We start from the raw sequence: 57,671 nt of genomic DNA, 5'->3' as shown, positions 1-57,671 counted from the left end.
GTCACCGCCGATGTCGTAACCACCGAGCTTGTCCAGCAGCGTCTGCAGATGATCATGATCCGGGTGCGGCGACTTGGCCAGATAATCGGCCTCCATCGGCGTTCCGGCGATCATCTCGACCTTCATCTCACCGACCGCGCCGGTGTTTTCGACCCGGTCGCCGTCGGGATGGAACGAGACCGACGAGATGACCGCCTTGCGGACCAACTCCGGGTGCCTGATCGCCAGGTGCAGCGCGACCGCGCCGCCGACACTGAATCCGAACAGGTCCACCTGGGCCAGCTCCAGGTGCTGCAGCAGCCCGACCACGTCGGAGGCCAGGTCGGCGGTGCCCAGCGGGCGGCCGTCGACGTCGTTGGTGCGACCGTGCGCCTGGAAATCCGTGGCGATCACCTGCCGGCCCTCGGACAACCCCGGCAGCAGCGGCCCGAACTGTAGGTCGATGTTGAACAGCCCACCGTGCAGCAACAGCAGCGGCGTGCCACCTTCGCCGTGGACCTCGTAATACATCCGCAGCCCGTTGACCTCGGCGTAGCCGGTCTGCATCCAAGCACCTCCTCGTGCGACAGTCCCCGGAGCGTAGTACGCGCTCCAGGTGGCCGACAATCACCGACGCGAATGCTGCAGGCCGACGACAACCACCGCGCGAACGCTGCGGGCCGGCGCGACTGCTGCAGCGGTCGCGGCAGCCGATTACGGTCGCGGCCGCCGATTACGGTCGCGGCCGCCGGTTGCGTCGCGGCGGCAGTTCCGGCGCGCGACGGTCCGCGGAGCGCGGGAACGCGCTCGGGGCCAACGACAACCTCCGCGCGAACGGTACAAGCCGACGCGAGCATTGCAGCAGTCGCGACGACCGATTGCGGTCGCGGCCGCAGTTCCTGCATGCGAACGCTCCCTGGAGCAAGGGACGCGCTCGCGGCCGAGGAAATTCTCCGCGCGAACGGTACAAGCCGACGCGACCATTGCAGCAGTCGCGGCGACCGATTGCGGTCGGGGCGGCCCAATGTTGCGTCGCGGCGGCGGGGGTCGGCCAGCGACGGTCCCGGAGGAAAGGACCCGGCCCGGGGCCGACGACAATCACCGCGCGAACGGAGCGAGCCGACGCGACCGTTGCAGCGATCGCGTGGGCCGATTGCGGTCGCGGCGGCGGGGTCAGCGGGCGGCGCGGGCGAAGGCGCGGTGCAGCCGGCCGGCGATCACGGCGGGACGGGCGAGGTCGGCCCAGATCCAGCGGACCACCTGCCAGCCGAGGTCGCGCAGGGCATCCTCGCGAAGCTTCTCGGCGACGATCACGTCCGAGCTCGTCTCGCCGGGCTTGAGCAGTCGGCCGTACTTGATCAGGCCGTCGAACTCGGCCACGGTCCGGTGCTCTTCCCAGGCGTAGTCGCAGCGGCCCACCAGCTCGCCGGCGCGGTCGAACACCTCGTACTGCAACGTCGGTGCCGGCAGTCCCTGGTCGGCCAGCACCACCCGGCTCTCCGACTCGCCAGGACTCTCGCTCCGAGCGTCGGCGAACGCGATCGCCCGACGCGCTCGGCCGATCCCCGGATGTCCCCGGAACAGATGCAGCACCGGCTCGGTCGCGGCGTCCGTCAGGCCGGCCGCCCAGGCGGCATCGGCCATGGCCACCGCGCGACGGGCGGGCAACATCCGGGCGACGTCGACCACGGTTCGAGCCAGCGACGTCACCGGGCGCCCGTCGATCTCGGTCCGGTCGGCGGCCTCCAGCGGCACGACGTGAAGATGTACGCCGCCGCGGAGGTAGCCGCCGTCGCGTCCGGCCCGGCTGAGATGCACCACCTTCGGCAGGTCCCGGTACAGCGGCAGGCCGTGCAACGCCGCCGCCGACAAGTGACTGACCACCAGGTCCGCCTGGCTCTGGCGCAGGGTCGCGTCGATCAATCGGCGATGCCGGGTGCGGTGATTACCGCTGTCGTCCCAGGCGTAGGCCCCGCGGCGGATCCGGGTCAACTCCCGTCCCCGGATCAGCCGCGCGATCTCGTCATGCCCATACCCGCGATCGGTCAATTGCCGCGCGATCACCACATCACTCATGTCCCGCACCCCAGCACCGGAGAGCCGTCAACGCCACCCAAGACCACCAAATCTGTGGATAAGTCGGCAACGCGATTCCAGCCGCGACCCCTATCGGCCCGCGCGACCCCGGTAACAGTCGCGCGAGCCGATAAGAGTCGCGCCGCCGATCGGCCCCGCGACGAGGCAGGCAAGAGGTGCACGCGCGACCGATATCTGCCGACGCGACCACTACAGCCGTCGCGCCAGCCCGATCCGAGTCGCGCCGGCGTGGGGTGGTCGGCGGCTCGGCAGGGATGAGGCGCCGCGCGACTGGTGTCCGCCGACGCGACCACCACACCAGTCGCGCCAGCCGAACCGAGTCGCGCCGGAGTGGGGACGGTCGACAGCTCGGCGGGAACGAAGCGCCGCGCGACCGATACCGGCCGACGCGACCACCACAACAGTCGCGCCAGCCGATCCGAGTCGCGCCGGCGGCGTCGGCGTCGGCGTCGGCGTCGGGACAGTCGACGGCTTGGCGGGAGCGAGACGCCACGCGACCGATACCCGGCCCACGCGACCACCACAACAGTCGCGCCAGCCGATTCGAGTCGCGTCGGCGTGGGGACGGTCGGCGGCCTTGGCAGGAGTGAGGCGCCACGCGACTGGTGTCGGCCGACGCGACTACTACAGCGGTCGCGCGGGCCGATTCGGGTCGCGTCGGCATGGGCGGGCGGCGGCTTGCGGGTGAGGCGGGGCGCGGCTGGGCGTCGGGCGGCGCGACCGTTGGGGGTCGCGCCGGCCGATGGTCGCGGTGCGGGTCAGTCGGCGGCGCGGGCGAGGGGGCCGCCGATGAATTGGTCGCTGGTGAGGAGGTAGTAGGGCTGGTTGGCGAGGTCGGGGGCGAAGCCGGGGTGGACGGTGGTGCCGCCAGCCCCTTGATCACCTGCTCCGTGGTCGACGGTGAAGAAATACATCAGGGGGTAGGTCGACTCGGTGTAGGCGGCGGGGATGGTGCCTTCGTAGCCGCCGTTCGACGATTCCAGGGCGACGTGCTCGAACTGTTCGGCCTGGTTGACGTGGCGGTAGTTCAGGCGGACGCCGGTCACGGCCGGGTCGGCCTGGACGGTGATCACCAGATCCTCACCGCGGGCGTACGTCTTCGGCGGTTCGTGCCGGATCCCGGTCTGGGCCGGGCGGTTCGGATGGGCGATCGGGGCTTGGCCTTCGGCCGGCTCAGAGGACGAGGCAGCGGCGAGTTCGGCCTCCATCGAGATCACGTCCTGCTCCAGCGCGGGGAGCCGGTCGGCCCAGTGGCCGTGCTCGTTGCGTTCCGGGCCGAAGCGGAGGTCGATCTGGTAGATGCCGTCGACGATCGGCACGATCTCCGCGTACGCCTTCAGGGCGGCCTGGCTGTAGCCGACCGCCCGGCGCAGCGAGGCCGGATTGCGGCTGGTGCGATAGACCGCGTAGTCGGCGGCGGAGCGGAACTTGGCGGCGAAGTAGCGGCCCAGCCGGTGCTGGATCTCGAGATCGATCAAGGCCCGGCGCAGCTGCGGCGACGGATCAGCGACGGCCCGCAGCGATTCCAGCGGACCGGCCGCGGCCTCGGTCATCCCCTCGATCCAGGCGGCCACGTCGGTCGGTGTGTAGCGGCCGTCCAGCTTCCCGGCGGCAAGATCATCGGCGTAGGCGTCGATCACGTAGAACTGGGTCGGGTCGAACGGGCTGACCGTGCCCCAGCGCGGCGGATCGTCGGTGTCGCGGTAGTGCCCGGGATGCACGCCGTCGGTGATCGGCAGGTTGGTGTAGACCTCCGGCCAGTAGCCGTTGTTGGAGCCACCGACGCCGTGCACGACGGTGATCAACGGCAGGATCCGGCTGAGCGGCGCCAACGCGTTCTCCACCGCCTCGGCCGCGTCGCCGTACGTCTCGCGCAGGTGCCCGACCCACTCGTCGGACGACGCGTCCGGGTTGAACAGCAGCCGGCCCCAGAGCAGGTAGGTGTACTTGTATTTGGTCCAGTCGCGCAGCCCGAGTTGCAGCTCCGGATCGACGTACGGATCGCGCTTGCCCGGCCGGCCGGATCCCTTGCGTCCCTTGAAATACAGCGGCTCGCAGATGTCCACGCCGCGGGAGCCGGCGAAGGTGGACAGACGACCGTAGCCGGCGGCGTGCGCCGGGTCGCCCCAGAGCAGCAGCTTCTGGGTGCCGGGCCAGACCCGGAAGATCAGATCGGCCTGACGATCTTCGTTGAGGAAGTCGCCGTAGCCGTAACGAGTGAACCGGCGGGAGAACTCGGTGATCGCCGTCATCTCCTTGCCCGGCGGGATGGGCTTGGCCTCCTCGCGCTTGCGGATCGTCGTCTGGTGGTACGGCAGCCCCTGGTGCTCGGCCCAGTACTTGGCCGACAGCACCGGATGCAAGGTCGGCTGATCAACCGCGTCGAGCAGGGCTTGATCAACTCCCTTGGCGTGCATGTCGACCTCGAGCTCCCGCCCGGTCGCCGCCAGGGCGTCGAACACCTTGCCCCAGAACACCTCGTGACCGTGATCATGGATGCCGCCCTCGTAGTGCACCCGGAAGGTGAACCCGTCGATCTCCGGCACCTCCGCCAGCAGCCGGGTGATCGCGGCGGCGGAGTAGTCGCCGTGGGTCTCCGGGGTCAGCCCGGTGATCGGGAACCGGTGCTCGGAGTCGCGGCCGTAGTCGTAGGCGTGATTCCACAGGCCGAGCTGGAACTTCATCCCGCGCCGGTGGGTCTCGGCGGCGACGAACTGCAGGATCGCCAGGTTGGTCTGTCGCTCCTCGGCCGAGACGCCCTCGGCTGTCACGTCCCAGCCGTCGACGTCGAGCAGGAACGGGTAGGCGAAGCAGAGGTAGTTGTCCGTCGCGCCGTGCCGGTCGGCGCCGTAGTTGTACTGCATGCCGAGGGCGAGGTGGAACCGGCTGAACCGGCAGCGGGCCATCCAGTCCAGATACTCGGTCCAGAAATCGCGATCATGGAACCACGGCAGGTCTTCGTCGACGCTGGAGAAGGAGCGCATGATGCCGCGGGTCGGCACGGCGGCCGCGGCCTGCTGGCCGTCCAGCCGGTTGATCGCGGCGTCGACCGAGCCCTGCAGGGCGACCTGGTCGGTCAGCCCGATCAGCGCGTGACCGGCGCCGACCACCGACCCGGCCTGGATGATCAATCGGCCGTCGGCGGCCGTGTAGCGGAAACCTTCGTCGCCAAGATCATCGGCGCCGGTGATGGTGACTGTGGGGTCGTCGTCGGCCGTGATCAACTCACTGCCGAGCCGGCCGAGTTGCTCGGCGAGGACGGTGCTGGCCCAGTCGACCGGTGGACCGGCAACCGCGCTTTCGATCTCGAGGACGACCGGGGTGGACTGGGTTGGCATCGGTCAGGACTCCTTTGATTTCAGGGGGTGAGCTGGCTTGCCCTTCGACAGGCTCAGGGAACGAACAGTGATCGAGGGGGACGTTTGGGTGTTCGTTCCCTGAGCTTGTCGAAGGGCAAAGATCATCGGGCCTGCCCTTCGACAGGCTCAGGGAGCGTTGGTGATGTGGTCTCATGAGGCGTTCTCGATCTCGACGCCGCTGAGGGTCAGCTTCTCGGCGTGGTGGCAGGCGGCGCGGTGATCTTGGAGGATCGGGCGGAGGTCGGGGCGTTGCTCGACACAGTTGGCCTCGTCGGCGTACTGGCAGCGGGTGTGGAAGAAGCAGCCCGAGGGTGGGTTGGCCGGGTCGGGGAAGTTGTCCGGCAGCCGGTGCCGCCGGCCGCTGCCGCGCAGCCGCGGATCCGGTCGCGGCACCGCCGACAGCAGGGCCTCGGTGTACGGATGCTGGGGGCGCTCGTAGAGCTCGGCGGTGTCGGCCAGCTCGACGATCTTGCCCAGATACATCACCGCCACCCGGTCACAGATGTTTTCCACCACCGACATGTCGTGGGAGATGAACAGATAGGTGAGGTTGAACTCCGCCTGCAGATCACGCAACAGGTTGAGCACCTGGGCCCGGACCGAGACGTCGAGCGCGGACACGGCCTCGTCGGCGATCACCAGCCGCGGCTCGGTGATCAACGCCCGGGCGATGTTGACCCGTTGCCGTTCGCCGCCGGAGAAGGCGTGCGGATAGCGGCGCATGTGCCCCGGCGACAGGCCGACCCGCTTGAGCATGATCGCGACCCGCTCCTCCAGCTCCGAGCCGCGCGCGATCCGGCCCGCCTTCAACGGATCGCCGACGATCTCCAAGATCGTCATCCGCGGGTTCAGCGAGGAGAAGGGGTCCTGGAAGACCACCCGGACCTGGTTCTGGTACGGCCTCAGCTCCCGGACGTTGAGCGCGGCCAGGTCGACCACCCGGCCGTCCGGCCCGCGGTAGTGCAGCCGGCCCTCGGTCGGCTGCTCGCTGCGGACGATGCAGCGGCCCAGCGTGGTCTTGCCGCAGCCCGACTCGCCGACCAGGCCGAGCACCTCGCCGCTACGGATGGAGAGATCAATGCCGTTGACCGCGTGCACCTCACCGGTGGTCCGGGCGAACAGCCCGTGACCGCGGATCGGGAACCGCATCGACAGGTCCTCGATGGTGAGGATGTCCGTCGACTCCGCCGCCGGGGCGCTCACGGCCGCACCTCCACCGCGTCGGCCGCCGACCGGTGCCGGTCCAGCAGTTCCTGATCATGGAGCACGCAGCAGGCCCGGCGTCGTTCGCCGAGCTCGATCATCGGCGGGTCCTGCACGTTGCACAGGCCGGGGATCGCTTCGGTGCAACGGGTGTGGAACGGACAGCCCCGCGGCCGGCGCAACGGGTGCGGCACCTGTCCGGGGATCGTGGCCAGCCGTTGCTTGGCGCCGCGACCCATCCGCGGGATGGAGGCCAGCAGCGCCCGGGTGTACGGATGCTGGGGGTTGTGGAAGATCTCGTCGACCGGACCCTGCTCGACCACCGTGCCGAGGTACATCACGACCACCTCGTCGGCGATCTCGGCGACCACCCCGAGGTCGTGGGTGATGAAGATCATCGCCATCGAGGTCTCGGCCTGCAGGTCGGCCAGCAGATCGATGATCCGGGCCTGGGTGGTCACGTCCAGCGCGGTGGTCGGCTCGTCGGCGATCAACAACCGCGGCCGGCAGGACAGAGCGATCGCGATCATCACCCGTTGGCACATGCCGCCGGACAACTGGAACGGATAGCTCTCCATCGTCCGCTGCGGCCGCGGGATGCCGACGTGGCCGAGCAGCTCCAGCCCGCGCTGCCACGCCTCGGCCTCGGTCAGCGACAGGTGCACCCGAATCGCCTCGACCAGCTGGTTGCCGACCGTGTACATCGGCGACAGCGACGCCATCGGCTCCTGGAACACCATCGCGATCTCGCCGCCGCGGATCTTGCGCAGCGGCTCGCCCTCCGGATCCAGCGCGGCCAGATCGATCCGCTCGCCGCCCGCCCCGTCACTGAGCCAGAGGATCCGGCCGTCGACGATCCGGCCGGGCCGCTCGATCAGCTGCAGCACGGACCGGGCCGTGATGCTCTTGCCGCAGCCCGATTCGCCGACCACGCAGACGGTCTTGCCGGCCGGCACGGTCAGGCTCACGCCGTCCACCGCCCGGACCACGCCGCCGTCGACGTGGAAATGGGTCTTGAGTTGATCAAGCTCCAACAGCACTGGGGATCCGGACATCAAACTCACCTCAGTTCTTGTACGGGTCCGCGGCGTCCCGCAGCCCGTCGCCGACGAAGTTCAGGGACAGCACCGCGAGCACCACGGCCAGGCCGGGCAGCATCAGCCAGGGCGCGGTCGCGACCACCCGGATGTTCTGCGCCTCCTGCAACAGCACCCCCCAGCTGACCACCGGCGCCTGCAGCCCGAGCCCGAGGAAGGACAGCGCCGTCTCGGCCAAGATCATCGACGGCACCGACAGGGTCAGCGAGGCGATCAGGTGACTGCTGAACAACGGCAGCAGATGCCGGAAGATCATCCGCGGCGCCCGGTTGCCGTCCAGCCGGGCCGAGGTGACGAACTCCTCCTCGCGCAGCGACATGAACCGGCCCCGGGTCACCCGGGCCAGCTCGGTCCAGGCGAAGATCGCCAGGATCGACGTGATCGCGAAGTAGCGTTGCATCGGCCCCCAGTCACCCGGCACCGCGGCGGCCAGCCCCAACCACAACGGCAGCGTCGGGATCGACATGAAGAACTCGACCAGCCGTTGGATCACCGTGTCCACCCGGCCGCCGAAGAAGCCGGAGATGCCGCCGAGGCTGACTCCGAGCAGGAAGGCGATCGCGACGCCGACCAGGCCGATCGTCATCGACACGCGGGTGCCGTGGATGATCCGGGACAGCATGTCGCGACCGTTGCGATCGGAGCCGAGCAGATACATCGGCTGGCTGTCGTCGACCGGCCCGATCAGGTGCACGTTGCCCTCGAACAGCCCCCACATCCGGTAGCTCTCGGCCGAGGTGTCGAAGAACCGCAGCGGGATCTTGACGCTGGGATCGACGGTGTACGCCAGTTGCAGCGACTCCGGATCCATCTTCGACGTGTAGCCGTTGACGTACGGCCCGAACTGCGGCGAGCCCCCGCTGAAGTCGACGAAGTGCACCGGCTGGGGCGGGGCGTACGGGAAGGCGTCGTTGAACGTGTCGGTGTTGAACGGCGCCAGGAACTCGCCGAACAACGAAACCAGATAGAACAAGATCACGATCACGGCGCCGATCACGGCCAGCTTGTGCCGGCGGAACGAGCGCCAGACCAGCCGGCCCTGACTGGCTGTCGACAGCTCGACGTCGGGCTCGGACTCGCCGATCACCGGCACCGGGTCGAGCGGCGTCCTGGATCGGGCCTGCCCTTCGACGGGCTCAGGGAGCGATGTGGTCTGGGTCATGATCAACTCACCTCGAGATCCGGAGCCGGATCCGCGGATCCAGCCAGGCCAGGGCGAAGTCGGACAACAGGGTGCCGATCACGGTGAGCACCGAGACGACGAAGATGATCGATCCGGCCAGATACATGTCCTGGCTGAGCAGCGAGCTCAGCAGCACCGGCCCGGTGGTCGGCAGCGAGAGCACCTGGGCGACGATCACCTCGCCGGAGACCAAGGCCGGCAGCACCCAGCCGATCGTCGAGATGAACGGGTTCATCGCCACCCGCAACGGATACTTCAAGATCACCTTTCGCTCCGGGATGCCCCGGGCCCGGGCCGCAATCACGTACGGCTTGCGCAGCTCGTCCAGCAGGTTGGCGCGCAGGATCCTGATCAGGCCGGCGGTGCCGGCCATGCCGAGCACCACCACCGGCACCCAGAGGTGACTCAACAGGTCGAGGATCTTGCCGATGTTCCAGCGGGCATCGACGTAGTCGGGCGAGAACAGGCCGCCGACACTCATCCCGAAGAACCGGTAGCCGAAATACATCAGCACCAGCGCGATCAGGAAGTTGGGCACGGCCAGGCCGAGGAAGCCGATCGTGGTCGCCAGATAGTCGCCGACCTTGTATTGCCGGATCGCCGAATACAGCCCGACCGGCAGCGCGATGATCCAGGTGAAGATCAACGTGCAGAGCGCGATCGCCACGGTCAGCGGCAGCCGTTGCGCCAGCACCTCGGTGACCGGCCGGTTGAGCTGGAACGACTCGCCGAAGTCGCCGACCATGATCCCCTGCATCCACTTCAGGTACTGGACGTAGATCGGCGAATCGAGGCCGTAGCGCAGCTCCAGCGCGGCGATCCGGCCTTGATCGATGCCGCCCTGAGCCCGCATCTGGGTGATCAAGGTGGTCAGGTAGTCGCCCGGCGGCAGCGAGATGATCAAGAACGCCACCAGGCTGATCAGGAAGATCGTCGGCACCATGTAGAGCAGCCGGCGGACCACGTACCTCAGCATGGGCTCAGCTATCCAGGTAGTAAGTCGTCATGTTGGTGACCGCTGGATAGGGACACTTGAACGACATCCACATCTGATCATCGCCGGGCACGTTGTGGATCCGGTTGGTCTTGATGCAGAACGGATCTCCGGGCAGGCTGATCCCCATCGTCCAGAACTCGTCCCGGGCGATCTCGATGATCTCCTTGATCGCCGCGTACTGGGCCGCCTGGTCCGACGTGCTGACCACCTGTTCCCGGTAGATCGTCATCTGCCGCTGCATCGCCTCCGGCGGCGCCTCGTTCGGATCGCCGCCCTCGTACCAGGCCGACCACAGCGGGGCGTACGACGAGCCGCCGGTGGCGAACAGCCAGCGCGGGTCGGCGATCAGGTCGAGATAGCCGAGTTCGCCCTTGTCCAGGGTGCAGTCGTAGTCGTTGGCCTCCATCCGGGTGGACACCAGCTCGGGGCTCGCGGTGTCGATCCGGAGCTCGATCCCGACCTCGTTCCAGGTCCGCTTGACGAACTCCATCGCGTCGATCAGATCGGGATAGCGGGACTGGCAGAGCACGGAGATCACGATCGGCTTGCCGCCCTCGCCGAGCAGCCGCTTGTCGGCGTTGAGCTCGGAGTAGCCGGCCTTGGCGAAGTGCTCCCGGGCGACGTCAAGATCGAACTCGGTGTACTGCGTGCCGAAGTCCTCCGAGGTGTAGAACGGGACCTCGGGGCGCGGTGCCGTCTGCCACGGCCGGCCCTGGCGCTGATACACCAGATCGATGATCTGCTGCCGGTTGATCGCCTGCGACAGCCCGATCCGGAAGTCCTTGTTCTGAAACATCTTCCGCTTGCCGGCGTCCTTGACGTTGAGGTTGAGGCAGACCCCGATCGTGTTGTGGTTCGGCTCGCGGACCTTGATCAACGAGTAGCCGCCCTGCTCCATCCCCTCACTGAGCACCGGCCGGTTCTTCGGGATCGTCACCTCCTGCCGTTGATAGATGTCGACGTCGCCGTTGGCCGCGGCCAGCAGCAGCGGCCCCTCGTCGGAGAAGAAGGTGAAGACCACCTGGTCGATGTAGGGCAGCTGGCTGCCGTCGGGATCGGTCTTCCAGTAGTACGGGTTGCGCTCCCAGACCTGGCGGCCGCCGTCGCCGTGCGGATTCTTCGGCACCCAGGCGCTGAGCACCGGCAGCTCGATGTTCTCCAGCTCGTCGATCTTGGCCAGGAAGTCCTCGGCCCAGTCGTCCTTGAGCTCGGCATTGAAATCCTTGTGGAACTTCTCCAGGTAGTGCCGCGGCAGCAGCCGGAACGGCGGGCCGTGGATCGCGATCTGCTCCAGGAACAACGAGTTCGGAGCGTCGAAGGTGAAGGTCACCTCCCAGTCGCCATTGGCCGAGACCTGCACCGGCTTGCCGTTGCTGGTCAGCGTCCGCGGCACGACCGGAGTGATCTTCTCGTTCAACAGCACGTTCTCGTGCCACCAGGTCAGGTCGCCGGAGGTGAGCGGCTCACCGTCGGACCAGCGCATCCCCTCGCGCAGGCGGAACACGTACACCCGGCCGTCCTGCTCCACCTCGAACGACTCGGCGATGTTGGGAATGATCTTGGTGTACAGCGGATCCCAGGTGATCAGATGATCATGGACCACTGTCATCCAGAGCCAGCTGGCGTCGGTGCTCTCCAGCACGGTCTGCAGTGTGCCGCCGTACTGCCCGACCCGTTCCAGCGGTTCGATCACGCGCGGCGCCTTGGGCAGCCGCTGATCGACCGCGGGCAGCGTGCCGGCGCTGACCTGCTCGGCCAGCATCGGCGCCTCCTTGCCCTTGGGGCCCGTGCTCTCCTCACCGCCGCCCTGGTCCGGGCCGATGGAGAAGAATCCGCAGCCAGCAAGTCCGGCGGAGCCGGTCGTGATTCCGGCCAGGGCGAGGAACCGCTTGCGGGTGATCATCCGCCGCGCCTCAGCACCCCCCGACCGTGGCACGTGATGACCCTCATGCATCGGTCTCATCTCCTTCGATGAATCTCGATAGTCCACGTTGCAACATCTTGCATCCGTACTGTGGAATCTCGGTGGAAGCTTAAACCCGGCTCCGGAAGCCGGTCAATGGTTCGTCTTGAAACGGCGGCAGTTCTTGATCATCATCGGCGGTGACCAGCCGCGGACTACGCTCTGGAGGCATGACCGACGAGACCCCGCGGCCGGGCCGGATCCGATTCCCCGACATCAGCCCGCGCGCGTACGAACATCCCGCCGATCGCGGTGCCCTGGTGGCACTGCGGGCCATCCCCGGCTTCGATCAGGTGCTCAAGGCGATCTCCGGCGCCATCGGCGAACGCAGCGTCCGGCTGCTCTTCCTGGCGACCTCGATCCGGGTGTCACCACGCCAGTTCCCGGAGCTGCACCAGGTGCTGACCGAGTGCGCCACCACCCTCGACCTCGACCCCGTACCCGAGCTGTACGTCACCCGCGACCCGATGCCGAACGCGATGGCGATCGGGCTGGACAAGCCGATCGTCGTGATCACCACCGGCATGATCGACCTGCTCGACCACGAGGGGCTGCGCTTCATCATCGGCCACGAGGTCGGCCACGTGCTGTCCGGTCATGCGCTCTACCGGACGATGATGCTGCAGCTGATCGCGATCGCGAACTCGATCCAGTGGATGCCGATCGGCGTCTGGGGCCTGCGGGCGATCATCCTCGGCCTGAACGAGTGGTTCCGAAAGTCCGAGCTGTCCTGCGACCGGGCCGGCCTGCTCTGCGGCCAGGACCCGAAGGCCGCCCTCCGGGTGCACGCCGCCCTGGCCGGCGCCAAGGATCCGGACGAGATGGACGTCTCCGGCTTCCTGGCCCAGGCGACCGAGTACGAATCGGGCGGTGACATCCGGGACAGCTTCCTGAAGATCCTGCAGACCGCCGACCTGACCCACCCGATGGCCGCCCTGCGCGCCGCCGAGCTGCAGAAGTGGGTGGCCGGCAACGGTTACGCCGACATCCTGGCCGGCAACTACCCACGGCGCTCGGAGGACAAGGACGCGCCGCTGAGCGAAGATGTGAAGGCGGCCGCGGCGTCGTACCGGCAGGACTTCCAGACCTCCGCCGATCCGCTGTTCAAGGTGATGAACAAGGCCGGCTCCGTGATCGGGGGCGTCAGCGGAAGTGCGGCGAACCGGGTCCGCGACTGGTGGAAGAGCGGCCCGGGCGCAGGCCGTCCTTCCAACGGCGACCGCTGAATCCTTCTTCTGTCTTGTTCTTGGAGGTGACTGTCGCGGGACTGGCGGGGAGGTCTGTGCGCGAGCCACCATCCGCACGCGGCGGCCCGGGTGCCGCTGCCGCGGTCTGGGTGTGCGTGCTCCCGCCAGACCCAGCCAGCCTCGCGCACAGACCTCCCCGCCAGTCCCGCTTCCTTCCGGGTCGGTCGGGTTCAGCGGTCGCCGTTGGAAGGACGACGCACACCCGAAGAGGCCGGGCCGCCTCAGCGTTGGTTGCCTGGGGCTGGTCGGCGGTGGCGCGGTGGGACGTTTGGGTGTTCGTTCCCTGAGCTTGTCGAAGCATGTCCTGAGCCTGTCGAAGGGGGCAGGTCGGGTGATCTGGTTTGCCTTTGACAAGTTTGGGGAGCAGGCGGCGGAGGGTCAGTCGGCGGGCTGGCCGAGGTGGATCGTGTTGCCGTCGAAGTCCTCGGCCTGGGCGGTGCGTTCGCCCCAGGGCTGGTCGGTGGGTTCGACGGTGATCGTGACGCCGGCGGATCGGAGGTGGTCGACGGCGGCGTCGCAGTCGGTGACGTAGATCCAGAGGGCGAAGCGGTTGGTCGGTTCGCTCGCCTCGGGGTTGCGGCCAATGCCCAGTTTGGACGGGCCCAGGTCGAGGGCGAGGTAGTCGGCCGGGCCGGATTCGGGGAACTGATAGGTCACCCGTCCGCCGAGTAGGTCGCGGTAGAAGCGGAGTGCGGTGTCGGGATCCGGCACCGAGATGATCGGGAACGTCTCTGTCAACATGGGCTGCCTTCCGTAGGTTTCACCACCCCTACGGACGAGCATGCCGGAAATCGACACCAGGCCCGGGAACCTGTGTGTACCATTTGGTACATGAAGATCGAACGCGAGTTGATCATCGACGCCCCGGTCGACGTTGTCTGGTCCGTGATGTCCGATGTCGAGCGGTGGCCGGAAATGACGGCGTCCATGACGTCGGTACGACTACTGGACGGCGAGCTGCGGCTCGGGGCCCGGGCCGAGGTCGTACAGCCGAAACTGCCCAAGGCGATCTGGACGGTCACCCGGTGGGACGAAGGTCGGCGCTTCGACTGGACCGCGAGGTCGGCGGGCCTGACGACGGTCGGTATCCACGGCGTCGAGGCCACCACCGGTGGCACCCGGGCCTACATCGGCGCCGAGCAGACCGGCTTCCTGGCACCGCTGCTCGCGCTGCTGATCGGCAAGCTGTCCGAGGGCTATCTCGATCTCGAGATCGCCGGCTTCAGGGACAGGTCGCTGGCCATCCGGTGACCGGCCGCGATGCCCTGCTGGAGCGGGCGATCGAGCACCTGTCCGCGGCCGGGGTCGGCGCCATCAGCCTGCGCGGCCTGGCCCAGCAGCTGGGCACCAGCCACCGGATGTTGATCTATCACTTCGGCTCCCGGGAAGGGCTGCTGGCCGCGGTGGTGGCCGAGGTCGAACGCCGGCAGCGCGAGCTGCTGCCACAGATGATCGACCCGGACCGGCCGACGATCGATCAGTCGCTGGCGTTCTGGCAGGCGGTGGTCGAGGCGAGCGAGCGCCACGGCAGGCTGTTCTTCGAGCTGGCCGCGCACGCGATGCAGGACCAGCCGCACGCCCGGCCGCTGCGCCGCGGCCTGATCGACCCCTGGCTGGCACCGCTGGAGGACTTCTGCCGCCAGCTCGGCGTGCCGGAGGATCAGTGCGCGCGGACGGCCCGGATGACCATGGGCACCGCGCGCGGACTGCTGTTCGACCTGTTGCTGACCGGTGATCACGCGGAGGTCGACGCCGCGGCCCTGCAGCTGAACGAGCTGCTGTTGATCATCGCTCGAGTGTCGCCGAAGGCCTGACCGCGCCGCGGAAGGTGCGGCGGTAGGCGCGCGGGTTGGTGCCGGTGTAGGTGAGGAAGTGCCGGCGCAGCGACTCGGCCGTCCCGAAGCCGGCCGCATGCGCCACCTGAAGCAGCGTCAGGTCGGAGTCCTCGAGCAGGGTGCGGGCGCGCTCGACCCGCCGGCGGATGATCCAGACGGTCAGGCTGTCGCCGGTCTCGGCCCGGAAGCTGCGCTCCAGGGTCCGCGGGCTCATGTGCGCCCGCGCCGCCACTTCGGCCAGGGGCAACGGCTCGGCGAGGTGTTCGGTGAGCCAATCCAGGATCGGCGCCAACCGCCCGGACACCGATCGCGGCCGCCGCTTGGCGTACTGGGCCTGGCCGCCGTCGCGGTACGGCGGACTGACCAGGACCCGCGACACGTCGTTGGCATAGGCCTGGCCGTGATCTTGACCGAGCACGTACAGGCAGAGATCGGCGGCGGCCAGCATGCCGCCCGAGGACAACACCTGGCCGTCGTCGACATACAGGGCGTGCTCGATCAGCTCGACCCGCGGAAAGAGGGAACGGAACTCCTCGGCCAGCGCCCAGTGCGTCGTCGCCCGGTGCCCGTCCAGCACCCCGGCCTGGCCGAGCACGAACGCTCCGGCGCAGAGCGAGACCAGCCGTGCCCCGTCCTGGGCGGCCGCCGCGACCGCCTCGAGCACCGCCGGGTGCTGCGGCGCCCAGGGGGCCTCCAGACCGGGCACGATCACCGTGTCGGCGCCGCGGATCCAGTTGATCGGCTCGAGGTCGTCGATGGTGAACCCGAGCGAGGTCGGCGTCGGGGCCCGGCCGCAGATGCCGATCTCGTACGGCACCTCGGCTTCCGGTCTGATCTTGGAGAAGACCGACGGCCTTCGGCCGAACACCTGCACGGCCACCGCCAGGTCGAGCACGAAGGTCCCGGCGAGCACGATCAGTGCGACCCGATGACGTCCCATCGTCGCCACCCCCGATGGCCGGATCTGTGGGAAACCTGACTCCCATCGTAGTGCCGGGAGGTGGGTCTGCGGATGAAGATCGGCGCATGAAACCCGACACCATCGTGCTGGTCCACGGCTTCTGGGTGACGCCGCGCAGCTGGGAGCACTGGATCACCCATTTCGAGGCCAAGGGCTATCGCGTGATCGCCCCGGGCTATCCGGGCTTCGAGGTCGAGGTCGAGGCGCTGCGGGCCGATCCCAAGATCATCGCCGACGTCACCGTGCCGGCGATCATCGAGAAGCTCGAGGGCGTGATCAAGGTCCTCGACCGGCCGCCGATCATCATGGGCCACTCGGCCGGCGGCGCCTTCACCCAGATCCTGCTCGACCACGGCTTCGGGGCCGCCGGCGTCACCTTCAACTCCGCGCCGACCGAGGGCGTCCGGGTTGTGCCGCTGTCCCAGCTCAAGTCGACCTTCCCGGTGCTGAAGAGCCCGGCGAACCGGCACAAGGCGGTCGGGCTGTCCGCGGAGGAGTGGCGCTACGCCTTCACCAACACCTTCACCGAGGAGGAGTCGGCAGCGCTGTATCAGCGCTATCACGTGCCGGCCAGCGGCGCGATCCTGTGGGGCGGCGTGCTGGCCAACTACCAGCCGGGACCGCAGGAGACCTGGGTCGACTACCGCAACGGCAACCGGGCACCGCTGCTCTTCGTCTCCGGCAGCGAGGACCACATCATGCCGCCGGCCATCCAGCGGTCCAACCACAAGCACTACAAGTCGGCGGCGATCACCGAGATCCGGGAGTACGAGGGCTATGCCCACCTGCTGCCGGCCCAGCAGGGCTGGCAGCAGATCGCCGACGAGGCTCTGGACTGGGCCGTCGAACACGCCCGATGATCATGACCCTCGGTCGACTGCCCGCTCAGCCGGGCGCGAGGGCGGCGTCGAGGGGGCCGGCGGCCTGAGGAAGATCAAGAAAGACCTGGTCCGGGGTGCTCGGCTCGAACCGGCCGGCGGCCAGCCCACAGTCCTTCAGCCGGGCGACGACCAGCCCGGAGGCCGGGTAGATCCATAGGTGCTGCCCCTCCGACCCGTCGTGCCCGTACGCGATCGGCGCTCCCTCGCCGGGCCGGTCCGCCGGCCAGCGGTGCAACAGCAGCAACCCCATCCCGGCGCCGGGGATCGGTGACCGGCGGATGGTGTCGACCCAGTCCGCCGGCAGCAGTTGATCATCGTCGTGAGTCAGCAGCTCGCCGAGCTTCGCCAGATCGGCGGCGGTGAAGGCGGCGCTGGCCATGGCCAACGGGTTGCCGGCATTGTCGCTCTGCCAGGTCCAGGTCTCGATGCCCAGCGGCCGGAACAGCTCCGTCGCCGCGAAGTCGAGGAACGGCCGCCCCGCCACCCGCGTGATGATCGCCGGCAGCACCGAGACCGCGACGTTGTTGTACGCCAGCACGGTGCCCGGCTCGGCGGCGACGGGAAGATCATTCAGCGTGTGGGCGAGCAGATCGTCGGGCCAGTCGGCGTTCAGCTGCGGCCAGGTGTCGGCGGCCAGGCCGGACGCGTGACCCATCACCTGCCGGACCGTGATGATCGACTTCGGCCGGTCGCTCCACTGCGGGAACCAGCGGGAGACCGGCTGATCAAGATCGAGCAGCCCCAGCCGGACCGCCCGACCGATGATCATGCCGACGATCAGCTTGGTCACCGACATGGTCGCGATCGGCGGGCCGCCGTCGCCGAGCCCGGCCAGCCGTTCGCCGCGATGGGAGAGGGCGAACTGACTGGTGTCGCACGCCGCGGCGCGGCGGAGCAGCTCCGCGACTTCGTCGTCGACCTCGGTCACGTCCGCGATCCTACGTCACGCCGGCGCGGAATATTACGTTGTTATAGCCGGTCGGCCTCTCGCCTGCGGCCGCCGGATGGGGCAGAATGTGATCATGAAGCAGTACCCGGCACGGCGGGCCCGGGTGCCGTCAGTGCATCTCCTCGCCGGCCTCAACGGGTCGGGCAAGACGCGACTGGCCCGAGAGCTGGAGTTGCGCTGCCCGGCGGTCCGCTTCACCCTCGACGAATGGATGCTGCGGCTGCACCGGCTCCCGATCGACGATCCGCGGTACGGCGAGCTGGCGGCGCAGTGCCAGGAGCTGATCTGGGACACCGCCCGCCAGGTCCTCGCCACCCACACCGATGTCGTCCTGGACTGGAACCAGTGGAGCCGGGAGCGGCGGGCCGGCTGGCGGGACCGGATCCGGGCGGCGGGGGCCCGGCCGGTGCTGCACCACGTCCGGGTGCCGCTGGAGGTCGCGGTCGGTCAGGCCGCGGGCCGGCGCGATCCGTACGCCCACGCCCTGGACCGGGCCGGCATCGAGCACCTGGCCGGCCTGTTCGAGGAGCCCGGTGCCGACGAGGGGCTGGAGATCAGGATCGTCACCCCGGACCAACTCGTCACGCAGAAGCACCACGACTGATCCCCCGTCGGGCCTGGCTTCGGCGACTGCCGGGGGCGGCCGCTAGGGTCGGCGGGGTGAGCGAGCAGGCAATCAAGGGACTGGCCGTCGGCGGCCACGGCGAGCAGCAGGATCCGATCGCGGAGGCCGCGGCGCGGCGGGCGAATCTGGCCCAGTTCTTCCTCGGCGACCCGCAGGGCTGGAAGGCGCCGACGGTCGCCTACGAGGGTGGCGCGGCGGCGTTGCGGGACGCGGCCGAGGCGGCCGGCATCACGTTGTACGTGCACGCGCCGTACGTGCTGAACGTGGCGACCTCCAACAACCGGATCCGGATCCCGAGCCGGAAGCTGCTGCAGCAGACGGTCACGCTGGCGGCCGAGGTGGGCGCGGCCGGTGTGATCGTGCACGGCGGCCACGGGCTGAAGGACGACGACCCCGAGGGCGGCTTCGACAACTGGCGCAAGTGCGTCGACCGGCTGGACGCGCCGGTGCCGATCCTGATCGAGAACACGGCCGGCGGCGACAACGCGATGGCCCGCCGGTTCGACCGGATCGCCCGGCTGTGGGACGCGATCGGGCAGGCCGAGGGCGGTGACCGGGTCGGCTTCTGCCTGGACACCTGCCACGCCTTCGCCGGCGGTGAGGACCTGGACGGCGTGGTCGACCGGGTGAAGGCGATCACCGGCCGGGTCGACCTGGTGCACGCCAACAACTCGCGGGACACCTTCGACTCCGGCGCCGACCGGCACGCCAACTTCGCCGACGGCGAGATCGCGGGCGAGTCGTTGCTGCACGTCGTCACCACGGCCAAGGCGCCGGTGATCGTCGAGACCCCCGGCGGCCGCGAGGGCCAGGCCGGCGACATCGCCTGGCTGCGGGAACGACTGACCTGACCGCTCGGCCGGGTCGGCGCTCACCGGGATCACGCGACTGGGCTCGATGCCGACCGTCGGGTGCCGAGGACGAGTCGCAGTGAGGCGCCGGTCAGCGCTACCCCGAACCAGATCACACTGCTGACCCCGACGTGGTCGGCGAACAGTCCGCCGAAGAGCGCACCCAGGGCGATCGAGGTGTTGTAGGCCATGGTGTTGAGCGACATCGCGGCCTCGAAGGTCTCCGGCGCCGCGGCGAGTGTGAGATTGACCTGAGACAGCTGCGCGACGCCGAAGGAGAGGCCCCAGAGGGTCAGCGAGGCGATCGCGCCGACGGGCGTACCGCCGATGAGCTGCAGCAGGAGCAGCGAACCCACCAGCCCCGCGGCGCCGACGATGAAGCTGCCCTTCAGGCTCCAGGTCACCAGCCGGCCGGCGATGAAGTTGCCGACGGCACCGCCGACCCCGAAGATCATCAACGCGACGGTGATGAAGGTCGGAGTCGCGTACGGATGACCCTCCAGGAGCGGTCGGACGAAGGTGTACGCGCCGAAGTGACCGAGCACGAAGAGCACCACGGTGGTCAACACCAGCCGCAGCCGGACGTTCTGCAGCGGGAGTCCGAACACCTCCCGGACCGAGACCGCGTTGGCCGACGGCAGTGACGGCACCGCGGCGGCGACGGCCAGCAGCACCAGCACACTGAGGCCCGACCAGATCAGGAAGGACGTCCGCCAGTCGGTCAGGCTCTCCAGGACCGTTCCCAGCGGAATCCCCACCACCGTGGCGATCGAGATCCCGGACATCACCACGGCCGCGGCCCGGCTCGCCTGGTGTCGGGGGACCAGCCGCATCGCCATGCTCACCCCGATGGCCCAGAAGACGCCGCTGGCGAACCCGATCAGCAGGGGCGTGGTCAAGATCAACACGAAGTTGGGGGCGAGGGCCGTGGCGAGGTTGCCCACGACCAAGATCACCAGCAGGGCGGTCAGCAGGACCCGACGGTTGAGCCGTCTGGTCAGGGCCACCAGGAACGCGACGCCTAGCCCGGCCGAGACTCCCATCGGGGTGACCATCAGGCCGGCCACCCCGACCGGGATCACCAGGCTCGTGCTCAGCGGGGTGAGCAGGCCGACCGGCATCAGCTCGGTGGTGAGGAACACGAACAGGTTGGCTGTGATGGCAGCCACCCCCAACCAGGCTCGGGCGGTGGGTGCTCGATGCTCTGGCTCAAGCCGGCTGCACTGGGCCCTGGACGAGCGGTTGTGCCGGGTCTTCAGCGACTACGACCTCGGCCGGGGCGAGTTCGATGTGCTCGCCACGCTGCGGCGATCCGGCGCACCCTTCGAGCTGACCGACGGCGGCCGCCAACTCATCGACGAGGCGCTGGATCAGCACGTCCGCAACGAAGCCGGGCTGCTCTCCGGACTTTCCGCGACCGAGCGACGGACCCTGGCCGACCTGTTGCGCAAGCTCGGCCAGACGCTCGATCGGTCGGTCGAAGAAGCTGACGGGTTCTCGCCGAGTCAGTGACGCGTCAGCAAGATCGGCCACGATGAGAGGTACGGGACCACCGGCAGCCGCCGCTCATCGGCTGTCGGTGGTTCGTCCTTGACTCGGCCCCAAGGTCACGGTGTGAGCTTTCCAACCTGAACGGCTCTCACACGGAAGGCACCGCATGACCATGCGAAAGAGGACCCGCCGGCTGGCGGCGCTGGCGATCGCTGCCGGGATCGCCGCGGCGGCGTTCGTCACCCCCGGCGCGTACGCCGACCAGAACGACGGGCCCGGCGACGGGACGGCTGCGCTCGCCTGGGGCGCCTGCCCGGAGGGCACGGCACCGACCAACCCGCTGCTGGAGTGCGCGACCCTGCCGGTCCCGCTCGACTACGACGACCCCGACGGCCGGACCATCGACATCATGATCTCCCGGCTGCCCAGCCAGAACCCCGAGGAACGACGCGGAATCCTGATCACCAACCCGGGCGGACCGGGCGGTTCCGGCCTCTCCATGCCGGCCGACCTGCAGGCGCTGGGCGCGCCGTCCAGCCTGCTCGACAGCTACGACATCATCGGCCTGGATCCGCGCGGTGTCGGTCACTCATCACCGGTCAGCTGCGGCTTCACCACCGACCAGGAGTATCTGTCCAACATCCCGCAGTGGGCGGCGGACGCCGACGAAGTCGATCACTACGCCGAGGTCGTCAAGGGCGTTGCCGAGCAGTGTGCGGCCGCCGACACCGAAGGACTGCTGCCGCACATCTCGTCCGCCAACACCGCCCGGGACCTGGAGCAGATCCGGGCCGCCTTCGGCGAGGACAAGATCAACTTCTTCGGCGTCTCGTACGGCTCCGCGTTGGGTGGCACCTACGCCTCCCTGTTTCCCGAGCAGACCGATCGAATGATCATCGACAGCAACGTCGGCGGCACCGCCTTCGGCCGGGACGCGTTCCGCCGAATGGCTCGCGGCGCGGAGGAGGGCTTCGGCACCTTCGCCGGCTGGGCCGCCGCCCGGCACGACAGCTACGGCCTCGGCCGGACCGAGCGCCAGGTGCGCCAGACCTGGTTCCGGCTGGCCGACCAGCTCGACGCCGAGCCGGTCATCGGTATCAACGGCAAACTGTTCCGGTTGATCAGCTTCGGGATGCTCTACAAGGAGGACACCTTCCCCACCTTGGCCCAGCTGTGGCAGTCACTGGCCCAAGGCGACGAGGCGGCCGTCCGGAGCTACCTGGCCAACGACGCCCCCGCGAGCATCCGTGCCGCCGGCACCGGCTCGGAGAACCCCCAGCCGTCCCCGAGCGACAACGTCCTCTCCTCCTTCCTCGCGGTCACCTGCAACGACTCCCAGTGGAGCCGCGACGTGGCCAGCTACCAGCAGTCCGTCGCCGAGGACCGGGAGAAGTACCCGCTGTTCGGGGCGGCCGCCGCCAACATCACCCCCTGCGCCTTCTGGCCGCACGACGGCCGCGAGGTCGAGCTGGTCGACGAGGGGCCCGAGAACATTTTGATCATGCAGAACCGGATCGACGTCGCCACCCCGTACATCGGCGGCGTGTTGGCCCGGAAGGGGTTCGGCGACCGGTCCCGGCTGGTCTCGGTCGACGGCTACCGGCACGGCGTCTACCTCTTCGACGACAACCCGTGCGCCCTCAACGTCGGCACGGCGTATCTGGTCGACGGCGAGTTCCCGCGGCGAGACGTCCGCTGCGCGGCCGAGCGGGGATCCGGCCTGGCGCTGACTGCGGACCAGCTCCGGCTCCGCGAACGCACCCTGGATCGGCTGACCCCGCTGCACTAGCTCCGCGCGTTCCCTGAGCCTGTCGAAGGCAAGGCCCGACCTGGCTTGGCCATTCGACAGGCTCAGGGAACGGAACGACACTAGGATCCTGAATCGTGCCCACCCTGGAGATCAGGCGACACAGCCTGCGCAAGAACACCGGCGGATCGCAGTTGTCGCAGGAGGGGGTGGAGTTGGCGCGGCGGATCGGAGCCACGATGGGGCCGTACGACGTCGTCGCCACCTCGGTGGTGCCGCGGGCCCGGGAGACGGCGGTCGCGATGGGCTTCGCTGTTGATCAAGAAGTGGTGACGCTCGGCCGGGATCCGGGCCTGTACGCGGAGGCCGAGGCGGCCCTGCCGGAGCGCACGCCGAACCCGTTCCTGGCGTTGGCGGCGGCGATCGACCTCGGCGGCGCGTACCACCTGTATGCGCACTCGATCGCGGCGCTCTGGCGGGATCTGATGACCCCGCTGGCCGCCGACCAATCGGCCCTGGTCGTCGGTCACTCGGGCGAGCTCGAGGCGGCGTTGGTGGCCTGCGTGCCGGACGCCGACTATGCCGAGTGGGGCGGATTCTTCGGCTGCTGCGAGGGGGCTCGGCTGACGTTCACCAACCGGTTCACCGAGGTGGAGTTCCTCCGCTTGTCCTGACCTCAGCCGCTGTCGATCAGGCCGCGGCGCCGGGCCACGGCGGCCGCCTCGGTGCGGCTGGCGGCGCCGAGCTTGGCCAGGATGTTAGAGACGTGCACGCTCGCGGTCTTGGTGCTGATCACCAACGCCGCGGCGACTTCGCCGTTGCTCCGGCCCTCGGCGACCAGGGTCAGCACCTGCCGCTCCCGCGGGGTCAGCACCGAGACCGCCGAGGCCGTCCGAGCGATCCCGTCGAGCTCGGCCAGCAGCGGCGCGGCGCCGAGCCGGTTCGCCGTCGACCGCGCGGAGTCGGCCAACTGCTGGGCCCGGGATCGGTCACCCGACGCGTGCAGCAGGGCGGCCAACCGAGCCTCGGAGCGGGCCAGCTCGAAGAGGTTCGGATAGGCCCGGAAACCTTCCAGCGTGGCCTCCCAGGCGGTGATCAACTCCGCGAACTCCGGCCGGTCGATCCCGGCGAGCCAGCGCAACCGCAGCGTCTCGGCCGCCAGCCGGGCCAGCCAGGCCCGGGTCTCCAGACCCTGCACGCCGGGATGCCGACCCATCCCGGTCAACGGCACGGCTCGCTCGGCCAGGCCCACGAGGTGCGCGACCAAGGCGCCGCGATCGGCCGGGTCGACCGCGTCGAGCCGGTTCGCGTACTGGCCGATCAGTTGCGCGGCCAGGCGGATCCGGCCCTGGAAGTCCGGCACCCGCCAGACCTCGGCCACCGCCGCGACGGCCTCGTCGTGGAACCGTTCGGCGGCGACCGGGTCGCCGTTGTTGCCGTACCACTCGATCGCCGCGGTGCAGGCGAGCATGATCACGTGGCCGTTGCCGGCCCAGCCCGACCGCGACGCGGCGAGCAACGGTCCGGCGTCCCCACCGCGGGCGGCCACGACGGTCACGGCGACCGCCGTCAACGCCGCCCGCGCCGGCTCCGGCGGCGCTTCGTTGGCGCAGTCGCTCAACGCGAGCACGGCGTCCCAGTCGCCCTGCTGGAACGCCACGATCCCCGCGTGGGTCCGGGCCTCGAGCGGGAACGGGGAATACCGCAGCCCGAGCTCGGCACCGCGGCGGGTGCATTCCTCGTAGCGGGCCCGGGCCTCGACCAGATCGCCCTCGTCCAACGCCATCCCGCCCAGGTTGTGCAGCGCCCGCAGCTCGGCCGGGTCGTGATGGCGGCGGGCCAGCAGGACGGCCTCCCGCAGCAGCTCCCGCATCCCTTTCGGATCACCGTCCTTGGCGGCAATCCACGACTGAGCGGTCCGGATCGCGACCAGCGCGTCCGGCAGCTCGAACGCGGCCGCCTGCTCGGCCGCCGCCTCGGCCAGGGCCATGGCCTCGTCGTCGTGATACTCGGTCGCCATCGCGAGCACGTGCGCGGCGAGCACCCGGGTCCGGAACACGCTCGGCTCCGGCGGCACCAGGCTCAGCGCCTCCGTGGTGGCCGCGGCGACCTCGACCGGATGATCGGTCTGCATCCCGACGCCGGCCAGGGCGAGCAGCAGCCCGGCCCGGTCGAGCGGTGCCAGGTCGGCGGCCTCGAGCGCGGCACGGACGATCACCCAGGCCCGATGGAACTGCCCGGCCGCCAGCGCGCACTCGCTGGCCCGGACCGCGAGCTCGGCGGCGTTGGCGGCGGCGCCGGGCTCGGCGGCCAACCGCAGCGCGACCTCGTAGTGCCGCAGCGCCTCGGCCGGACCGGCCGCGGCCACCGACGCCTCCGCGGCCCGGATGCTGGCCGGCAGGGCCAGTTCATGATCACCGGCGGCCAGCGCGTGCCGGGCCAGCTCGGCGTCGTTCGCGGCCCCGACGGCCGGATCGGTCAGCGCCGTCAGGTACGCGCGGTGCAGCCGGGTCCGCTCGCCCGGCAACAGATCCCGGCGGATCGCCTCGGCCAGCAGCGAATGCCGGAACGTGAACCGATCCTCCTCGCCGGCCACCAGCAGCCGGGACTGGGTCGCCTCCCGCAGCGCCGGATCGAGCTCCTCGGCCGGCAGAGCGGTGACCCGGCCGAGCAGGGCGTAGTCGACCGGGTGCCCGGCCACCGACAGCGCCCGCGCCACCCGCTGCCCGACCGGCCCGAGCCGCTCCAACCGCAGCAGCAACACCGCGGCCAGATCATCGGGCAGGCCGGACCCCTCGCCGCCCGCGTTGAGCAACTCCTCGACGAAGAAGGCGTTGCCGCCGGACCACGAGATCAACTGCCGGAACCCCTCCTCGGACAGCGCACCGGGCGCCGCCGCGCGCGGCTCCAGGGTGGCCACCAGCTCCCGTACCGCAGCCTCGGACAGCGGTTCGAGCTCGAGCCGGCCGACCGCGCGCAACCGGACCCAGCTGGCCAGCACCGGCCGCAACGGATGATCGCGAACCAGGTCGTCGCTGCGGTACGACACCACGATCGACACCGGGGCCGGGCAGGGTCGGGCGAGCAGATAGCTGATCAACTCCAGACTCGACTGGTCGGCCCAGTGCGCGTCCTCGATGATCACCAGCAGCGGCTGCTCCCGGGCGGACTCGTTGAGCACCGACCAGACACTCTCGATCAGCGCGCCCCGGTTGGGCCGGTGGCCCGCGTCGCCGGTGCGGTCCAGCAACGGCGCCAGCCCGGGATGCTCGGCCAGCAGCCGTTGTTGCGCCGTGAGCCGATCGGAGCCGCCGGCCTCGGCCAGGGCCGCCATGATCTCCAGGAACGGCAGGTACGGCAGCGGACTGTCGGCCAGGTCGACGCAGTGCCCGACCAGCACCCGCCGGCCGCGCCGGCCGGCCAGCTCGGCGAACTCGGCCAGCAGCCTGGTCTTGCCGATCCCGGCATCGCCGGACAGCACGCCGATCCCCGACCCGGCCTCGGCCGCGTTCAGGCCGGCGAGGTCGGCCAGCCGGTCCAACTCCGCGGTGCGTCCGATCAGCGGTGCCATGCGCCCCATCATGACAAGTCCGCGGTGCCGCTCCCGGGAAAAGCCGGTGCTGGTGCCAGCCTTCGTCGATAGTGTCCCCGTCCGTGATCAGCACTCCGACCGACGACGAGCTGCTCGCCCTGGTGGCTCGGCACTGGTCGATCGGGCCGGCCCGGTTGACGGGGCCGCAGCGCGGGACGAACAACCTGACCCGGATCGTCACCACCGACCGGGCGGTCGGCGTGCTGCGGGTCTACCGGAACCTTGATCAGGAACGGGTCGCCCGGGAGCACCGACTGCTGGCCCGGCTGGCTTCGGCCGGGCTGCCGTACCGGATCCCGCGGCCGGTGCCGACCGGCTCCGGCGCGACCCTGGTCGCGTCGCCGTGGGGCGCGATCAGCCTGAGCGACTGGATCGACGGCCGCCGGCCGGACCTGGAGCGGCCGGGCGCCGCTCGCGCGGCCGGGCGGGCCCTGGCCCGGCTCGACCTGGCCCTCGCCGCGGTGCCCGAGCCGGACGCTCCGTTCGACTGGCTCGGCCCCGATATCGGGCGGGCGACGATCGATCCCGGGCTGGTGACGGCGCTGGCCGACGCCGGGTTGCCCGGTGCTCAGGTCGCGTGGCTCCGGCAGCGGACCGGGCCGCCGGCCCGGCCGGCCGAGCTGCCGGTGCAGATCATCCACTGCGATTTCGGCGCCTCCAACCTGCTCGTCACCGACGACGATCAGCTCAGCGGCGTGCTCGACTTCGAGGTCGCCGGTCGTGACCTGAGGATCAACGACCTGGCGATAACCCTGTTCCAGAGCGGTCTGCTGGACGGCCCGGACTGGCCGGCCCGGACGGCCGAGCTGCTGATCGGCTACGCCGAGGTGATCACTCCCGACCCGGCCGAGATCATGATCATCCCGTCCTTGATCGCCGCCCGCGCGCTCGGCACCGTCGGTTGGCGCGCCACTCGCTGGCGTACCGGATTGGACACCCTGGCCGAGGTCTCGGACCGGATCACCGAGGCCCAACAAACCGAACACTGGCTCACCCACCACCGCTCCGACCTCCTCGCACTACTACACCACCACCTCACCCCCTCCTCCCCCTCCTCCCCGCCGACTTGTCAGAACTGAGTGGCGCTATGGCACAACTCAGTTCTGACAAGTCGGCGGTGGGGGGCTGGGACCGGTTACCCTCGACCGGGTGAGTCGCAGCGTCTATGTCGCCTCGGTCGAGGGGCAGACCGGCAAGTCGGCGGTCGCCCTCGGTCTGCTCGATGCGTTGATCCGGGAGGTCGGGTCGGTCGGGGTGTTCCGGCCGCTGATCAGTACGGCCGGCCGGGGCCGGGACGTGATCCTCGATCTGCTGGTCAGCCGGCCCGGGATCGAGCAGACGTACGACGAAGCGGTCGGGATCACCTACGAGACGGCGCGGGCCGATCCCGAGGAGGCGCTGCACCAGATCGTGCAGCGGTTCGCCGAGCTGCGGGAGCGGTTCGACGAGGTGCTGGTGCTCGGCTCGGACTACACCGACATCACCGCGGCGACCGAGCTCTCGCTGAACGCCAGGATCGCCGCCAACCTGGGCGCCCCGGTGGTGCTGGTGGTGCACGGCCGGGACCGGACGCCGGAGCAGATCCGGGCCGCGGCCGACGGGGCGCTGGCCGAGTTCCGGGCCCAGCACGCGCAGGCGGTCGCGGTGATCGCCAACCGGGTCGACCCGGCGGCGCTGGCCGAGGTCGTCGCCGCGCTGGGTGATCGGCCCGACGGTGAGCAGCGGCGACCGGTGGTCGCGGCGCTGCCGGAGAGCCCGACCCTGTCCGCGCCGACGGTACGGATGCTGGCCGACGCGGTCGGGGGCCGGCTGGTGCAGGGCGTCGACGGCTGGCTGGACCGGGAGTCGCACGGCATGATCGTCGCCGCGATGAGTCTGCCCAACGTGCTGGACCGGCTCACCCCGGACGCGACGGTGATCACCGCCAGCGACCGGGCCGACCTGATCCCCGGCCTGGTGCTGGCGCATCAGTCCGGCACCTTCCCGCCGCTGGCCGGGATCGTGCTCACCGGCGGCTATCCGCTGCCGGACTCGATCCGCCGGCTGGCCGCCGGCATCGAGCAGGACCTGCCGGTGGTGCTGACCGAGCTCGGCACGTTTCAGACCGCCGAGCGGCTGTCCCGGGTCCGCGGGCCGCTGACCCGGCAGTCGGCGAACAAGATCGAGACCGCGCGCCGGCTGTTCGCCGAGAACGTCGATCAGGCCGCCCTGTTGAGCGCGATCGACGTGTCGGCCTCGGCGGTGCGGACGCCGATCATGTTCGAGCACCAGGTGATGGAACGGGCCCGGTCGCAGCGGATGCACATCGTGCTGCCGGAGAGCACCGACGACCGGATCCTCGAGGCGGCGTCGATCATCCTGCGCCGCGGCGTGGCCGAGGTGACCCTGCTCGGCGACGCGACCAAGATCACCTCCCGGGCGTCCGGCCTCGGGCTGCACCTGGACGACGCCAAGATCATCTCACCGCACGACCCGGAGCTGACCGAGCGGTTCGCGGCGACCTACGCCGAGGCGCGGGCGCACAAGGGGATGACGCTGGAGAAGGCGCGCGAGGTGATCACCGACGGCGCCTACTTCGGCACCATGATGGTGCATCTCGGGCTGGCCGACGGCATGGTGTCCGGCGCGATCAACACCACCGCGCACACGATCCGGCCGGCGCTGGAGTTCGTCAAGACCCGGCCCGGGGTCGACGTGGTGTCCAGCGTGTTCCTGATGTGCCTGGCCGATCGGGTGCTGGTCTACGGCGACTGCGCCGTGATCCCCGAGCCGACCGTCGACCAGCTGGCCGACATCGCGATCGCGTCGGCCGATACCGCGCGCCAGTTCGACGTCGAGCCGCGGGTGGCGATGCTGTCGTACTCGACCGGGAGCTCCGGCACCGGCTCCGAGGTGGACCGGGTCCGGGCCGCGACCGAACTCGTCGCGGCGCGGGAGCCGGAGCTGCCGCTGGAGGGGCCGATCCAGTACGACGCCGCGATCGATCCCGGGGTCGCGGCCAAGAAGCTGCCCGACTCCGACGTGGCCGGGCGGGCCACCGTGTTCATCTTCCCGGACCTGAACACCGGCAACAACACCTACAAGGCGGTGCAGCGCAGCGCCGGGGCGGTGGCCGTCGGGCCGGTGCTGCAGGGCCTGAAGAAGCCGGTCAATGATCTTTCCCGAGGTGCGACCGTGGACGACATCGTCAACACCGTGGCGATCACCGCGATCCAGGCCCAGGCGGTGGCCCGATGAGCGGTCGCCCCGTGCTGGTGATCAACTCGGGCTCCTCGTCGGTCAAATACCGGCTGATCGTCCCCGGCTCCGGCGAGGTGCTGGCCGACGGCACCATCGAGCAGATCGGCGAGTCCGGCGGCGAGGTCAGCCATCAGGTGGGCGACGAGACTCACACCGGTGATCATCAAGCGGCCGACATCGGCGCGGCGCTGCAGTTGATCACCGAGCAGTTCGCCGAGCACGGGCCGGATCTCGATCACGCCGACCTGCTCGCCGTCGGGCACCGGGTGGTGCACGGCGGCCCGGACTTCTCCGATCCGACCATGATCACCGACGACGTGCTGGCCGCCATCCGCGACCTGTCCGGCCTGGCCCCGCTGCACAACCCGTCGGCTCTGGCCGGGATCGAGGCGGCCCGGGAGCGCTTCGCCGACGTGCCGCATGTCGCCGTCTTCGACACAGCCTTCTTCGCCGACCTGCCCGACGTGGCGAGGACGTACGCCATCCCGCGCGGGCTGGCCGAGCGGCACCGGATCCGCCGGTACGGCTTCCACGGCACCTCACACCAGTACGTCGCCGAGGTGGGCCGGGGCCTGCAGCCCGGCGCCGAGCCGGACCAACCGCTGCGCCAGCTCACCTTCCATCTGGGCAACGGCTGCTCGGCCGCGGCGATCAGCGGCGGCCGGCCGATGGAGACGTCGATGGGACTGACTCCGCTGCAGGGTCTGGTGATGGGCACCCGGTCCGGCGACGTCGATCCGGGCCTGCCCGGCTATCTGGCCCGCGAGGCCGGTCTCACCCCGGACGCCGTGGACACCCTGCTGAACAAGGAATCCGGGCTGAAGGGCCTGGCCGGCGCCAACGACTTCCGCGAGGTGCTGCGGCTGCGAGCCGCCGGCGAGGACGGCGCCCGGCTGGCCTTCGACGTCTACGTGCACCGGATCAGGCACTACCTCGGCGCCTACCTGGCCATCCTCGGCGGCCTCGACCAGGTGATCTTCACCGGCGGCGTCGGCGAGAACAGCGCCGACCTCCGCGAGGCCGCCGTCGCCGGTCTGTCCGGGCTCGGCCTGGTCCTTGATCAGGAGCTCAACCGCGCCGACTCCGATCAAGCCCGCGTGATCTCCGCGGCCGACTCCCCGGTCGCCGTCCTCGTCGTACCCACCGACGAAGAACTGGCCATCGCCCGCCAGACCGCCGACCTGGTCGGCCCCCCGACGTCGCGGTGATCATCCGATCGTCACGGCCGGGCACTTGCGTCGTGGCCGACGGCGAGTCGGAGATCGTACGGCGATCCCTGATCGAGGGCGTACACCGGCTGGATCCGCGACCTCGCCACCGAACCCCTGCCCGAGGGTCGTGGCCGTGGATCCGGATCGATCAGCAACTGGTGCGGGACCATCGGGCGACCTACCGGCTGGCCCGTTCACCCCGCGGGGGCTGAAAGCCGGATGCGTTGGGCCAGCCGCGCCAGCTCGGAGCGAGACAGCGAAGCCAGGCGTCGTTGCTGCCAACCCCGCAGCAGCGGGTCTTCGCGGAGGGCCCGGAGCCGAGCGGTGGCCCGTCCCCGGCCCAGCCCTGGGGATCGCAGGAAGTCCTTGAGGCGAACCCCGCCGCGGTGCCGGATCACCTCGACCAGCAGCATGATCACCGGATCGGTAACGGCGTGGGGGCGGAGCCGGAGCCAGGCGGCCGGGACCTTGATCGGCGGGGTGAAGGCCGAACCAGGGATTCGGTCGAGAACCGTTGGCTCGAAGGATGTCCCGACCTCGAGGCTGACGATCGAGTAGTGATCATCAGTCGGGACGGCCGTTGCCGCCGCGGCCCAACGGGCACCCGTGCAGAGGTACGCGGCCCGGAGTCCGGGCAGCGAACGGGCGAGGGCGATCACGTGCTGCAGCGCGGAGAACGGCGGGTTCGCGATGATCAAGGTGACATCGTCAAGATCTCCGGCAGCAAGATCCTGGATCCGGACCGGCCGGAGATCAACACCCGGCCGACCGGTGAGGCGCGACCGGCAGCGCGGATCGGGCTCGACCGCGATCACGCCCCGCGGCCGTCGCCGCTGGATCGCGGCGGTCAGCACGCCGGTGCCGGCACCGAGATCCAGCACCACATCGGTGGCGGCGATCTCGATCCGGTCCACCAAGGCGCGGGCCGAGGCCGGGGCAAGCAGATGTTGATCAAGATTGGGGTCAGGCAGGAAGGATGACGGATCAGGGCGTGCGGACATGAGGGCTCCGGGGGCAAGGGACCAGCGGAGCCGTTGCGGTGCTGGGATCCCGACCCCGCAACGGAGTCGAGGTGCCGGGATGCAGAGGACCGGGGGAGGCGTCCGATGGAACACGTGTGGTTGACGTGAGACCACAGCGACGCCGGCGGGGCGCGCGGAACCGCCGGTGCGCACTCGGCGCACCTGTCTGGCGGTACCTATCGGGCCGGCCGGCCCTCGTTAGCGCGTCGCATGATCCGCTCCTGCTTTCCGGAGGTGGGACGCTTCCACCCTAGGGAGCGGGCCGTCGGCACTCCACCGAATATCCCCCGACCGTTTCTCTACCTGTGGCGAGTTCCGCGATCCCGACCCGAACGTTTCTCGACCGGGGTCAACCTCCGCGACCCTGGGCCAGACCGGGCGCATACACCTCCCGACCACCCGCACCCCCAGCCCCGGAGTTGAACGTTTCTCTACCTGTGGCGAGTTTCGTGCGCGGATCGGCCCTGCATCGCCCCATTTCTCTACCTTCCGCACACCAAAGGCCGGGCCGGCCGCACATTTCTCGACCGGGGTCGACTTCCGTGCACCACCCGGCCGCGCGGATCTGAACGGTTCTCCACCAGGGCCGAGCTTGCCCGGATCCGGGGGTCAGCCGAGGCGGGCGACAGTGGCCCGGACCAGGCTCGTGACGCGGCCGGCCATGCCGGGGCCGTCGACGGGGGCGCGGCCGGCGACCTGGAGCGGAATGAAGTCGGGCCAGAACGGGCTGAAGCCGAGCAGCCGGCGCAGGTCGTCCCGCGGATCCACCTCGACGCCGGCCTCGGTGCCGCGTTCGTCCTCGGCGATGAGCTGTGGCGCGGGGATGTCGTGATGGGCCGAGGGCGGTGAGCCCCGCCACTTCTCGGGTCACCAGCCCGTCGGACCTTGGCGACTTCGCACCCGTATGTTTCTCGACCGGGGTCGACTTTCGGGCACCACCAGGCCGGACCGGGCGTACGTTTCTCGACCGGAGTCGACTCCGCTCAGCACCCGGACCCTGGGCCGAGCGCCTGCTCGGCCCAACGATGGGCCTGCCCGCCGGCTGGCTGGCACCCCCTTGCCCATCGGCCCCGGCTCAGCATGGCCCCGACCATCTGGGATACCGGGGAAGATGCGGCCGGGACTGACCGGTCGGTTCTTCCCCGATCGCCGAAAGACCCGGCACCGGGGTCAGCGCAGGGAGCGGTCGAGGTTGGTGTGTTCGAGGATCAGTTGGCAGAACATCGCGTTGGCCCAGGAGAACCAGGGCCGGGTGAACCGGCTCGGGTCGTCCACGTCGAAGCCTTCGTGCATCAGGCCGGTGCCGCCGTCGGTGTCGATCAACAACTCGATCAGTCGCCGCTGCTCGTCGGCGTCGTCCGTCGTCAGCCCCTGCACCGACAGGGCGATCGGCCAGACGTAGCGGTCCGGCGTGTGCGGGCTGCCGATCCCGGAAGCGGCGGAACCCTCGTAGTAGTAGGGATTCTCCGGGCTCAGCACCAGCGCGCGGGTGGCCCGGTAGACCGGGTCGTCGGCGTCGACACAACCGAGCCAGGGCAGCGACAGCAGGCTCGGCATGTTGGCGTCGTCCATCAGCAGCGTGCCGCCGAGGCCGTCCACCTCGTAGGCGTACACGTCACCGTGATCGGGATGCCGGACGATGCCGTGCCGACGCACCCCGTCGGCCAGGTCGTCGGCCAGCGCGGTCGCGTCCCGGGCCAGCTCCTGATCTTGGAGCAGCTCGGTGGCCAGCTCGGCCAGGTGCCGCAGGGCCGTGACGGCGAAGAGGTTCCCGGGCACGTTGTAGTTGTAGCGACAGGCGTCGTCGCTGGGCCGGAAGCCCGACCAGGTCATCCCGGTGAACCCGACCGGGGCGCCGAGCCCGTCCCGGGCCAGGGTCTCGCTCGCCAGCCCGACGTCCCGGACGAAGCGGTACGTCGACCGCGACTCATGATCTTGCTCCAGTCGCAGCTGATCGACGATCACCCGGGCCGCGGCGGCGAAATCGCCGGCCACGACATCGTCCCGACCGGTGGTCTTCCAGAAGCGATGGGCCAGCCACAGCGGGAAGGCGAAGCTGTCGATCTCGTACTTCTGCTCCCAGATCCACGGGTCGTCGCACAGGTCGCCGGGATGTCCACCACCCGTGGCCGCGCGGTTGAAGGCGTTCGCGTAGGAGTCGACCAAGATCAGCCGGAACTGGGTGCCGATCACGCCGGCGATCAGCTCGGCCATCGGAGCATGATCACGAGCGATGCCGAGATAGGGCGCGAGCTGGGCCGACGAGTCGCGCAGCCACATCGCCGGGATGTCGCCGGTGATCACGAACGGCCGGGCCTGCTCGTCGGTCTGGATCGTGGTCTCGATGGTGTTGCCGAAGCTGCGCCGGAACGCCTGCCCGATCCGGTCGCTGCCGGTGCGCTCGGTCACCGCAGCGGTCAGGTCGTCGAGCAGTGCTGCGGGCAGCGCGTCGGTGAGCAAGTTCGCAGTCACCAACCCAGCTTGGTGTAAATCCATCGTTTTGTCATATTCGCCGACCGCTCCGTGGGACGAAGCCGGGGTCATCCCTGATTGCACGAGAACTGATGCACGACTTATCGTGCAGTCATGGACGAGCTCGCCGACCTGGCCGCGCTGAAGGTGCTGGCCAACCCGCTGCGGCAGCGCATCCTGCACATCCTCAGCCGGGTCGGCGAGGCCACCTCGACCACGCTGGCCAAGGAGCTGGGGGTGACCACCGGCGGCACCAGCTACAACCTCCGGGTGCTGGCCGAGCACGGGTTCATCGAGGAGGTGCCGGACCCGCCGAATCGGCGCGAGCGCTGGTGGCGACCTGGTCACCGCGGGCTGCGATTCCCGCGGCAGAGTGAACAGAGCGAGGAGATGCAGACCCTGCTGGACGGACTCAACGAGCAGTGGCTCGGCGAGGATCTGGCGGCGTTCGCCGCGTTCCAACGGGCCCGGCCGGAGCTCGGCGAGTGGGCAGATGCGCTGCCGTACTCCCGCGGCTCCCTCGACCTCGGCCTGGATCAGCTGGCGCAGTTCTTCGAGGACTACCTGGCTCTGCTCTACCGCTATCGGGAGCGTCCCACGGAGCCCGGCGCGCGGCGCGTTCTGCTCCGCTTCGTCGCGTTCCCGGAGGTCACCGACGACGGCTGACCTCGAGGATTTGGCCGTGGCCGTCGAGCTGGCACTCGACGGCCACGAGAGACGTACCACCACGCCAACCGGCGTGTGCACGCAGCACATCCCTACCGAAAGGACAGCAGCCATGCTGCTCGAACGCAACCTGATCGCCCCGCTGCCCCCGGCCGAGCCGCCAGCGGCGTCGACTCCGAGCCGGGCTCGCTGGATCGTCCTCGCCCTCGGCGGCGTCCTCTACCTGCTGGCCGTGCACGGCCAGTGGGATGTCCCGATCGCGGCCTGGCTGGCCGGGGTCTTCCTGCTCCGCTTCACCCGGGCCAGCCGGCCCTGGGCCGGCTTCGCCGTCGTGGCCGGGGTGACGGCGGTCGGCGTCGCCTACTACCTGTTCCAGGCCGGGATGCAGGTGTTCGGGCCGATGCTGCTGCTGTGTGTGCCGCTCGGCCTCGGCTTCGTGCTGCCGTACCTGATCGATCGGCTGATCAGCCCGCGACTGCGCCGGCCGCTGCCGCGCAGCCTGGTCTTTCCGCTGGCGATCGTGGCCGCCGAGTACGTGATCGCGACGGCCACTCCGATCGGCAGCGCCCTCAGCTCGCTCGCCGTCACCCAGCACGAGAATCTGCCGCTGCTCCAGCTCACGGCGATCACCGGCAGCTACGGGGTCAGCTTCCTGGTCGCCTGGTTCGCCTCGGTCGTCAACCAGCTCTGGGAGCACGGGCTCTTCGACGGGGGTGCGGGCCGGCCGACCAAGATCGTCGCGCTCACCTTCGCCGGGGTGCTGGCGCTGGTGATCATCGGCGGCACGGCCCGGCTCGCCTTCTTCGCCCCGAGTGCGGAGACGGCCCGGGTGGCCGGCGTCACCTGGTCGAAGTCGATCAACGACCGGGCCGACTCCGAACTGGATCGGTATGAGTCGATGCTGGAAGCGGCCCAGACCGACCCAGCTGTGGTGCGGCGCAGCTTCGCCATGATCAACAATGACCTGCTCGCGTCGACCGAACGGGAGGCCCGGGCCGGCGCGGAACTCGTGGTCTGGCCGGAGGCCGGCGCGGCGGTGCTCGAGGCCGATCGGGCCGCCTTCCTGGAGCAGGTCGGTGCGCTGGCGGCCCGGACCGGGAGCTACGTCGAGGTCGGGCTCGGGGTGATCACCGAGGCACCGCCGCACAGCCGGAACGAGGCGATCTTGATCGACCCGACCGGGGCCGTGCTGTGGACGTACCAGAAGGCGCATCCGGTGCCGTTCCTGGATTCGACCATCCCGGGCGATGGCGTGGTGCCGAAGATCGCAACGCCGCTGGGCCGGATCGCCAACGTGATCTGCTTCGACGCCGACTTTCCCACCCTGATGCGGCAACCGGACGTCGACCTGATGCTGGTCCCGTCCAACGACTGGCTCGGCTTCGGCCAGACGCACACCGAAAAGATCACCCTGCGCGCGATCGAGAACGGCTACTCGGTGGTCCGGCAGGACAGCAACGGCCTGTCCCGGATCATCGATCCGCAGGGCCGCACGCTGGCCCAGTCGGACTTCTTCACGACCGAGCAGCAGACCGTGGTGGCCGACGTGCCGATCACCGGTAGCCGGACGATCTACGGTGCGATCGGCGACGTGTTCGCCTGGCTCTGTCTGGCGGCCCTGGCCGTACTCGTCGCCGGAGGTGTGATCGGCCGGCGCCGTGGAGTCGCCGGTTAGGGTGTCGGCCATGGCGACTGCTCTGATCACCGGCGGCACCTCTGGCATCGGCGCGGCGTTCGCCCGGGCGCTGGCCGCCCGCGGCAACGACCTGGTGCTGGTCGCCCGGAACCGGGAACGGCTGGAGCAGACGGCGGCCGAACTGGCCGATCGCTACGCCGTCTCGGTGGAGGTGCTGCCGGCCGATCTCTCGGTCCGCGCGGACGTGCTGCGGGTGGTCGAGCGGCTGACTGATCCGGACCAGCCGATCGACCTGCTGATCAACAACGCCGGCTTCGGCATCCACACCAAGCTCACCGCGGCCGACCTGTCGGCGCACGAGCACGCGATGACGGTGATGTGCGGGGCGGTGCTGCTGCTCGGCGGCGCCGCCGGCCGGGTGATGGCCGAGCGCGGTCACGGACAGATCATCAACGTGTCCAGCACCGCCGGCTTCGTGCTGCTCGGCAACTACTCGGCGATCAAGGCCTGGGTCACCGCCTATTCGGAGAGCCTGGCGGTCGAGCTGGCCGGCACCGGCGTGACGGTCACCGCGCTGCTGCCGGGCTGGGTGCGGACCGAGTTCCACGAGCGGGCCGATCTGAAGACGTCCAAGATCCCCGGCCCACTGTGGCTGGACGCCGATCGGGTGGTCGAGGAGTGCCTGGTCGACGTCGCCCGCGGCCGCGCCGTCTCGCTGCCCTCGAAGCGCTACAAGCTCCTGATCTTCTTCGCCCGCCACCTCCCTCGCCGCGCCATCGCCGTGATCTCGGCCCGGATCTCCTCCGGCCGCCGCTGACCCGCGACCCCACTGGGCCGAACGCGGCAGTTGCACGCATCCGCGGCAGTTGCAGCTGCCGCGGATGCGCCGAACTGCCGCGTTTGTGGTCTATTGGGGCCATGGGTCTGGGGGGCAGAGGTCGTTTCGGTTCAGCGGTCCGGGGTGCACAGGTTCAGTAAGGAGGCCGCGGGGTCGATCGACTTGATCGAGATCGAGCTGCCGACCAAGCCGCACTTCCCGCTCACCACCGTCTGAGCGCCTTCCTGACCAGGCGGGATAACAGAATCGGGGCGGCCGGAATACAGTGGACCCCGTGCCGAGCACCAGCAGCTACACCTCACCGGTCCGCGCGGGGGCGCGGTTCGTGACTCAGCGGCTGATGATGAAGCCGCTGGTCTGGTCGATCACCGACGTCACCGTGCTGGGCCGGGAACGGCTCCGCGGCGTCGACCCTCCGGTGGTGGTCGTCTCCAACCACAGCAGCCACCTCGACACCCCGCTGATCCTGGGTTCGCTGCCGCGCCGGCTGTCCCGGTTGATCGCGACCGGTGCGGCGGTCGACTACTTCTTCGACGTGAAATGGCGCAGCTTCGTCACCTCGCTGTTCTTCAACCTGTTCCCGATCGACCGCAGCGGCCTGCGCGGCAAGCGGGGCATGGCGACCACCCTGCTGGACAAGGGCGTGCCGCTGTTGATCTATCCGGAGGGCACCCGGTCGCGGACCGGTGAGATGGCGCCGTTCAAGGCCGGGCCGGCGGCGCTGTGCATCAGCCGCGACGTGGCCTGCCTGCCGATCGGCCTGGTCGGGGCACACGAGGCGATGCCGTACGGCAAGAATTGGCCGGTACGGGGCCGGCCGCCGGTGTACGTCAACCTCGGTGCACCGCTGCGGGCCGAGGAGGACGAGAAGGTGCCGGAGTTCGCGGCCCGGATGGCCAAGGAGGTCCGGTCGCTGGTCGACGAGGCCACCCAGTACCGCGCGGATGATCAAGGTCGGAACCGCGGCTGACCGCACGGGCGGACCAGCCTCGAGGACAGACGAAGGGACAGCTATGCCGAACGTCAAGCACATGAAGTGGTGGGGCTGGGGAGTCGAGGGGGTCGGCTTCCACCACGAGGACAAGCCCGGCATGGCGCCGTTCGTGATCAAGGCGATCGACCTCGACGTGAACGAGGCGCCGGAGCTGAGCATCGACTTCGACAGCCTGGACATTCCCGAGCCGCGGATCGGCGCGGAATTGCTGGCCGAGCTGACCGAGCTGGTCGGCGCCGACAACGCGGTCTCGGAGCCGATGGACCGGATCGTGCACACGTACGGCAAGAGCCTGCGGGACCTGGTCCGGCTGCGCAACGGTGACATCCCGCGGGTTCCGGACGTGGTGCTGTATCCGGCCGACGAAGATCAGATCCGCGGCATCGTCGACGCCGTGGTCGCCGCGGACGCGGTGCTGATCCCGTTCGGCGGTGGCAGCAACATCGCCGGCTCGCTCGAGGCCCCTCGGGACGAGAACCGGCCGGTGATCTCGCTCGACCTGGGCCGGCTGAACAAGGTGATCGACGTCGACGAGGGCTCCGGCCTGGCCCGGATCCAGGCCGGCGCGCTGGGCCCCGACCTCGAGGAACAGCTCGGTCAGCGCGGCTGGACCCTCGGCCACTTCCCGGACAGCTTCACCCACAGCACGCTCGGTGGCTGGGTGGCGACCCGGTCCTCCGGCATGCAGTCGGACAAGTACGGCGACATCGCCCAGATCGCCCGCGGCCTGCGGGTGGTGCAGCCGGGCAAGCTGCTGGTGCTGCGGCCGCTGCCGGGCTCCTCGACCGGTCCGAGCGTCCGGGAGATGATCTTGGGCAGCGAGGGCCGGCTCGGCGTGATCACCGAGGTCACCGTGCAGGTGCACCGGCTGCCCGAGGAACGACTGGTGCTCGGCTATCTCTTCCCCAACTGGGAAGCCAGCCTGGAGGCCATGCACGCGATCTCAGTCAGCGACGCCGCCCCGTCGATCACCCGGGTGTCGGACTCCCGCGAGACGGCCTTCTCGTTCGCCACCAGGAAGAAGAAGCCCGGCTTCTCGCTGTCGTCGGTGATCAGCAAGGGATTGATGACCGTGCTGGAGAAGCGCGGCTGGGACCTTGATCAGGTCTGTCTGTCCTTCATCGGCTACGAGGGCGGCAAAGATCACGTCGCCCGGCAGAAGAAGCTGGTCAAGGACATCGTCGGCCAGCACGGCGCGATCGTGCTCGGCAAGGGCCCGGGCGAGCTGTATGACCAGAAGAAGTTCGACACCCCTTATATCCGGGACTTCCTGCTCGACCGGGGTGCGGCCGGCGACGTGTCGGAGACCGCGGCTCCGTGGTCGCAGCTGAAGTCGCTCTACTACGGTGTCGTCGCCGCGGCCAATGCCGCCTTCGAGGAGCTCGGCGTCACCGGCTGGATCATGTGCCACCTGTCCCACTCCGAGCACTCCGGCGCCTGCCTCTACTTCACCTTCGCCTTCAAGTTCGACCGGGTCGATCCGCTGAAGCAGTACGACGTGGTGAAGTCGGCCATCCAGCAGGCCTTCGTCGACAACGGGGGCACCCTGTCCCACCACCACGCCGTCGGCGTCGAGCACGCCCCCTGGCTGGCCGAGGATCTGTCGCCGGCCGGCGCGGAGCTGATGCAGGGGCTGTTCACGTCCTTCGACCCGGGCCAGCACCTGAATCCGGGCAAGATCACGGGCTGATCATCGGGCTTGCCCCTTCGACAGGCTCAGGGAATGGAACAAGCCCTCGTGCTCGAGCACGCTTGTTCGGTCCCTGAGCCTGTCGAAGCATGTCCTGAGCCTGTCGAAGGGGGCAAGCCCGATGATCACCCGCCCTTGAGCGTGCGTGCCTCGGCTGCCAGCAGCGATCCGAATCCGCGCAACACCGGGAGCAGCTCGGCCGGCCGGAGCCGGTCGAGGTCCGGGTCGTCCAGCGCGCAGCGTACGGTCTCGTAAAGGCCCCGGCCCGGATCCTCGAACTCCGGGCCATGCCGATGAGCGTCGTCGATCGTGATCAAGCGGCCGAGGGCGTACCGCTGGATCGATCCCGGCTCGCGATCGGCCAGATACATGACGTAGGCGACCGGCCCGATGATCACCGTGGCGCCGAGCTCTTCCCGGCACTCCCGGACCGCCGCCTGATCCCAGGTCTCACCCGGCTCGACCCCGCCGCCCGGCGTGGTCAGATAGGGCGCGACGCCGGGCCGCGTGCGCTTGATCAACACCAGCTCGTCGGCCGGCCCGAACAGCAGCACCCGGCTCGATCGCCGTACCGCGTTCCTGATCATCACTCCTCCGCCGGATCCGCTACCGCCGCGGCGACCGCGGCCAATTCGTCGAGCACCACCCGCACCGCGTGCCGGGCGGCCCGATCGGGCCGGGCCAGAGCGCCGAGATAGCGACCGGCCCGAAGCTCACGCAGCGGCACCAGCGCGAACCGGCCGGCGCTGCGATCCCGCGTGGTGTAGCGGGGCAGCAGGGCGACGCCGTGGCCGGCGGCGACCAGTCGCTCCATCAGGGGTAGGTGCGTGGTCCGCAGCACGACCCGGACCGGAGAGCCGGCCTGCGCCGCGACCGCGGTCAGCACCCGGTCGATCGGGTAGCCCTCGGGTGGCGCGATCCAGTCGTCGTTGATCACGTCCGCCGGCGCAACACTCGCGCTCCCGGCCGCCGGATGATCAAGGGGCACGGCGACGTCGAGCGGCTCCCGGAGCAGCTGGACGACCTTGAGCCGGCCACCGCCGGCGATCCGGCGCTCATCCGAACGGTGCGCGACGACGATGTCGTAGTCGCGGGTCAGCGGCGCGAACTCGGACTGCCCGACGTCCTCGTCGCCGAACACCAACTCGATCCCGGGAAACGCCCGGAGCCGGTCCAGCAGTCCCGGCACCAGCAGCTCGGAAGCCGAATAGAAGAAGGCGATCCGGACCACGCCGCGGGCCTCGGTGCGGTAGGCCTGCCAGTCCGCCTCGGCCTCGGCCCAGGCGGTCAGCACCGAGACCGCGCCGTCGGCGAGGGCCTGGCCGGCGTCGGTCAGCCGGATGCCGCGGCCGAACCGTTCGACCAGCTCGACCCCGACCTGGCGCTGGATCAGCTTCAGCTGCTGGGACACCGCCGACGGCGACTTGCCGGTGGCCTGGGCGGCGGCACTCACGGAGCCGCGCTCGGCCAGCTCCCGCAGCACGGTCAGGTGGGTCCGATCGAGACCACGCCAGGACGACTCCACCATGAAGTCAACCTACAACTACCCGGAGTGAGAATGTGATTGTGCTTCACGGTCAGCGGAGCGCAGACTGGCCGCGTGTCAGTCCGTGATCGTCTGCTCGCCGTGCTGGTCGCCGTCTGTTGGGGGATCAACTTCCCCGCGACCGCGCTGGCGCTGCAGCACTTCCCGCCGTTCCTGATGGGGGCGTTGCGGTTCACCCTGATCGCCGTTCCGACGCTGCTGCTGGTGCCGCGGCCCAAGGTCAAGCTGCGCTGGTTGATCGGGACCGGGCTCGGTTTGGGGTTCCTGCAGTTCGCGTTCCTGTACGTCGGGATGGTCATCGGCATGCCGAGTGGGCTGGCGTCACTGGTGCTGCAGGCGTCCGCGCCGTTCACGGTGATCATCGCCGCGGTGGCGTTGCGGGAGCGGTTGTCCGGGCGGCAGGTGATCGGGGTGCTGATCGCCGTGGCGGGGCTGGCGGCGATCGCCGTGCACCGGGCGCAGTATGCCGCGCTGCTGCCGGTGATCTTGACCCTGTGCGCCGCTCTCGGGTGGGCGATCGGCAACGTCTGCAGCCGCCAGGCGGCCACCACCGAGCCGTTCCGGTTGACGCTGTGGATCTCGATCGTGCCGCCGGTCCCGCTGTTGATCTTGTCGTTGATCTTCGAAGGACCGGCCAGGATCGCCGAGACCATGATCACGGTGGCTACTCCGGCCGCCCTGCCGGCGGTGCTCGGCCTGCTCTACATCGTGCTGATCGCCACCCTGATCGGCTACAGCCTGTGGAACAACCTGCTGTCCCGGCACCGCTCCAGCGAGGTGGCCCCGTTTTCCATGCTGGTGCCGATCGTCGGCGTCGCCTCGTCCTGGCTGGCGTTCGGCGAACAGGTCGAGCCGTTGGTGATCATCGCCGGGGTCGCGGTGATCGCCGGGGTCTGGTTCGCGACCCGGAAGGGTCGGGTCCGGGCGCTCCCCGAGGTGGATCGGGTGCCGGCCGCCTAGGCTCGGGGCATGGCAGGATTCGGCGCTTTCTCGTCCCGGCTGTACGCCTTCTTCACCCGCAACCCCTCGACGGCGCGGGTGGTGATCGAGCTGGCCGGGTTGCGACCCGACGACCGGGTGCTCGAGGTCGGCTGCGGCGCCGGTGGTGCGGTCGAGCTGGCGGCCAGCAGGATCGGCGCCGAACGGGTGGCCGCGGTCGATCCTTCGCCGACGTTCGTGGAGATGGTCGGCAAGCGGGTGCCCGGGGTCGAGGCGGAGGTGTCCGGCGCCGAGAACGTACCGTTTCCGGACGCGTCGTTCTCCGTGATCTACAGCGTCGCCTCGATGCACCACTGGGACGATCCCGACGCCGGCCTGGCCACCCTGACCGCGAAGCTGGCTCCGGGCGGCCGGCTGCTGATCGCCGAGCGGCTGCTACGCCGCCCCGGGCACGGCATCACCCAGGAGCGGATCACCGAGGTCGAGACCAAGCTGTTCGAGCTCGGCCAGGTCGACGTGCACACCGTCGAGCGAAAGGCCGGCCACCGCCGCCTCGCCATCCTGATGTCCACCCGCCCCGCCTGACCCACCCCAAACACCGCCGACCCGTCACATCCGCGGCCGTTTTTGCGGCGTGTCGCAGCGGATGTGACGACTCGGTGACAAGGTGACCGCCGGGTCAGGGCCGACGCCGGCCGGGCGAGTTCGGCGCCCGCGCCCGGGGATGACCAGTCGCGGTCGACGGTAGATGTCGGTCAATCGTGCCGGGTACACCCGGCACGATTGACCGGAGTGATCCTCCGAGTGCGTACTCGGGTCACCAGTTCGGATTGGCGGGGCCGTCACCGTAATCCGGGACGGCGATCCGGGCGCCGCCCTGCTGGGCCGACTCGTAGGCGGCGACCCCGGGCAGCGTGAAGCGCGCGGCCCGCCAAGCGCTGACCGGCGGCTGGGTCTTGGTGGTCACGGCCCGGACGAAGTCGTCGGCCAGGAAGTGGTGCGAGCCCGCGTGCCCGTTGTGCGCGCCCTCGAACTCCTTGGGCAGCCGGGTGCGGTCCTGCACCTTCGCGTTGCCGGAGGCGAAGCTCTGCATCAGCGCCGGGTCGACGTCGCCGAAGTCCTCGGGGATCTCGCCGTCGCTGGTGTAGAACAGGTCGCTGATGTCGACGGTCTTGCCCTTGCGGTAGTTCTCACCCTCGGTCTTGATGCTGTACGTCGCGCCCTTGCCGGACTGTTCCATCACGGCTTCGGTGCCGTAGAACCGGAACCGCGACTCGTGACCGTTCCAGTAGCCGACCCGGCGGAACTCATTGGTCCGCATGGTGCCGCCGTCGGCCAGCTCGAACAGCGCGGTCATGTTGGAGAACTCGTTGGCCCATTGGGAAACGGTCTTGTCGAACACGCCGTCACCGCGATCGTCGGGGATGCCGATGCAGCTGACGCTGGTTGCGTACGACGGCACCGCGCCGAGCACACCGCCCACGGCATGCGTCGGGTACAGCATCGGCGGGAAGCTGGCGGTCTGCTTCCAGTCGTCGCCGCCGCTGTACTGGTAGGCGGCGTAGAAGCCGTTGTCCATGTCGTGGACGTAGTCGCCCTCGGAGTAGAACACCCGGCCGAGCTCACCCTCGGCGATCTTGGCCCGGGCCCAGACCACGGCCGGGTTGTAGTAGCTGGTCTCGCCCATCATGTAGATCAGGCCGGTCTCCTCGACCTTGCGCACGATGGCGCCGATCTCCTCGGCACTGATCGCCATCGGCACCGCCGAATAGACGTGCTTGCCGGCCTCCAACGCCTGCAACACCAACGGCCCGTGGGTCCACCGCTGCGTCAAGATCGCCACCGAGTCGACATCCGAGGCGAGCACGTCCTCGAAGGTGTCGAACGTCCCCGCCAGTTCGTGCTTCTCCTGATGCGCCTTGGCCCGCTCGGGGACCACGTCACACGCGTACACGGCCTCCACGTCGGGATGCAGCTGCCAGAGGGCGATGAAGCTGCGAGCGAACTGTCCCGTGCCGACCACACCGATCTTCATGATGATCATCCTTTCATTCCGACCGGGGGCGGGAGACAGGGGCGGTGTCACCTGTCGAGATCATGACTCGGCCGAGGGACCGGCGCCGCCTCGCCCGACGCCCGAATCGGACGGGATCGGTCGGGGCCTGTGCGGCCTGCCAGCTCAGCCGTCAGCTCCCGCTTGCTCGACCCGATCCAGCCAGTCGTCGAACAGGGCTCGGACCAGCGCCGGCTGCTCGGCGTCCACCGCATGACCGGCCCCGTCCAGCACGGCGAACGTCGCCCGGGGGTAGCGCTCGAGGATGGTCCAGGCATCGCGATAGCCGGTGATGTGGTCCTGCCGACCGGCCAAGATCAAAGTCGGCCGCGACAGCTCGCCGTCCAGCGGGAAGGTGCCCGAGTAGCGGCCGGCGATGCTCGCGGTGACCGCCGGATCGGCGCGCTCGAGCCCGGGCGTGACCCATTCCTGGACGGCCCGCCAGGCCGCCTCGGTCTGCATCACCAACAGCTCCTCGGCCGCCAACTCGGCCGCGCCGATCCTGGCCTCCAGCGCCGGTTCGCGGATCAGCACCTGCCGCGGCGGCACTTCGCGGTCCTCGTGCCGCGGCTCGATCACCGGCACCATGATCGCCAGCCCATCGATCTGATCATGGTGCGCGGCGACCAGCCCGCGGCCAGGTAGCCGCCGTAGGACTGACCGACGACGGCGTAGCGGCCCGGCACCAGCGCCTCGACCACGCCACGCACGATCCGGAAGACGTCGTCGGTGCTCTGCACGTCCGGTGCGGTGGTCAGCCCATGGCCCGGGAGGTCGAGGTAGATCCGGCGCCAGCCCGGGCGCCCCGCGAACACCGGCTCGAGCGGGCCGGCCAGGATCCGATGATCGACTGTGAACCCGTGCAGCAGCACGATGGTGGGCCCGTCCGGATCCGTCGGCCCGTTGATCACGTGATGCACCCGGACTCCGTCGAGCTCTACGTACGGCATCGCAGCTCCCATCGTCGACCTGTCGATCATCCCCGACCGCCGACCTGCCTGGGACGCTCGGCCCGATCCCGCGACCGAGCGGCGACTGGTCGCCCACCCTCCTGATCCCGGTCGAGACGTCACTTGTGCGCCGACACGCCGCCAAAACCGGTGCACAACTGACGGGTCGGCGGGGTTAGAGGACGGAGGTGGCGGCGAGGGTCCAGCGGACGGGGTCGAGGCAACGGAAGGAGGCGATGCCGCGGTGGTGGATCCGTTCGCCCTCGGCGGCCTCGCCCAGGGCCGAGACGGCGAACAGGCGGTGGGTGAAGGGGCGGCCGTGGTGCGGGGCGGTCATCGTGTTCAGGAACCGTTCGGCGCCGAGGCGGATCAGCAGGCTGCGCACCTCGGCATCGAGCAGCGAGCCGTCGTTCTCGTCGTAGCCGAGCGCGGTGAAGCCGGGGTCGCGCTGGAACGCCGCGCCGGGGTTGGCCATGATCCGGCTCCACTCGGTGCCCTGGACGGCCCGCAACGCCTGCATGGTGTCGAACTTGGACAAGATCATCGCGATCGGCGGCGTGGCCGGCCCGAGCAGCAAGATCAAGTTCTCCAGCACCGTCTCCGGGCTGCCGGCCTCGTGCAGCTGCGGCGGCAGCAGATCCTTGAGCATCTCCCGGACCTGGTTCACGGCGGTCGGATCGAACATGAAGAAGACCGAGTCGGCCTGGGCGAAATAGCTCAGGTGCTCCACGCCGACGGTGCCCGCCTCCAGATCCTCACCGGCCACGTCGCGGATCACCAGATAACGCCGCTGACCGCCGTGCACGCCGAGGCTCAAGATCAACGGCTCCCGCTGGTACGCGTCGGCCACGCCGGCCGCGGCGGTCGGCGGCATGATCCCGCGCACCTCGAACAGCGGCCGTTGGTACACCTCGGCGTAGATCCGCCGACTGACATCGGTGGCGAACTTGAGTGACGACCCCATCCGGCTGAGCAGGAAGTCCAGCTGCTTGATCATCACGCCGATGTAGACGCTCTTCCCGGTGGCCCGGGCGCCGGCCAGCGCGATGCAGGTCGCCGAGCCCTCGCGCCACTCCGGCGGCAGCCCGAAGTGGCAGCTCGGGCAGACCTCGACGCCGGGCTGGCTGCAGGTCGGGCAGACGTGGGCATCGGCCGGCAGCCGCCAGTGCTTGACCTCCGGATTGCGCCGGACACTGTGCATCGGGCCGATCCGGACCGCGATCCCGCTGTGGGCCGAGCCGATCGGATCGTCGTACTCCTGACACTGACCGGAACGGCAGGCGAACACCCACTCGCCTTCCGGCAGTCGCCGGAAGCAGCGCGGGCATTTCGTCATGATCATGAAACTCCGATCAACGAGCGTGCGCCGGAGAGCAATGCGGCCACGATCCGGCGCACCTGATCACGGTCCAGCTGTTGATCTTCCGGCGGTACGGGCACGCCGGTGGCACCGTCGGGCTGTTCGCCCGGCTGCTGGCCCTCGCCGACGACCACCGCCCGCGGCAGCTCGGCACCCGGTTGACCGGCCGGCACCGCGTCGGTGATCAGATAGCGGACGACCCGCTCCGGTGGCATCGCCCGAGCGGCGATCGGCGGCACCGCTTCGATCCGGCAGCCGATGTCCAACGGCCGGTCGGCCAGGCCGGTGATCATGGACGCCGCGAAGTCGGCGGCCTTCCCGCCCGGCACCGCGGCGGTCTGCCAACCGATCAGCGTCCCGTGCACCGTCTGGTCGGTGGCGATCACCACGCTCAGTCCGGCGAAGATCTCCAGGCAGGGGCGGACCAGCCGGTCCGGCGACAGCCGGCGCATCGAGGCGGAGCTGTCCAGTCCGACGTCCAACCGGACCCGCCGCTCCACCGGCAGTCGCGGCAGCCCGAGCAGGCCGCGGGCTGCGTCCCGCGCCATCTCCGCCATCGCCGGCAGTGCCTCATCGGTGACCACGCCGACGGTGCTGATCTTGATCCGGCCGGCGTCCGGTTCCATGATCACGATCTCCCGCCGGCTCAGCCCGGACAGGTCGATCGCGTCCAGCACGGCCCGGTCGGCATCGCCGCTGCCGGGCTCGTCCGGCCCGAGCGCCACGGTGACGACGCTCTGTGGCCCGAACACGTCGCCGTCGGGCAGCAGGCTGACCCGGACCGGCTGATCCACCATCGGAACGATCACCTGGTCCGGCCGCCGGACGACCCGAGCCGGCCCATGGGCACCCTCCACCTCGACCCGGAACCGGAGGGTTTCCGACGACTGGGGACCGGCGCCGACCGGCTGGACCCGGATCGCGATCGGCACCGCGTCCACCCGGACCGAGTGGCCCTCGCGCAACAGATAGGTGGTCATCGACCCTTCCTTCTCGTTCTCCGGCCCGGCTCACACCGCACGCTGCTCACGATCCCTTGCCCCGGCGGCCGAGCAGGCCCGGCCCCCGGTCGCCCTGGGCGATGGCCCGCAGCCGGGACTCAGCCTGCCGGGCCAGCGCCCGTTGATCAACATCCAGCCGGGCGACCCGGCGGGCGAACTTGTCGGCGGTGATCCGACGGGCCTGCTCCCACTGGTTGCCGATCCGGGATCCGGCCCATTCCCGGACCAGCACGTTCAGGAACGATTTGCCGTCCGCGGTCAGTCCGCCGACCCACTGCGCTGCCGTACGGTCGACGCCGGCGAGGGCGAACCCGCGGTCGGCCAGCAGGGTGGTGCGCAGCCAGCCTTCCTTGCTGTCGCGGGAGAAGCAGCTCCGCAGCAAGTCGGCCGACTCCCGCTGCAGCTCGAAGCCGCGACCGGAGTTGATCTTGGCCCGGAGTCGCTGGGCGGCCGGCAGTCGAAGATCACGGACCACGTCCAGCACCAGCGCGCAGAGCAGCGCATTGGCCGCGTCCGACGCCAGCTCGCCGGGCAGGTCCCAGGCCCAGAGCGAGCCCGAGATGATCGTCGTCACCTCGCGGTCCTCGGGGATCCGCCGGTCCCGCAACCAGAACTGGTCCCGGGCCAGCCGACGCAACTCGATCAGCTCGGAGCCGGCGTGCCGATGGTCGTCCAGTCCGCTCAGCAACGGATCCCGCAGATCGTCGATCAGCCGTTTCAGCTCCTCGTCCGCCGGCGCGGACTTGACCGTCGGGGCCCACTGCCGGACCCCGACCGCCGCCGGCCAGCGGCGCCGGATCAGCAGCAGATCACCGGCGGGCCAGGGCGGACCGTCGAAGGTCCGCTCCACCTCGGTCGGCAGCGACTGGTACGGCGCCAGGTTGGTCAGGGCCGACCAGGCCACCAGCGGCCGCTCGCCCGGATGGCGCTCCGGTTCGGAGGTCCAGCGGTCGTGCGCCAGCTCGGCCCGGAGCGGGTCGTCCGTGCCGGCGACCAGCCGCCCCAGCGGTGGTGGCGCGCCCTCGTCCGGATAGAGCCAGGCTGCCACCGGCGGGTCGAGCCGGCTGCCGATCGGGCGCCGGTTGATCCACTCCTGACCGGCCAGCACCGGCCGGACCACCCAGCGCAGCGCCGGCTCCGACACCGGACCGATCCGTCCGATCAGCTCGATCGCGCTCGGCTCCGGCCCGGCCGGCTGACCGGGCTGCCGGGGCGCGAGCAGATAGCAGTAGCGCTCGAAGTCGACGACCAGGACCTCCGGCTGTTCCAGGTAGCTCAGCCCGCACCGGGCGAGCAGGTCGATCAGGTGAAGGAGCGCGGTCAGCCGGCCGGCCGGATCGAGATCGGGCGCGGCGGTGATCGCGGCGCAGTGCCCGGGCAGGTCGGTCAGCAACTCCCGCTCGACGACGATCGACAGCCCGCTCGACGCCGGCGTTCCGGTCGGCTCGGGCAGCGGCAGCCGGCCCGGCCGGGCCAGCCAACTCGGCTCGGCGATCGCCCGGCGGACGTACGCCTCGACGACGAACTGACCGGTCTCGGCCCCCATCCGCGCCATCGCCGCCGGGTCACCGGCGATCCGCCAGGCGTCGGCGGCGGACCGGCCGAGGCCGAGCCCGATCAGATCCCGCGCCGTCTGGTGCAGGGCGGCGTTGTCGGCCAGGCCGCGGGGCCCGGTCCGGGTGACCACGGCCGCGGCCTCGGCCACCGCGTCGGCGAACCGCTCGCCGGCCCGGCCGACCGCCATCGCCAGCGGCCAGGCGATCGCGTCCGGCGGCAGCACCGAGGCCTGTCGGGCCGCGGCCGGGTCGTCATCGCGGGCCGGTCGGCCATGATCATCCGGGGGCCGATCGGGCCGACCTTGATCACGCCGGTCCTGATCACGCCGGTCCTGATCATGGGCACTGGGGCCAGGGCGCGCCGGGAGCTGCTGGACGACCCGGTCCAACTCAGCCAGGGCCCAGCCGGCACCGGCCTCGTCACCGAGCACCACCTGAGCCAGCACGGACCATTCGGTCACCCGGATCCGGTCGCCGGCGGCGGTCCGGTGCGGCTCGCCGTCAAGATCACCGATCGCCACCGCCTCGGCCTCGTCGATCACCACCAACGGGGTCTGCCGGAGGGCGCTGCGCGGATCCGCCGCCTGAGCGAGGAGTTGATCACGGTCGACCGCGGGCACGCAGGCCACCTGAACACCTTGATCAAAGGCGATCGGCAGCCCCGAAACCCGTTCCAGGGTGGAGAATGCGAACCGGGCCGCGTGCGGCGCCGCCATCAGCAACGACACGGCCCCGGCCCACAGCGCGGCTCCGTCGGTCGACTCGGTGATCAACACCACCCGCGGCCCTCCGGCCAGCACCGCCGCGGTCGCGTCGAGCAGCGCGGCCAGCACGCCGAACCGGTAGTGCGCCGGGTCGAGCAGGAATCCGATCACCGCCTCGGCCGTGATCATGGGTCCGACAACCGGTCGAAGGTGGTCGGTCAACGCGGCCGCACTCACCTGCTCCACGCCGTACGGAGCGAGCCAGTCGGGCGAGCGCCAGACCTCGATCGGCCGGGTCCCCGGGTCGGGCGCCTCGGGGTGGCGATCAAGGACGACCTGGTTGAAGACGTTGCCGGGCCGACCGGTCGCATCCGGTCCGGCCGGAGCCGAGTGCCACCAGGCCATCGCCGAACCGGACCCGTCTCCCGGCTCGACCGGCGCGTAGACCAGCCGTCGCGGCAGCTCGGCGATCTGCTCCGGCGTCGGGAACCGCGGGATCTCCACCCCCGCGTCGAACTGGGTCGACACCCGGGCCCGCAGCTGATCCCGCTCCTCCCGGCTGAGGTCCCCGTCCTCCTGCTTGATCTGCCAACCCCCACCGCCGACCCGACCCCCGCCCGGATCCGTACCGCCGTCATTGCGGTGGAGCGAGGTATACGTCAGCCGCCCGTACCGCTGCCCCGCCACGTCACCCCTCCCGCCGCCGCACCGAGTTGTCAGAACTGAGGTGCGCTATAGGGCTACTCAGTTCTGACAAGTCGGCTGGGTGTGGGGTCGGGCCGGGGTCGCGCGGCGCTCCGGCGGGCTTGCGGTCTGGGGAGGATCGCTTCGCCGGTGTCCGCGGGCGGGCAGTGACAAGCTCGGGTGACGTTCGCAGGCACCGGACGTCAGGCCCGCTACCCGGCCCGAACGCCAGCTCTTCCGAGGCGTGGCTCCGTCGAGGGTGACGGTTCCCGGCCGATCTGCGCCCACGAAGCCGGGACAAGTCACACCCGGCTGCGGCGAAGGTGCTCTGCGGCTCCGGGAACGACACCGATCGCTCGGAGAAAGACGTGCCTCTGCCCTGCCCTTCGACAGGCTCAGGGAACGAACCCGACCGCGCCCAGCCTCGACCGGAGGTGCCCTGTCGCACGGAGGACGGCCGCTCCGCGCGGGACCTACATCCGGCCTGCCCTTCGACAAGCTCAGGGAACGAACGCGACCAGGCCCCCACTTTTGCCGAGTTGTCAGAACTGAGGTGCGCTATAGGGCTACTCAGTTCTGACAAGTCGGCTGGAGAGGGGGGCATCAGGTGCCGCCCAGGCGGAGGGAGTCGACTGGGGGGTCGAGGAGGGCTACCAGGGCGGTGCGGTCGGGGGGTAGGTCGGCGAAGAGGCGGACGTAGCCGGTGCGGCCGCGGACGGAGGCCTTCCAGGCGACGGCGCTGGGACGGGTGCCGATGCCGTCGGGGCGGAACCTGAGCACCGGGCGGGTGACCTCCTCGATGTCCTCGGTCACCTCGAGCTGCTGGCCGTCGCCCGGGTGCAGCGGCAGCCGGGTGGGGTGGTGCACCAGGACCAGCGGCGGGCAGTTGGCGATCTCGGTTTCGCTGGCCAGCCGGACCAGCACCCGGTCCGGTTTCAGCAGCAGGGTGCGACGCAGCTCGATCACGTACCGGATCCGCATCAGGCCCGGATAGCCGACCTCGACCGGCACGCTCTCCCGGCGTTCGCCGCCGACGAAGGAGACGCCGGTGATCCGTACGGTCGCGCCGCGGTTGGGCAGTGGCCGGCCGAACTGGACGCCGCCGAGCTGGTTGTAGATGTCGGCCGAGCATTCCACGGTCGCGGTGACGTCGCCGCTCTGCAGCACCTCGGCCAGCACGGTCGCGGCGCCGGGCGGCCAGCCGAACTTCAGCACCTGCTGGTCGCAGCGCTCGATGATCACCGGGTCGTGCACGGGCCGGACCCGGACGGCGGGCACGGTCCGACCGACCCGCGCGATGCCGTCCAGGACCACGACCGGGGTGAAGTACGCGCGGTCCCAGCTGCGCGGCCAGGGCACGTTGCGCATGCCGACCCGGCCGTCCGGTTGCGGGCTGATCGGGTGGGCCAGCCGGTCCTCGTCGCGCAGGTTCATCTGCGGCAGCGCCGACTCCGGGTGGCTGCCGTGTTCGGCGCCGGCGAGCGGGCGGTTCTCGGTCCGGTAGACGAAGATCCGGCCGGCCGGCTGCGGCGACCAGAGCAGGTCGAACTGCCAGTCGTCGCCCCGATCCTGGTCAGAACTCGCGCCGTGCTGGGCGACCTCGAGATCCTCGATCGGGTCGACCACGGCCGAGACGCCGACCTCGACGGTGACGGCGCCGGACAGTTGCGGCACTCCGTCGACGACCGCCTCGGTGCAGAACTGGTAGAGGTAGCGCCGGCCGCGTTCGGCGTCGTTGTCGACGAAGCCGCCGAGGTTGGCCTCGGTCGCCAGGATCCGGTACTGCGGATCGGGCTGGCCGGGCCGGGCCCGTTCCACCGGCGTGCGATAGATGTGCACCCGGTCGATGCCGTACCAGACGGACCACTGGCCGATCACCCGGCCTTCGTCCTCGCGCAGGTCGGCGTCGATCACCCGGCTGACCACGGCCTTCTCCGCGACCAGCCGCGGCTGGCTCTGCCGGGCCACGGACAGGGTCACGCCGGTGTTGCACCAGACCTGGAAGTGCCGGATCGCCGCCGTGAACGGCCGGGTGTCCGTGGTGGTGCGGGCGGCGTCGCCGAGGACGATGTCGACCAGGTCGGCCCGATCCGGGGAGTACGGGCGCTGCTCGTCGCTGGCCACGATCCGGTACGCGGTCGCCGAGGCCAGGCCGTCCGGGAGGTCCCAGGCGAGTCGTACGCCGTCGTTGCCGGTCGCCGATCGGAGCGTCACCCGGGACGGGGCCCCGAGGTCGGCCGAGCCGAGATCGCCGGAGTCGAAGTCGGAGCCGAAGTCGTAGCGGGCGAAGCCGGCGGCCAGGTCGGCCACCGATGGGGGCGGCCCGGCGGGCACCGCGCCGGCGGAATCGGGCGAGGCGGCCCGGCGCGGGCCGGGTGCGGTCGGTGTCCCGTGGTCGGGGATCCCGGGAGCCGGTGCCGACGGGTAACGCTGATCATCGGCGGGCGCCTGCTGACCCGGCGGGGCAACGGTCGGTGCCGAGGACGCCGATGCCGCTGATGCTGCCGGGGACCCCGGCGGCCCGGCGTCCCACGGAGCCTGAGCCGACTGGTCGGGCTGCGTCGTCGACCCGGGCTGGCGTCCCGACCCGTTGTGGGTCGGTGATCCGCTCGAGGGCGACGAGCCGGTCTGGGTCGGGTGGCCGGCCTGGGCCGGATGGCCGGTCTGAGGTGATCCCCCGGCCTGGGTCGAGGGGGTGGTCTGAGTCGAGGGGGTCTGGGTCGATGAGGTGGGCGAGGCGGCCGGACCCGCGGGTGCCGCCCGAGCCGACTCCGGCGGCGAGGATCCCGGCCGCGGCGGGGAGGTGGGGGTGGTGACCTGCCGTTCCAACTCGGGCGCGTACTTCCGCAAGGCGGCCGGCAGCATGGCCGCGATCTCCTCGGCCCGGCGCCGACCGGACCGGGCCACGGCCCGGAGGTAGGTGTCCTTGATCTCGCCCAGTTGCAGCCGGCTCGCCAACACCTCTTGATCGCGCCAGGCCTTCAGCCGCTCGAAGGTCGGATCCGGCGGCGGGGTGTCGCCCAGGGTCCGGTCGTTCATCGTCGTTGCCTCCACTGTCGCGAAAGCTCTGCGTGCCAAGGAGTCAATCGATTCAAAGCCGGGTAGCACTCCGCACGCAGTGATTTCGCGACACTCACTCAGAACACCTCATCGACTTCGGGCAGTGGATGCTGACCGGCCTCGGGCGCGCCGGAGCGGGCCTGGGCGCCGGGCACCGCGGCGAGCTCGTACGCGGCGAAGGCCTCGGTCAGCTGGACCAGGACGGCGACCCGGCTCAGCTCCCGGCCGCTGGTCCGATACCAGTCGGTGACGACCCGCTGCCGGCCGGCGACGCGGGCCTCGGCCCCGAACGCGACCGGGTCGAACTGCTGCCCGGACCAGGACTCGGCAGGCTGATCCAGGCCGGCCATGAAGTCGGCGAACGGCCGGGTGGCCGGGGTCGGGCCGGCGACCCGGACCGAGGCGACCAGGGACCGGCCGAGCTCGCTGTCCGGCAGCGAGCGGCCGACGGCCTGCCACAGGGCGCGGCCGCCGTCGTTCAGGGCTTCGCCCGAAAGGGAGTCATCGAGCCTGCCCCCTTCGGCAGGCTCGGGCCTGCCCCCTTCGACAGGCTCAGGACGGCGCTTCGACAAGCTCAGGGAACGACCCGGGTCGCCGGGCTGGCTCGTGGCGGGGGCGAGCCCGGATTCGAGCAGGGCGGCCCAGCGGACGAGCAGGGTGCCGTCGCCGCCTTGCTCCGCGAACATCCGGTCCGGGCTCTGGGCCAGGTCGATCGCCTCCGGGCCGAGCCGGCCGGGCGCGGATTCGAGCAGCGCCTGCCAGGGCCGGCTCAGCCAGCCGGCCCGGAACACCTCGCGCCGGATCACCGTCGCCGCCTTGGCCACCGCGTCCGGCTGCAGTTCGGCGACGCCGATCCGGGTGGACAGCGGCAATCCGGCCGCGGGCAGCCGGGACGCCGCGCCGACCTGCGCCGGACCGCCGAACGGCGCCGCCAGCACGACGCCGGAGATCCGGGACCAGGCCAGGAACTGTTCGTAGGCGGCGGTCAGCCGATTCAGGTCGCGCAGCACGTGGCCGAGGTTGACCCGGTTGGCCTCGGTCTGCGACGCGGCGTCCTTGCGCCGGTTCAGCTCCCGGAACAGCTCGCGTTGGCTGACGAAGAAGACGGTGAAGCTGCCGATCAGCCAGAGCACGACCGCGGCGATGATCGAGATCGTCACCGTCTCCCAGGTCAGCTTCTCGAAGCCGCCGAGCAGCAACAGGATGATGATCACGACGGCGAGACCGATCAGCAGCCCGCGCATCCACAGGGTCAGCCGGCGCATCTTGCGCCGCAGGTCGTCCGACGGCTCGTCCTCGGAGCCGGCCTGAGCCAGCTCGCGCAGGATCGCCTGCGCCTCGTCCCGGGTGCCGGATACGGCGGCGCCCAGCCGCTGCCCCACCTTCACCGCGTACGCGGCGCGATAGCGACCGAGCCAACCGCCCAGCCCGGACCGGGCCCGGTCCAGCTCCGGGGTCAGCTGCCCCTCCGGCGGGTCGAGCCGGGTCTGCACCGCCTGCAGGCCGAGGGCGTCGTACGGGGCGACGGCGGCACCGCCGAGCTGGCCGGGCACCTGCCACCGGTGCGCCGGGCCGGGCACGATCTGGGCCGGGTCGGCCAGCACCGCCCGGTCGGCGCCGACCTGCAGCGGCGGCAGTTCGGCGATCCGTTCGCCGCCGTCGGCCAGGGTGTACGCGCCGGCCAGATAGTCCTGCCACAGCGTGGAGAGATCGTGCCGTTCACCGGACCAGCCCTGGCCGCCGCCGGCCTCGCCGATCACTCCGGCGAGCTCGTTGGACGCGCGGCCCCAGTCGCGCCAGTCGGCCCCGCTCCCGTCGGGCCGGATGCCGCGCACCACCACCGAGTACGCCGACGGCGCCCGGCCGAACACGCTGCCGTGCACCGCAGCCGCCGTGGTCGAGGCGATCTTGTTGGTCAGCGCCGCCCGCCAGCGCATCGGCGTGTTCTTGATCGCGGCCCAGATGAAGCCGAACAGCATCCGCAGCGCGGCCAGCGCCCCGATGTCCTTGACCGGGCTCGGTGACGGCTGCACCCGCGGGCCGCGGAGCACGCCGCCGTGCTTGCGCCACAGCGCGTCGGCCATCGTCCCGGTCGCCGCGTCGACGTCGTCGATCCGGTCCGTCCCGGGCCCGGCCGCGCCGCCCGCCGCCGACCCGCCGGGCGGCGGACCGATCCGCAGCGACTGGGCCCCGGCGACCCGGACCGCGGGCAGCCCGCCGGCCACCGAGGTGACGCCGTCCCGGATCGACTCCTCGACCGCCGACGCGTCCAGGGACCGGAAGAACGCCCGGCCGACCCGGACCGACCGGCCCGGCGGCACCGCGACGTCGTCGAGCGGCGCGTCCGGCACCCCACGCCAGAGCCCGGTCAGGCCGGCCACCGCGGTGGCGGCGGCACCGCCGAGCAGTGCCGGGTCGTCGGTCGGCTCGAGCACCTGGTGCCCCAGCCCCGGGCCGCGCGCGTCCTCCGGCGAGATGATCACGTTGTGCCAGTCGTCCCGGCCCAGATCCTCGGCGCTCGCGATGCCGCCGGGGCGGGTGATCACGCAGCGCAGCCGCTCGATCTCGCCGGTGCCGCTGGAGCGGCGGATCAGGTCGACCAGTTCCCGTTCGCCGTCGGGATGATCATGGAGAGAGCCGGCTTGCCCTTCGAAGCGGCTGGGCGCTGCCGGGCTCGGCAGAACGGCGGCGAGGCAGCAGACGCGGACGCGGTCGTACTGGCGTTCGGACAGCATCTGCTGCACGGTCACCGGGTAGGCGGCGCCGTCGATGATCTTGTCGGCCGAGATCGAGAGTTGATCATCGACCGGGGCCAGCCGGACCCAGAGGAACTCCTCGATCAGGCCGACCGCGGAGAGATCGCGCAGGGCGTCGCGGACGCCGGCCAGCGGTCCGTCCGGAGCGGCCAGCACGACCAGGTTGCCCCCCGTCGAGGAAGTGCCGGGCATGGAATCAGTACACCCCGCCCTCGGGCAGTTCGATCTTGGTCCGCGGTGCCGGGCCGGGTTGCCCGTCCCGGCCGCCGCGCGCCGCGTCCGGGGCCGCGACGGCGAGCTCGTACGCGTCGTCGATCAACCGGGTCAACTGACGCGCGGCCCAGTGGATGTCCGGAGCAAGATCACGGAAGACCGGAGTCTGACTGGCTTGATCACGACTGGTGATCATGGAGAAGGAGCCGCCACCGGGGGCGCCGTCCTCGCCGGCCGGCATGAAGTGCACCGAGGCCAGCGTGCCCGGACCCTTGGGGCCGTTCAGCCATTCCTTGGCCCGGTCCCGGCGCTCCTCCGGCGTCGTCGCCTCGGCCAGGACCGCGACCCGCGACGTCAGGTCGCCGTCACCGCGGATCCACTCGGCCAGCCGCTCCCGGCCGGAGAGCGGCACGATGCCGCCGGCCGGACGCAGCGGATTGCTGTCGTACAAGGAACGCAGCAGCCGGTACGGCCGGAGCGAGGACAGCACCGGCGACTCGTGCACCCGGGCGATCGCCAGCAGTTGCGACTCGAGCACGGCCGGCAGCCAGTCGTAGGGCGCGACGAACTGCTGCGGCGGCGTCAGCATCGGATACGGGAACTCGACCCACTCCCCGTTCTGCCGATCAAGGATCTTCACCCCGACCTGGTACGGCGACGGCGGGATGATCAACTCGCCGACGATCTGCCCGAGATACCAGCCGGCGACCATGGTGCGCCGCTCGACATCGGCCATCGGCAGCGCCGCATCGAGCGGCCGGGAGCGACGATGACTCCAGAACGCGTCCCGCCCCTGCGCCGTGGTCGCGCCCCACTGCTCGGCGATCGGCCGCAGCACCGAGGAGAAGGCCAGCGGCGAATACAAGGGATAGGAGCCGAAGATGTCGATCCGCCGCGGGTTGCCCTGATCGGTCAGCGCGGCGCCGAGATTGTCCCGGCTGGAGGCGTCGATGCTCGGATTGTCGACCAGGATCCGCATCAGATCATCGGCGATCGGCAACTCGGCGAACGGCACGTCGGAGA

At 70.4% G+C, this 57,671-nt stretch carries 46 protein-coding genes (2 of these 46 running past the window's edge); 19 read left to right on the top strand and 27 right to left on the bottom strand.

The features are described from left to right. The 8 genes from FNH24_RS04045 to FNH24_RS04010 form a co-directional block, all read right to left on the bottom strand. Nucleotides 1-546 carry the 5' portion of an alpha/beta fold hydrolase gene (locus FNH24_RS04045; RefSeq protein ID WP_152360867.1) on the bottom strand. It extends 252 nt beyond the left edge of the window, so the window shows 546 of its 798 coding nt (coding positions 1-546); its start codon is at nucleotides 544-546; the stop codon falls past the left edge of the window. 606 nt (nucleotides 547-1,152) lie between these two features. Further along, nucleotides 1,153-2,055: a hypothetical protein gene (locus FNH24_RS04040; protein WP_152360866.1), complete on the bottom strand. Its 903-nt coding sequence runs from the start codon at nucleotides 2,053-2,055 to the stop codon at nucleotides 1,153-1,155. Nucleotides 2,056-2,834: 779 nt separating this feature from the next. Next, nucleotides 2,835-5,414 (bottom strand): hypothetical protein, encoded by a 2,580-nt coding sequence (locus FNH24_RS04035; protein WP_152360865.1) that lies wholly within the window; start codon nucleotides 5,412-5,414, stop codon nucleotides 2,835-2,837. Nucleotides 5,415-5,585: 171 nt separating this feature from the next. Beyond that, nucleotides 5,586-6,638 carry an ABC transporter ATP-binding protein gene (locus tag FNH24_RS04030; protein WP_246186741.1) on the bottom strand — a complete coding sequence of 351 codons (1,053 nt, stop codon included), beginning with the start codon at nucleotides 6,636-6,638 and terminating at the stop codon, nucleotides 5,586-5,588. Beyond that, complete coding sequence (locus FNH24_RS04025) at nucleotides 6,635-7,693, bottom strand: ABC transporter ATP-binding protein (RefSeq protein WP_152360864.1); 1,059 nt, start codon at nucleotides 7,691-7,693, stop codon at nucleotides 6,635-6,637. Before FNH24_RS04025 ends, FNH24_RS04030 begins: the two co-directional genes overlap by 4 nt. Nucleotides 7,694-7,703: 10 nt before the next feature. Next, entirely contained in the window at nucleotides 7,704-8,897 is a 1,194-nt protein-coding gene (locus FNH24_RS04020) for an ABC transporter permease (protein WP_152360863.1), read from the bottom strand. A gap of 7 nt (nucleotides 8,898-8,904) precedes the next feature. After that, nucleotides 8,905-9,894, bottom strand: coding sequence for an ABC transporter permease (locus FNH24_RS04015; protein ID WP_152360862.1), 990 nt, complete (start codon nucleotides 9,892-9,894; stop codon nucleotides 8,905-8,907). A 4-nt stretch (nucleotides 9,895-9,898) separates the two neighbouring features. Continuing rightward, on the bottom strand, nucleotides 9,899-11,818 hold the full coding sequence (locus FNH24_RS04010) for an ABC transporter substrate-binding protein (RefSeq protein WP_161605979.1): 1,920 nt from the start codon (nucleotides 11,816-11,818) through the stop codon (nucleotides 9,899-9,901). A gap of 230 nt (nucleotides 11,819-12,048) precedes the next feature. On the opposite strand from FNH24_RS04010, the gene FNH24_RS04005 reads away from it, so the two are divergent. Further along, a complete protein-coding gene (locus FNH24_RS04005; RefSeq protein ID WP_152360860.1) occupies nucleotides 12,049-13,104 on the top strand; it encodes a M48 family metallopeptidase in 1,056 nt (351 codons plus the stop codon). A 399-nt stretch (nucleotides 13,105-13,503) separates the two neighbouring features. On the opposite strand, the gene FNH24_RS04000 is transcribed toward FNH24_RS04005, so the two are convergent. After that, nucleotides 13,504-13,866, bottom strand: a complete 363-nt coding sequence (locus tag FNH24_RS04000) for a VOC family protein (RefSeq protein WP_161605978.1) — start codon at nucleotides 13,864-13,866, stop codon at nucleotides 13,504-13,506. Between the two features lie 90 nt (nucleotides 13,867-13,956). Between FNH24_RS04000 and FNH24_RS03995 the strand changes: the two genes are divergently transcribed. Together FNH24_RS03995 and FNH24_RS03990 are read left to right on the top strand one after the other, a co-directional pair. Further along, nucleotides 13,957-14,376, top strand: coding sequence for an SRPBCC family protein (locus tag FNH24_RS03995; RefSeq protein WP_152360858.1), 420 nt, complete (start codon nucleotides 13,957-13,959; stop codon nucleotides 14,374-14,376). Then, nucleotides 14,373-14,939 carry a TetR/AcrR family transcriptional regulator gene (locus FNH24_RS03990; RefSeq protein ID WP_152360857.1) on the top strand — a complete coding sequence of 189 codons (567 nt, stop codon included), beginning with the start codon at nucleotides 14,373-14,375 and terminating at the stop codon, nucleotides 14,937-14,939. Before FNH24_RS03995 ends, FNH24_RS03990 begins: the two co-directional genes overlap by 4 nt. On the opposite strand, the gene FNH24_RS03985 is transcribed toward FNH24_RS03990, so the two are convergent. Then, nucleotides 14,911-15,900 carry a GlxA family transcriptional regulator gene (locus tag FNH24_RS03985; protein WP_152360856.1) on the bottom strand — a complete coding sequence of 330 codons (990 nt, stop codon included), beginning with the start codon at nucleotides 15,898-15,900 and terminating at the stop codon, nucleotides 14,911-14,913. The genes FNH24_RS03990 and FNH24_RS03985 overlap by 29 nt on opposite strands. An 86-nt stretch (nucleotides 15,901-15,986) precedes the next feature. On the opposite strand from FNH24_RS03985, the gene FNH24_RS03980 reads away from it, so the two are divergent. Further along, nucleotides 15,987-16,781: an alpha/beta hydrolase gene (locus tag FNH24_RS03980; protein ID WP_152360855.1), complete on the top strand. Its 795-nt coding sequence runs from the start codon at nucleotides 15,987-15,989 to the stop codon at nucleotides 16,779-16,781. A gap of 25 nt (nucleotides 16,782-16,806) precedes the next feature. Here the strand turns inward: FNH24_RS03980 and FNH24_RS03975 are convergent, their stop codons facing one another. Further along, nucleotides 16,807-17,730 carry a serine hydrolase domain-containing protein gene (locus tag FNH24_RS03975; RefSeq protein WP_152360854.1) on the bottom strand — a complete coding sequence of 308 codons (924 nt, stop codon included), beginning with the start codon at nucleotides 17,728-17,730 and terminating at the stop codon, nucleotides 16,807-16,809. 94 nt (nucleotides 17,731-17,824) lie between these two features. On the opposite strand from FNH24_RS03975, the gene FNH24_RS03970 reads away from it, so the two are divergent. Both FNH24_RS03970 and FNH24_RS03965 read left to right on the top strand, forming a co-directional pair. Continuing rightward, nucleotides 17,825-18,355 carry a P-loop nucleotide/nucleoside kinase family protein gene (locus FNH24_RS03970; RefSeq protein WP_161605977.1) on the top strand — a complete coding sequence of 177 codons (531 nt, stop codon included), beginning with the start codon at nucleotides 17,825-17,827 and terminating at the stop codon, nucleotides 18,353-18,355. A 56-nt stretch (nucleotides 18,356-18,411) separates the two neighbouring features. Then, nucleotides 18,412-19,227 carry a deoxyribonuclease IV gene (locus tag FNH24_RS03965; protein WP_425486878.1) on the top strand — a complete coding sequence of 272 codons (816 nt, stop codon included), beginning with the start codon at nucleotides 18,412-18,414 and terminating at the stop codon, nucleotides 19,225-19,227. 29 nt (nucleotides 19,228-19,256) lie between these two features. Here the strand turns inward: FNH24_RS03965 and FNH24_RS03960 are convergent, their stop codons facing one another. Then, nucleotides 19,257-20,396, bottom strand: coding sequence for an MFS transporter (locus FNH24_RS03960; RefSeq protein WP_246186740.1), 1,140 nt, complete (start codon nucleotides 20,394-20,396; stop codon nucleotides 19,257-19,259). On the opposite strand from FNH24_RS03960, the gene FNH24_RS03955 reads away from it, so the two are divergent. From FNH24_RS03955 to FNH24_RS03945, 3 genes are all read left to right on the top strand, one after another. Further along, nucleotides 20,386-20,739 (top strand): hypothetical protein, encoded by a 354-nt coding sequence (locus tag FNH24_RS03955; RefSeq protein WP_152360852.1) that lies wholly within the window; start codon nucleotides 20,386-20,388, stop codon nucleotides 20,737-20,739. The two genes, FNH24_RS03960 and FNH24_RS03955, sit on opposite strands and share 11 nt — an antisense overlap. Before the next feature lie 145 nt (nucleotides 20,740-20,884). Continuing rightward, entirely contained in the window at nucleotides 20,885-22,507 is a 1,623-nt protein-coding gene (locus FNH24_RS03950) for an alpha/beta hydrolase (RefSeq protein WP_152360851.1), read from the top strand. A 95-nt stretch (nucleotides 22,508-22,602) separates the two neighbouring features. Beyond that, a complete protein-coding gene (locus FNH24_RS03945; protein WP_152360850.1) occupies nucleotides 22,603-23,139 on the top strand; it encodes a phosphoglycerate mutase family protein in 537 nt (178 codons plus the stop codon). A gap of 2 nt (nucleotides 23,140-23,141) precedes the next feature. On the opposite strand, the gene FNH24_RS32405 is transcribed toward FNH24_RS03945, so the two are convergent. Then, complete coding sequence (locus tag FNH24_RS32405) at nucleotides 23,142-26,036, bottom strand: helix-turn-helix transcriptional regulator (protein WP_161605976.1); 2,895 nt, start codon at nucleotides 26,034-26,036, stop codon at nucleotides 23,142-23,144. An 83-nt stretch (nucleotides 26,037-26,119) separates the two neighbouring features. Here FNH24_RS32405 and FNH24_RS03935 point away from each other — a divergent pair, with 83 nt between their 5' ends. The 3 genes from FNH24_RS03935 to FNH24_RS03925 all read left to right on the top strand — a co-directional run bounded on the left by FNH24_RS03935 (nucleotide 26,120) and on the right by FNH24_RS03925 (nucleotide 30,505). Then, nucleotides 26,120-27,136 (top strand): phosphotransferase enzyme family protein, encoded by a 1,017-nt coding sequence (locus FNH24_RS03935; protein WP_161605975.1) that lies wholly within the window; start codon nucleotides 26,120-26,122, stop codon nucleotides 27,134-27,136. Between the two features lie 70 nt (nucleotides 27,137-27,206). After that, nucleotides 27,207-29,294 (top strand): phosphate acetyltransferase, encoded by a 2,088-nt coding sequence (gene pta / locus FNH24_RS03930; protein ID WP_152360847.1) that lies wholly within the window; start codon nucleotides 27,207-27,209, stop codon nucleotides 29,292-29,294. Then, nucleotides 29,291-30,505, top strand: coding sequence for an acetate/propionate family kinase (locus FNH24_RS03925; RefSeq protein ID WP_152360846.1), 1,215 nt, complete (start codon nucleotides 29,291-29,293; stop codon nucleotides 30,503-30,505). Before pta ends, FNH24_RS03925 begins: the two co-directional genes overlap by 4 nt. A 197-nt stretch (nucleotides 30,506-30,702) precedes the next feature. On the opposite strand, the gene FNH24_RS03920 is transcribed toward FNH24_RS03925, so the two are convergent. The 3 genes from FNH24_RS03920 to FNH24_RS03915 all read right to left on the bottom strand — a co-directional run bounded on the left by FNH24_RS03920 (nucleotide 30,703) and on the right by FNH24_RS03915 (nucleotide 34,002). Further along, nucleotides 30,703-31,509: an rRNA adenine N-6-methyltransferase family protein gene (locus FNH24_RS03920; protein WP_152360845.1), complete on the bottom strand. Its 807-nt coding sequence runs from the start codon at nucleotides 31,507-31,509 to the stop codon at nucleotides 30,703-30,705. 630 nt (nucleotides 31,510-32,139) lie between these two features. After that, nucleotides 32,140-32,298, bottom strand: a complete 159-nt coding sequence (locus tag FNH24_RS31335) for a hypothetical protein (protein ID WP_161605974.1) — start codon at nucleotides 32,296-32,298, stop codon at nucleotides 32,140-32,142. A gap of 402 nt (nucleotides 32,299-32,700) precedes the next feature. Beyond that, nucleotides 32,701-34,002 carry a glycoside hydrolase family 125 protein gene (locus FNH24_RS03915; protein ID WP_217428030.1) on the bottom strand — a complete coding sequence of 434 codons (1,302 nt, stop codon included), beginning with the start codon at nucleotides 34,000-34,002 and terminating at the stop codon, nucleotides 32,701-32,703. Nucleotides 34,003-34,116: 114 nt separating this feature from the next. Between FNH24_RS03915 and FNH24_RS03910 the strand changes: the two genes are divergently transcribed. From FNH24_RS03910 to FNH24_RS03890, 5 genes are all read left to right on the top strand, one after another. Beyond that, nucleotides 34,117-34,668 carry a winged helix-turn-helix domain-containing protein gene (locus tag FNH24_RS03910; protein WP_152360843.1) on the top strand — a complete coding sequence of 184 codons (552 nt, stop codon included), beginning with the start codon at nucleotides 34,117-34,119 and terminating at the stop codon, nucleotides 34,666-34,668. Between the two features lie 112 nt (nucleotides 34,669-34,780). After that, nucleotides 34,781-36,343, top strand: a complete 1,563-nt coding sequence (locus FNH24_RS03905; RefSeq protein ID WP_152360842.1) for an apolipoprotein N-acyltransferase — start codon at nucleotides 34,781-34,783, stop codon at nucleotides 36,341-36,343. 10 nt (nucleotides 36,344-36,353) lie between these two features. Next, nucleotides 36,354-37,121 carry an SDR family NAD(P)-dependent oxidoreductase gene (locus FNH24_RS03900; RefSeq protein WP_152360841.1) on the top strand — a complete coding sequence of 256 codons (768 nt, stop codon included), beginning with the start codon at nucleotides 36,354-36,356 and terminating at the stop codon, nucleotides 37,119-37,121. Nucleotides 37,122-37,416: 295 nt separating this feature from the next. Next, complete coding sequence (locus tag FNH24_RS03895; RefSeq protein ID WP_246186739.1) at nucleotides 37,417-38,112, top strand: lysophospholipid acyltransferase family protein; 696 nt, start codon at nucleotides 37,417-37,419, stop codon at nucleotides 38,110-38,112. 43 nt (nucleotides 38,113-38,155) lie between these two features. Beyond that, nucleotides 38,156-39,826, top strand: a complete 1,671-nt coding sequence (locus FNH24_RS03890; RefSeq protein WP_152360840.1) for an FAD-binding oxidoreductase — start codon at nucleotides 38,156-38,158, stop codon at nucleotides 39,824-39,826. Nucleotides 39,827-39,951: 125 nt separating this feature from the next. On the opposite strand, the gene FNH24_RS03885 is transcribed toward FNH24_RS03890, so the two are convergent. Further along, entirely contained in the window at nucleotides 39,952-40,413 is a 462-nt protein-coding gene (locus FNH24_RS03885; protein ID WP_152360839.1) for an NUDIX domain-containing protein, read from the bottom strand. Then, the gene (locus FNH24_RS03880; protein WP_152360838.1) at nucleotides 40,413-41,354 is read right to left on the bottom strand and encodes a LysR family transcriptional regulator; all 942 of its coding nucleotides are present in this window, start codon (nucleotides 41,352-41,354) and stop codon (nucleotides 40,413-40,415) included. Before FNH24_RS03880 ends, FNH24_RS03885 begins: the two co-directional genes overlap by 1 nt. Nucleotides 41,355-41,426: 72 nt before the next feature. Between FNH24_RS03880 and FNH24_RS03875 the strand changes: the two genes are divergently transcribed. Both FNH24_RS03875 and FNH24_RS03870 read left to right on the top strand, forming a co-directional pair. Further along, nucleotides 41,427-42,332 carry an EamA family transporter gene (locus FNH24_RS03875; protein ID WP_152360837.1) on the top strand — a complete coding sequence of 302 codons (906 nt, stop codon included), beginning with the start codon at nucleotides 41,427-41,429 and terminating at the stop codon, nucleotides 42,330-42,332. A 9-nt stretch (nucleotides 42,333-42,341) separates the two neighbouring features. After that, a complete protein-coding gene (locus tag FNH24_RS03870; protein WP_152360836.1) occupies nucleotides 42,342-42,896 on the top strand; it encodes a class I SAM-dependent methyltransferase in 555 nt (184 codons plus the stop codon). A gap of 232 nt (nucleotides 42,897-43,128) precedes the next feature. Here the strand turns inward: FNH24_RS03870 and FNH24_RS03865 are convergent, their stop codons facing one another. From FNH24_RS03865 to FNH24_RS03825, 9 genes are all read right to left on the bottom strand, one after another. Next, nucleotides 43,129-44,346, bottom strand: coding sequence for a Gfo/Idh/MocA family protein (locus FNH24_RS03865; protein WP_152360835.1), 1,218 nt, complete (start codon nucleotides 44,344-44,346; stop codon nucleotides 43,129-43,131). A 144-nt stretch (nucleotides 44,347-44,490) separates the two neighbouring features. After that, entirely contained in the window at nucleotides 44,491-44,952 is a 462-nt protein-coding gene (locus tag FNH24_RS03860) for an alpha/beta fold hydrolase (RefSeq protein WP_152360834.1), read from the bottom strand. Further along, nucleotides 44,940-45,314 (bottom strand): alpha/beta fold hydrolase, encoded by a 375-nt coding sequence (locus tag FNH24_RS03855; protein WP_161605973.1) that lies wholly within the window; start codon nucleotides 45,312-45,314, stop codon nucleotides 44,940-44,942. The genes FNH24_RS03860 and FNH24_RS03855 overlap by 13 nt, the downstream gene beginning before the upstream one ends. A 175-nt stretch (nucleotides 45,315-45,489) precedes the next feature. Further along, the gene (locus tag FNH24_RS03850) at nucleotides 45,490-46,656 is read right to left on the bottom strand and encodes a zinc ribbon domain-containing protein (RefSeq protein WP_152360832.1); all 1,167 of its coding nucleotides are present in this window, start codon (nucleotides 46,654-46,656) and stop codon (nucleotides 45,490-45,492) included. After that, nucleotides 46,653-47,654: a hypothetical protein gene (locus FNH24_RS03845; RefSeq protein WP_152360831.1), complete on the bottom strand. Its 1,002-nt coding sequence runs from the start codon at nucleotides 47,652-47,654 to the stop codon at nucleotides 46,653-46,655. The genes FNH24_RS03850 and FNH24_RS03845 overlap by 4 nt, the downstream gene beginning before the upstream one ends. 46 nt (nucleotides 47,655-47,700) lie before the next feature. Next, a complete protein-coding gene (locus FNH24_RS03840; RefSeq protein ID WP_152360830.1) occupies nucleotides 47,701-50,622 on the bottom strand; it encodes a GAP1-N2 domain-containing protein in 2,922 nt (973 codons plus the stop codon). Between the two features lie 600 nt (nucleotides 50,623-51,222). Further along, nucleotides 51,223-53,658, bottom strand: coding sequence for a SaeA-related protein (locus tag FNH24_RS03835; protein ID WP_152360829.1), 2,436 nt, complete (start codon nucleotides 53,656-53,658; stop codon nucleotides 51,223-51,225). A 98-nt stretch (nucleotides 53,659-53,756) separates the two neighbouring features. After that, nucleotides 53,757-56,627 (bottom strand): hypothetical protein, encoded by a 2,871-nt coding sequence (locus FNH24_RS03830; RefSeq protein ID WP_152360828.1) that lies wholly within the window; start codon nucleotides 56,625-56,627, stop codon nucleotides 53,757-53,759. Nucleotides 56,628-56,631: 4 nt separating this feature from the next. Further along, a protein-coding gene (locus FNH24_RS03825) for a tubulin-like doman-containing protein (protein WP_161605972.1) crosses the window boundary here: on the bottom strand, nucleotides 56,632-57,671 show its final stretch. The gene runs 2,536 nt beyond the window's last position; the window shows 1,040 of its 3,576 coding nt (coding positions 2,537-3,576); its start codon lies beyond the right edge, outside the window — the gene reads right to left on this strand; it ends in the stop codon at nucleotides 56,632-56,634.

This window comes from Microlunatus speluncae, assembly GCF_009299835.1.
Classification (GTDB): domain Bacteria; phylum Actinomycetota; class Actinomycetes; order Propionibacteriales; family Propionibacteriaceae; genus Microlunatus; species Microlunatus speluncae.
This window is presented reverse-complemented; position numbering and strand designations above follow the sequence as displayed.

What these genes read in the sequence shown, in the direction of transcription:
- FNH24_RS04040 (WP_152360866.1), bottom strand. Translation starts at nt 2,055, where the DNA reads ATGAGTGATGTGGTGATCGCGCGGCAATTGACCGATCGCGGGTATGGG.
- FNH24_RS04035 (WP_152360865.1), bottom strand. Translation starts at nt 5,414, where the DNA reads ATGCCAACCCAGTCCACCCCGGTCGTCCTCGAGATCGAAAGCGCGGTT.
- FNH24_RS04025 (WP_152360864.1), bottom strand. Translation starts at nt 7,693, where the DNA reads ATGTCCGGATCCCCAGTGCTGTTGGAGCTTGATCAACTCAAGACCCAT.
- FNH24_RS04020 (WP_152360863.1), bottom strand. Translation starts at nt 8,897, where the DNA reads ATGACCCAGACCACATCGCTCCCTGAGCCCGTCGAAGGGCAGGCCCGA.
- FNH24_RS04015 (WP_152360862.1), bottom strand. Translation starts at nt 9,894, where the DNA reads ATGCTGAGGTACGTGGTCCGCCGGCTGCTCTACATGGTGCCGACGATC.
- FNH24_RS04010 (WP_161605979.1), bottom strand. Translation starts at nt 11,818, where the DNA reads ATGATCACCCGCAAGCGGTTCCTCGCCCTGGCCGGAATCACGACCGGC.
- FNH24_RS04005 (WP_152360860.1), top strand. Translation starts at nt 12,049, where the DNA reads ATGACCGACGAGACCCCGCGGCCGGGCCGGATCCGATTCCCCGACATC.
- FNH24_RS04000 (WP_161605978.1), bottom strand. Translation starts at nt 13,866, where the DNA reads ATGTTGACAGAGACGTTCCCGATCATCTCGGTGCCGGATCCCGACACC.
- FNH24_RS03995 (WP_152360858.1), top strand. Translation starts at nt 13,957, where the DNA reads ATGAAGATCGAACGCGAGTTGATCATCGACGCCCCGGTCGACGTTGTC.
- FNH24_RS03985 (WP_152360856.1), bottom strand. Translation starts at nt 15,900, where the DNA reads ATGGGACGTCATCGGGTCGCACTGATCGTGCTCGCCGGGACCTTCGTG.
- FNH24_RS03980 (WP_152360855.1), top strand. Translation starts at nt 15,987, where the DNA reads ATGAAACCCGACACCATCGTGCTGGTCCACGGCTTCTGGGTGACGCCG.
- FNH24_RS03970 (WP_161605977.1), top strand. Translation starts at nt 17,825, where the DNA reads ATGAAGCAGTACCCGGCACGGCGGGCCCGGGTGCCGTCAGTGCATCTC.
- FNH24_RS03955 (WP_152360852.1), top strand. Translation starts at nt 20,386, where the DNA reads ATGGCAGCCACCCCCAACCAGGCTCGGGCGGTGGGTGCTCGATGCTCT.
- FNH24_RS03950 (WP_152360851.1), top strand. Translation starts at nt 20,885, where the DNA reads ATGACCATGCGAAAGAGGACCCGCCGGCTGGCGGCGCTGGCGATCGCT.
- FNH24_RS32405 (WP_161605976.1), bottom strand. Translation starts at nt 26,036, where the DNA reads ATGGCACCGCTGATCGGACGCACCGCGGAGTTGGACCGGCTGGCCGAC.
- FNH24_RS03925 (WP_152360846.1), top strand. Translation starts at nt 29,291, where the DNA reads ATGAGCGGTCGCCCCGTGCTGGTGATCAACTCGGGCTCCTCGTCGGTC.
- FNH24_RS03920 (WP_152360845.1), bottom strand. Translation starts at nt 31,509, where the DNA reads ATGTCCGCACGCCCTGATCCGTCATCCTTCCTGCCTGACCCCAATCTT.
- FNH24_RS03910 (WP_152360843.1), top strand. Translation starts at nt 34,117, where the DNA reads ATGGACGAGCTCGCCGACCTGGCCGCGCTGAAGGTGCTGGCCAACCCG.
- FNH24_RS03905 (WP_152360842.1), top strand. Translation starts at nt 34,781, where the DNA reads ATGCTGCTCGAACGCAACCTGATCGCCCCGCTGCCCCCGGCCGAGCCG.
- FNH24_RS03900 (WP_152360841.1), top strand. Translation starts at nt 36,354, where the DNA reads ATGGCGACTGCTCTGATCACCGGCGGCACCTCTGGCATCGGCGCGGCG.
- FNH24_RS03890 (WP_152360840.1), top strand. Translation starts at nt 38,156, where the DNA reads ATGCCGAACGTCAAGCACATGAAGTGGTGGGGCTGGGGAGTCGAGGGG.
- FNH24_RS03885 (WP_152360839.1), bottom strand. Translation starts at nt 40,413, where the DNA reads ATGATCAGGAACGCGGTACGGCGATCGAGCCGGGTGCTGCTGTTCGGG.
- FNH24_RS03880 (WP_152360838.1), bottom strand. Translation starts at nt 41,354, where the DNA reads ATGGTGGAGTCGTCCTGGCGTGGTCTCGATCGGACCCACCTGACCGTG.
- FNH24_RS03870 (WP_152360836.1), top strand. Translation starts at nt 42,342, where the DNA reads ATGGCAGGATTCGGCGCTTTCTCGTCCCGGCTGTACGCCTTCTTCACC.
- FNH24_RS03865 (WP_152360835.1), bottom strand. Translation starts at nt 44,346, where the DNA reads ATGAAGATCGGTGTGGTCGGCACGGGACAGTTCGCTCGCAGCTTCATC.
- FNH24_RS03860 (WP_152360834.1), bottom strand. Translation starts at nt 44,952, where the DNA reads ATGGTGCCGGTGATCGAGCCGCGGCACGAGGACCGCGAAGTGCCGCCG.
- FNH24_RS03855 (WP_161605973.1), bottom strand. Translation starts at nt 45,314, where the DNA reads ATGCCGTACGTAGAGCTCGACGGAGTCCGGGTGCATCACGTGATCAAC.
- FNH24_RS03850 (WP_152360832.1), bottom strand. Translation starts at nt 46,656, where the DNA reads ATGATCATGACGAAATGCCCGCGCTGCTTCCGGCGACTGCCGGAAGGC.
- FNH24_RS03845 (WP_152360831.1), bottom strand. Translation starts at nt 47,654, where the DNA reads ATGACCACCTATCTGTTGCGCGAGGGCCACTCGGTCCGGGTGGACGCG.
- FNH24_RS03835 (WP_152360829.1), bottom strand. Translation starts at nt 53,658, where the DNA reads ATGAACGACCGGACCCTGGGCGACACCCCGCCGCCGGATCCGACCTTC.
- FNH24_RS03830 (WP_152360828.1), bottom strand. Translation starts at nt 56,627, where the DNA reads ATGCCCGGCACTTCCTCGACGGGGGGCAACCTGGTCGTGCTGGCCGCT.